Below are 57,671 nucleotides of genomic sequence, written 5' to 3'. Positions count from 1 at the left end.
GAAATTAATACGGCATTGAGAAAAATAATTAAGGTAGTCCTTAAACTTTTTTGTAAAATTTGATGAGAATTTTTTGTGGCTAATTTTACTGTAATAACAGCGGTTTCATATTGCGTTGATGCCGTATCAAAATACATATTTAATTTATTCTGATACTCTTTTGTCGCCAAGGTATACTCAGAACCTTCTATTAATTCTCGCGCTGTATCACTTTTACCCTCTTTTATATTTTCGATAATTATAGCCTGCGTGTTCTGCATATTCAGGAAATGGGTTTCTAAATTCGCCCATTGTGAGGGATTCACTTTATGTGCGGCATTCAATAGGTGGGTGAACGTATAATAATTTTTGTAATAACGCTGCAGATAAATGTTTTTTTTTGTTGTCAGGAATTTTTCCAGGTTAAAGTCGAGCTGCAATTGCTGGATTATTAATTTATTTTTTAATTCGCTGTTTTCCTTTATTGTCGCTAATTTTTCTACGCTCAGCGGAATACTTCGCGGCGTAAGGGGTTCTATCAGGTTACTTAATTGCAGGTAAAAAATACTACCCACAATTATGAATAAAATGGAGATACAAAAAAAATAAAATAATAACTTCGACTTAAGTGCCATTTAATGCTCGATTAGAGTTAGATTATTATCCAGCTCATCATAAGGAATTGTTATACCTAATAACTTAGCGGTTGGGATGTTAATCATTAAAATGCCATTTTCAGTAGTCTCTGTTTTTACCCAATCGGTTTCCGCACCTTGCAGTAATAAAGCTGCTTTATACCCTGCCAATTTTCCCGTGGTATAGAGATCGGCAAAATACCCAATAAGAATCCCTTCAGAAACACTCTCCTTGTCACAACTAAAACTAGGGATTTTATATTCTCTGCTGAGGTTAGCAGCCACCTTATGTCCTTTGTCTCTGATTAAAGTATCACAAGCAAAATAGAGAGCATTAATTTCTTGTTTGTGAATTTTTTCAATGATTTGTTTTTTCATGGCGGTAACATCAATAGCGGGTATAGGGATAAGGTGTATGTTTCTTTGCGCTAAAATCGCTTTAAATTCTTGTAGTTGTATTTCAGAGTCTGGCTCTCCTTTTTGATACACAAAGCCCAGGTTGCTTGTTTGCGGGAAGAGCAATTCAAAATGGTAAAATTGATCTGCCGGGGAAATGTAATTTAAGGCGCCTACCAAATTAGATTTAATTTGAGCATGAAGCGGGATAATTCCTGTTGCTGTGGGGTAACTAACATCGGTAAAAACAATTGGGATTTTTGTGGTAATGCCTTTTGCGATTAAGGTCCCGGGAGTGGTTAAAGTAAAAATGAGATTTACGTTATTTTGTAGAAAAGATTGGATAATACTAATTTGTTTTTCAACGTTTGATTCTGGATTGTCAGTAAGAAACTCCAGATTGATGCCTTCATAATAACCATTTTCAGCAAGACCATCTTTAAAACCTTGCAATGCAGACAACAACTCAGGGTTATTATTCCAGTAGGAAATTCCTATGCGAAATTTGGGTTCTTTCTTAGCCTCAATAATAAAGGAAGAGGAAGCAATAAAAAATAAAACAGCAGGGGTAATTAAGGCTGCACGCATTGCCCAATTCGACTGCCATATTTGCCGAATAGAAAACATACGCATTAAATCTTTACGGAAACTAAAACTCAAACAGACAACAATAATGAGAAGTGGCACTCCAAAATCAATAAAGAGGATGTTCCATTTTAGTTTTTTTGCCTCGATTACCTTGTCGTGAATACTATTTTGCGTATACCTATTGGAAAAGGTATTCCAAGGGTTTAGTTTTGCACCTGTTTTTATATCGTAAAAATACGCATGCGTGTTATCAAAATACTTTATTAACCAACCTGAAACGGGTTCTATCCAGATTTGTAAATCGATATCCGTTTTAACTCCTTTTTTTTCAGGCACTCCTTGTAAATGAGTTAGTTCTTTCGTTTGGTCTGCTTGATATTTTGCCTGATATTTATACACCATAAGGTCTTCAATTTTTTCTTTTCCCATATATTGCATAGGAGCAGGTGCATCATAATTTATGTGCCAATAAAAAAAATTATCTTTCGGCGCGTATCTGGGTGCAAAGAGGTAACCATTGCGCTCTTTGTCTCCATTAATAGCTACATGTTGGCCACTATAGGGGTCTATATAGTAAGTGCGATTAACATGAAAAATAGGGGTGTTACTTAATTTGCTCACGCGAAAGGTGTTTTTTATAATCAGATAAGAAGGGGTTTGACCTTCTACTACATAGGAAAATTGTGTACGGGAAATGTGCTCTCCTTCGAATTTTCCCGTGTGCTCATCATAAAAATTATCGAGAGAAAGAATTTGGGCGGAATAATTAAAATTTGCTGAAATTTTTTTAAATTCAGGTGCAATAAATAAAGTCCAAATGGCAATTAATATAATCCCTATTAACAAATTAACCAGAACAGGCCGATATGAAAGCATCGTATGTTTTTCAACTTTCTTTTTGCGCATAAACAATCCGTCGCCAATACGTTGGCATCTATTTTAAATATAGTATAACGATTTGGGTAAATACTGAAAAAAGTGTATAATAATATGATTTGTTTTATTTTCATTTCTTGCTCATGAATTTAGAAAAGCACTATGACGTTATAGTAGTTGGAGGGGGGCATGCCGGTACGGAAGCGGCGTGTGCTGCTGCGCGTATGGGGGCAGAAACCCTATTGCTTACCCATAATATTGATTTATTAGGCCAAATGTCTTGTAACCCTGCGATAGGGGGAATAGGCAAAGGCCATTTAGTAAAAGAAATTGATGCTTTAGATGGAGTCATGGCTAAAGCGGCAGATTTGGCAGGTATTCAGTTTCGTATTTTAAATGCATCGAAAGGTCCTGCTGTGCGCGCCACAAGAGCACAGGCGGATCGGGTGCTTTATCGCCAAGCTATTCGTCATCTTTTACAGAATCAAGAAAATTTAACCATTTTCCAACAAGCTGTTGATGATATTTTAATCGAGGGTAATCGCGTTACTGCTGTGCGAACGCAGATGGGGCTGCTTTTACGGGCGCATACTATTGTTTTAACTGTCGGCACTTTTTTAGGTGGGAAAATTCACGTAGGGATGGAGCAGTATGCTGGGGGAAGAGCAGGAGACCCGCCTGCTATTGCACTTGCTCAGCGTTTACGCGAGTTGGATTTACCGGTAGGCCGTTTGAAAACAGGAACACCCCCCCGTATTGATAGCCGATCGCTTGATTATAGTAAAATGATAATACAACCGGGCGATACACCCATTCCTGTCTTCTCTTATCTAGGTAATCAGGACCAGCACCCGCAACAAGTGGCATGCCATATCACGCATACTACTGAACAGACACATGAAATTATTCGCAATAACTTACACCAGTCGCCTATGTATGCGGGAGTTATTGAAGGAGTCGGACCACGTTATTGCCCTTCTATCGAAGACAAAATTGTGCGCTTCGCAGATAAAGTTTCGCACCAGATATTTGTAGAGCCCGAGGGATTAACTACGGAAGAAATTTATCCCAATGGAATTTCGACTAGTCTTCCTTTTGAGGTACAAGTGCAATTTGTCCGTACTATTAAAGGGTTTGAAAACGCGCATATTACTCGTCCCGGTTATGCTATTGAATATGATTATTTTGATCCGCGTAGTTTAACTCCTTATTTACAAACGAAGGCGTTTAGCAATTTATTCTTTGCCGGGCAGATTAATGGGACTACAGGATATGAAGAAGCTGCGGCGCAAGGAATAATAGCCGGTATGAACGCTGCTTTGTTAGTTAAAGAGAAAACGCTATGGAGCCCTCGTCGAGATGAGGCTTATATAGGAGTTCTGATTGACGATTTGATAACACGTGGCACCCAAGAGCCTTATCGTATGTTTACCTCCCGGGCAGAATATCGGCTTTTATTGCGCGAGGATAATGCCGATTTACGCTTAACAGAAATTGGCCGCGGCTTGGGTATCGTTAATGAGGCGCGATGGAAATCTTTTAGTGAGAAGAAAGAAAGTATAGAGAGGACTACGGCTGCATTAGAATCAACGTGGGTCCGCGTAAACCATAACGAAGATCTGCAAGATATTTTACAAACACCTCTCCAACATGATACCCGTGCCAGTGATGTGTTGAAGCGTCCTGAAATTAATTATCATCATTTATCCGCTGTGGAAAGCATAGGGTTGCCCTGGGTTACTGATACGGTAGCGGAGCAAATTGAAATTCAAAGCAAATATGCTGGATATATTGAAAGGCAACAAACTGATATTATTCGTTTACGTAAGCAAGAAAATACGCGTATCCCTGAAACTTTTGATTATGGTCAAGTCTCTGGTTTATCCAACGAAGTGGTACAAAAATTAAACCATATCAAACCTCAAACCCTTGCTCAAGCGGGACGTATTTCAGGGATTACTCCGGCCGCTTTATCTTTGCTGTTGATTCATTTAAAAAAACAACGGCTTGTAAATGAGTAAAGGCGATTTACTTATAGAAATGACTAAAGGTGTTACTCAATTAGGCGTTCAGGTCGCAGTGGAACCCTTACGAGAATACCTTTTCCTTTTAGATAAGTGGAATAAAACTTATAATTTAACGGCTGTACGAAATCTTGAGGAAATGGTGGCGAGACATATTTTAGATAGTTTGGCCATTGCTTCTTTTATACACCCAGGCAGAATTATTGATGTAGGAACCGGGGCCGGTTTGCCGGGAATTCCATTAGCACTTACGTTCCCCCATTCACAATTTGTACTTCTTGATAGCAATGGTAAAAAAATACGATTTCTACAAGAAGTTAAACGTGTGTTAAAAATTGAAAATATTGATGTCGTTCAGCAACGCGTAGAAGCATATTGCCCTGCTCATAACTTTGATACCATCGTTAGCCGTGCATTTACCGACATCAGACAAATGATTCATTGGACAAAGCACTTGATTAAACCGAATGGTATATGGGTGGCAATGAAAGGGCAAATTCCTACCAGTGAGCTAGAAGACATACCCTACCCTTATGATATAAAATCATATTCCGTACCTGAAACAACTGGCGAGCGTTGTTGTATTATCATTGAGAATAAATAATCGTTGTCGTACGAGGCTCCACGCTTCGCTGAGTAAGCAAAGAGTACAGCGACCAATAGAATTTAAAAGTTATATTAAAAAGGAAAAAATATGGCAAAAGTAATAGCCATTGCCAATCAAAAAGGCGGGGTAGGAAAGACTACTACTGCAATAAATTTAGCTGCTTCTTTAGCCGCCAATCAACAAACGGTCTTGTTGCTGGATTTAGACCCACAAGGTAATGCCACCATGGGTTGTGGTGTAGATAAAAGCTCATTAGTGCTTACCGCAAATGACGTTTTGTTACGCGATTGCCTTGCAGAGCAGGCGGTTCTTTCCACCACCGCGGGGTTTGATTTAATTCCTACTAATGGAGATTTAACGGTAGCTGAAGTCAGTTTAATGGATAGGGATCACCGGGAAACATTTTTATTTAAGGCGCTAACCCCGTTACAGGCCCAATATGAATATATCTTGATTGATTGTCCGCCCGCATTAAATACCTTGACCATTAATGCGTTAGTAGCTGCTGATTCTGTTTTAATTCCTATGCAATGCGAATACTATGCACTTGAAGGGTTAGCCGCATTACTGTCGACTATTGAACAAATTAAGAGCTCAGTGAATCCAAGACTTGCTTTAGAGGGGATTTTGCGAACTATGTATGATGCGAGAAATCGATTATGTTCTGACGTTTCTCAGCAACTTATTGAACATTTTCAAGATAAAGTATATCGCACAGTGGTTCCACGTAATGTACGTTTAGCTGAAGCCCCCAGCCATGGTGTACCAACTTTACACTATGATCGATCATCTGCAGGCGCTGCTGCATATATGGTTTTAGCGTCGGAGTTGATGGGTAAGCAAACCATTCTAGGTTAATGAGGTTAATTCAATGACAATAAAAAGCCGGGGATTAGGAAGAAATTTATCTGTTTTATTAGGGCAAGGTAACACCATAAAAAATGAGGAAAGTCCCGCATCCAGACAAAATCTGCCAATCAATCAACTGCAGCCTGGAAAATATCAACCACGAAAGGAAATGGATGAAACAGCATTAGAGGAGCTTGCTGAATCCATTAAAAAACAAGGTATATTACAACCCATCGTAGTGCGTCCAGTAAATGATTTACAGTATGAAATTATTGCAGGGGAACGTCGTTGGCGAGCCTGTAAATCATTAGCCATGGCCGAAGTGCCTGTCATCATTAAAAATGTAGATGATGAAACCGCAATGGCCATGGCTTTAATTGAAAATTTACAGCGTGAAGATTTAAACCCTATGGACCAAGCGCGTGCTATGCATAGATTAGTAGAAGAGTTTTCCCTTACTCATCAACAAGTAGCCGAAATTCTTGCTAAGTCTCGTGCCGCAGTTAGTAATTATTTGCGTTTATTAAACTTGGCCCCAGAAGTGCGTAACCTACTTGAAAATGGGGATATCGATATGGGGCACGCACGTGCATTATTAAGCTTGGAAACAACGAAGCAAGCACAGGTCGCTCAATTGATAGTTTTTAAAAATTTATCGGTGCGTGAAACAGAAGGTTTAGTTAATCGTGTGCTTTCGGGTCTTGCAGTGGACACTTCAAAATCGGAAAAAAATGCGCTAGCGCATGATTTTAAAGAAAGAATACAAAGATTAGAAAAGCAATTGAAAACACAGGTAAAATTAAAACCGGGGAAGAATGGAAACGGTAAAATTATTATTCATTACCAGGACATGCCTTTTTTAGAAAAAATGATTGCGTTATTGATGCAATGATACCACCAGAAATCTTGCCAACCCTAAGAAGCAATCAACTTCATCCAGATGCGCATTGGTTTGAAGAATAAATCCTTGATTCGTTACCGCTTATCAAGAGCCTCTATGAGAGTAAAGTAAATGTCACGACAAAAAGGCTTTGCTATCGAAGAAAAGGCGAGGAAATTCCTGGAAGCAAAAGGTTTAAGGCATATTGCCAGCAATTTTCAATCTCGATTTGGCGAAATAGACCTAATCATGAGTGAAAAAGATACATTAATCTTCGTTGAAGTGAGAGCGCGCTCTTCTGGAAAGTTTGGTAATGCAGTGGAGACGATTAGTTTTATTAAAAAACAAAAATTAATTAAAACAGCGATTTTTTATTTGACCATTCACAAGCTGCATGGGAAATTACCGTTACGCTTTGATGTCATTACTGCTGATGGAACTTCACCACAATTGCTGTGGATAAAAGATGCATTTGGAATTGATTATTAATAAATGAGTAAAAAATGGAAGAGAGAATTCGCCAGTTGTTTGGCATAAGTATAGAAATGGCCATCGCCGTAGCTGATACACTATCTCCCGATATCGCAAGGGCTGGGAAGCGTCTCGTAGACTGCTTATTAAATGATAATAAAATTTTACTTTGTGGCAATGGCGGGTCTGCGGCAAATTGTTTTCATTTTGCTTCAGCAATGATTAATTGTTATGAGGTGGAAAGACCGCCTTTACCCGTAATCGCACTGACCAATGATTTTGGTTCACTATCCGCAATAGCAAATATGGGAAATGCCGACCATATTTTTTCCCGCCAAATTCAGGCATTAGGCCAGGAAGGAGATGTTCTTATTGTGCTTTCAACGAATGGCAATTCAAATAACTTATTGCAAGCCATAGGCGCTGCTAATGATCGCGGGATGGATACCATTGCTCTTAATGGGAGAGACGGGGGCGTATTAACAAATCATTTAGGTCCCGAAGATATTGAATTGCGTGTCCCTGGAGATAGTGCGGCTCAAATTCGAGAAACGCACCTGTTTATATTACATTGTTTTTGTGATTTGATTGATCAATCATTATTTGGCCAAATGCTGGGGTAGAAAATGAATAAAAAAATAATTCTTGTATTAATCAGTAGTTTATTGGCGGGTTGTGTTGCTGCGGTCGTGGTTGGCGCTGCTGGTCTGGTAGTTTATGACCGTCGTAGTGTATTTACCATAGAAAATGATGCGCGTATTTTTTATCAAGTAAACAAAAATATCGCCGGCGACCCTCAGTTTAAAGGTTCTCATATAGTTATTAGTAGTTTTAACCAGTCTGTACTTTTGGTGGGAGAGGTACCAACTACATACCTGAAAGATGAAGCGGCTAAAATCGCAAAAACAACACCTAATGTATATAGAGTCTATAATCAAATTTCTATTGAAAATCCAACCACTATCGCTCAACGCAGTAAAGATACATGGATTACAGGGCAAGTAAGGGCGGAAATGCTGACTAAAAAAGGTTTGGAATCTGGTTCCATTCGCGTGGTTACTGAAAATTCGGTGGTTTATTTATTAGGAATTGTAACTAAAGAACAATCTGGCTTAGCTGTAGATGTAGCCAGACAAGTTCCCGGGGTTACCAAGGTAGTGAAAGTGTTTCGGTATATTATGTAATGAATTTAAAGGGCTACTTTAAATTATTTATTATTTTGCTGATGCTTACTCTCGTGCCTGGATGTCTTGGTACTATCTGGACAGGTGCTAATCTTTTTTATGATCGGCACAGCACATATAAAAAAATTAACGATTTTACTTTAAGCGCTGCTGCCAATCACGCCGTTTTTAAAGATAAGATGCTAAACTGTGACCTTTGCGTTATTGATATCGCCGTATTTAATGGCGATATTTTGCTATCAGGGCATGTGCCTTCCGAAACTTTACGGCAAGAAGCGGTTAATCGTGTAAAGTCAGTTGATGGCTATCGAAGAATTTTTAATCAACTTAGTATCCGTGATGACACCAATGATACAGTAGAAGATACGTGGATTACCGGAAAAATTCGTAGTCAAATCATAGCTGACGCAGATATAGATCCTAACCGATTTAAAATTGTAACTTCTGATTGTATTGTTTACTTAATGGGTGATGTGCTGCCTGAGCAAGCCAAAAAGGTGATTCAAATTGCACAAGAGACAAGAGGAGTTCGCAGGGTAGTTACTCTATTTAAATATTATACCTTGACCGAATCAAACAAGATTGTGCAAAATAAAAATGGCCTGAACAAATTCAGGCCATCTGCTGCTCTTCCCAATCAGGAAAGTGGCTAACCTGATGTGGATACTTATACTTTATCAATGGAATCGTCCTTTATCCAGTCGTTTACGCATTTTTCGTAATTTAAACTTGCGAAGGCACCTGCCTGTTGATTTTTTTTATTTATTTTCAAAGGGATAGTGTTTTTTTAAGAAATGCAGGTTAGAAAAGTTTGGACTAAAGGCATTAATATGTATAAGAATGCAACATTGGCGTTGCTTATCCACATTGATTACTTTATAATCCGCGCGAACGAATGGGTGGAAAAGTGAAAAATTTGCAAGGTTTGCATAAAGCATATTTGTTATTTGCTTGGCAATTTGGATTTACCTTGCTTATTGCGGCAGTAATGTTTGTCTGGTTGGGAAAGATAGCCAGCCTTTCAGCTATTTATGGCGGTCTGGTAAGCATTGTACCTTCCCTTTTTTTTGCCAGAACATTATTTCGCTATCAGGGAGCAAGGGCAGCAAAACAAATTGTTAACAGTTTCTACAAAGGCGAATTGTTAAAGATTTTTTTGTCTATACTATTGTTTGCCTTGGTTTTCCTGTGTTTTTCGGTAAACCCCTTGGTTTTTTTTGTTTCTTATATTTTGGTGCAAATGGTATTTTGGTTTGCGCCTTTGATTTTTGTTAATAATAAGCGGATAGGCCGAGAAAGTGACTGAAATGATATCAAACACTGATTATATTAAGCATCACCTAACCTATTTAACCTTCGACCTCAAAAATATGAGTTTTGGGTCACAAGGTGGTTTTTGGACCGTCAACTTAGATACTCTCTTTTTCTCGGTTGTTTTAGGTATTTTTGCGCTGGCAATTTTATATTTCGGTGCGCGACGAGTAACGACCGGAGTGCCTGGAAAATTACAAAATTTTTCAGAATTAATGCTTTCTTTTGCTGACAATCAGGTGAAAGATTGTTTTCATGGTAGAAATAAATTAATTGGTCCTTTAGCACTTACTATATTCATATGGGTTTTTCTCATGAACTTTATGGATATAGTGCCAGTTGATATTTTGCCTGCTATTGCGCAATTATTTGGCATTCATTATTTGAAAGTTGTGCCCACTAATGATTTGAATTTAACGTTCTCGCTCTCATTGTCTGTATTTATTTTAATTTTGTATTACAGTATTAAAATCAAAGGTCCCAAAGGTTTTATTAAAGAATTAACCTTGCAACCTTTTAATAACCCAATTTTTATACCATTTAACTTATTGCTCGAGTTGGTTGGTTTAATCGCTAAACCTATTTCCCTGGCGCTTCGTTTATTTGGGAACTTATATGCGGGCGAGTTAATATTTATTTTGATTGCCCTGCTTACACTACATGCTTCTGCTGATAGTAATGTGGCAACTACTGCTACCTTATCAGTGGCGCAATTTCTACTATCTTTAGGCTGGTCAATTTTTCACATATTGGTTATTACCTTACAAGCTTTTATTTTCATGGTGTTAACAATTGTTTATTTAAGTTTGGCGCATGAAGATCATTAGGAGTTTTTAGGTTTATTTTATGTTATCTGTCATTCCCGCAAAGGCGGGAATCCATTGTATAAGTATACTGTGGAATTAAAAGGGGTCCTCGCCTTCTCGGGAATGACATTCAGTTGGAAACGACATAAAAGATTGAAGATTTATTTTTAAACATTGTCCATTAAGGGGATTTATATGAATGCTGCAAATTTAATCGCACAAGTACAAGGCATGACTGTTATTGCAGTTGCTTTGCTAATTGGCTTAGGTGCTCTTGGAACGGCTATTGGTTTCGGTTTATTAGGCGGTAAATTCTTAGAGGGTTCTGCTCGTCAACCTGAAATGGTTCCCATGTTACAGGTAAAAATGTTTATTGTTGCAGGTCTTCTTGACGCGGTAACAATGATTGGGGTAGGTATTGCATTGTTCTTTACCTTTGCAAATCCTTTCCTAAATAACTTGGGTTCTTGATAACACTTGTTGGGGCGCAAGCCCCTTTCTGTTAACAGGAGAGATACCTTGGATATTAATTTTACGTTGGTAATTCAAATGCTGGTATTTGCCGCATTTGTTTGGTTCACCATGAAGTTTGTGTGGCCACCACTCACCAAAGCTTTGGAAGAAAGACAAGATAAAATCGCAGATGGCCTTGCCGCAGCAGAGCGTGGTCGCCGTGAGTTAGACTTGGCTCAGCATCGTATTAAAGACGAATTAAAGCAGGCTAAGGTACAAGCGGCTGAAATTGTTGAAAAAGCAACGCGACGCGCAGCGCAAATCGTCGAAGAGGCGAAAAATGAAGCACGTCATGAAGCACAACAATTAGCTAAAATGGCTCAAGAACAAATTTCGCAAGAAGTTAATCGCGCGAAAGACAATTTACGCAAGCAGGTTGCTACGTTAGCTGTTGCCGGTGCTGAGAAAATTTTGATGCGCGAGATCGATCAGAAGGCAAACAGTCAATTGTTGGATAGTTTAATAGAAGAGATTTAAGAATGTCCGATAACACAACTATTGCAAGACCTTATGCGAAAGCAGTTTTTGAATATGCTGAAAATGCTAAGCAGTTGTCCGCTTGGTCTGGTATTCTGCAGAATTTGGCGGATATTACTCAGAACCCAGATATTCGAGAGTTTATCGAAAATCCTGCGACAAGTAAGCAACAACAAATTAAATTGGTATCGGAACTTTTAGCCAAATTAAATAAAGAAAGCAGCGCGAATGAAGCGGTGGGTAATTTTATCCAAATGCTTGCTCAAAATAAGCGTTTGCCTATTTTAACGGATATCAGTGTGCAATTTGAAATTTTGCGAGCCGAACAAGAGAAAACAATGGCGGTTACCGTGATTAGTTTTTCGCCTTTATCTGCCTCGCAAGAAAAAAATCTTACTGATTCATTACAAAAACGCTTACAAAGAAAGGTATCTCTGGATATAAGTATTGACCCTGCCCTGCTAGGCGGAGCCGTTATTTATGCAGGCGACTTGGTTATTGATGGCTCGGTTCGAGGTAGATTAAATAAACTAGAATCCGATTTGGCCGCGTAAGAAAAGAGGATAATTCCATGTCAGAACAAATAGCTTTAAACCCATCTGAAATCAGCGAATTAATCAGAAAGAAAATTGAAGAATTCAATGTTGTTTCTGAGGCGCGTAATGAAGGTACAATCGTTAGTTTAAAAGACGGTATTGTACGTTTGCACGGCTTGGCGGATGTAATGTTAGGGGAAATGATTGAATTTCCTAACGGTATTTATGGATTAGCGCTTAACTTAGAGCGTGACTCGGTTGGAGCGGTAATTTTAGGTGATGCTAGCTCATTGTCTGAAGGACAGAAAGGTAAATGTACCGGCCGAATTCTTGAAGTACCCGTAGGTGAGGCTTTATTAGGCCGTGTGGTTGATGCCTTAGGTAATCCTATTGATGGTAAAGGCCCCATCCACGCTGAAAAGCACTCCCCCATTGAAAAAGTAGCTCCTGGGGTTATTTCTCGTAAATCAGTAGATCAACCCGTACAAACTGGATTAAAAGCGGTTGACGCGATGATTCCGGTAGGCCGTGGTCAACGTGAGTTAATCATTGGTGATAGACAAACCGGTAAATCAGCTATTGCTATTGACGCCATTATTAATCAAAAAGGCACTGGGATTAAGTGTATTTATGTTGCTATTGGTCAAAAAGCTTCTTCTATCGCAGCGATTGTACGCAAGTTAGAAGAACACGGTGCAATGGAACATACTATCGTTGTAGTTGCATCGGCTGCTGACTCTGCGGCGCTTCAGTTTATCGCTCCTTATGCTGGCTGTAGCATGGGTGAGTTTTTCATGGAACGTGGCGAAGATGCATTGATTGTTTATGATGACTTAACTAAGCAAGCTTGGGCATATAGACAAATTTCCTTGTTGCTACGTCGTCCACCCGGCCGTGAAGCGTATCCTGGTGATATTTTCTATTTGCATTCACGTTTGCTAGAAAGAGCGGCGCGTATCAATGAAGAAGAAGTAGAAAAATTGACTAACGGTAAAGTAAAAGGAAAAACAGGTTCATTAACAGCATTGCCGATTATTGAGACACAGGCAGGTGACGTTTCTGCATTCGTGCCTACCAACGTAATCTCTATTACGGATGGTCAGATTTTCCTTGATGTTGATTTATTCAACTCTGGTATTCGCCCTGCAATTAACTCCGGTTTGTCGGTATCGCGTGTAGGTGGAGCTGCGCAAACCAAAATTATGAAAAAGCTTGGTGGTGGTACTCGTTTGGCACTTGCACAATTCCGTGAGTTAGAAGCCTTCTCGCAATTTGCTTCTGATTTGGATGAGGCGACCCGTAAGCAATTAGAGCGCGGCCAAAGAATCACCGAGTTAATGAAGCAAAAGCAATACGCTCCTTATTCCGTTGCTGAAATGTCTGTTACTTTATTTACGGTAGAGAAGGGATATTTAGATGATGTGCCAGTAGCTGAAATAAGTAGTTTTGAAGCTGCTTTGTTAGGCTATATGCGTTCTTCGCATGCAGCGCTATTAGAGAAAATTAACCAAAGCGGTGCATATAATGATGAAATTGAAGCCCAGCTAAAAACAGCAGTTGAAGAGTTCAAAAGAACCGGTAGTTGGTAACAATTAATCAATAATACGAGCTTTTAGGTCTTTTCTGTCAAGATAAGACCTAAAAATTAAAAGCGTTATAAAACGCAAAAAGGTGAAGCAAGATTATGGCTGGTGCTAAAGAGATCCGTTCAAAAATTGCAAGTATTAAAAATACGCAAAAAATTACTCGCGCCATGGAAATGGTTGCAGCAAGCAAGATGCGCAAGACACAAGAAAGAATGCGCGCATCCAAGCCCTATGCAACGAAAATCTATGACGTGGTAAAGCATATTGCACGTGCTAATTCAGAGTATCACCACCCTTTTATGCGCGCCCGCGAAATTAAGAGGGTAGGTTATATTGTAGTAACAACCGATCGCGGCTTGTGCGGTGGCTTAAATGTTAACTTGCTACGCGAAACGGTGGGACAATTACGTTCTGAACAGAGCGAAGGTAAAGAAATCGACCTGTGTATTTTTGGTCGTAAAGGAAAAGCTTTTTTTAAACGCACAGGCGGACATATTATCGCTTCGCTAGACCATTTAGGAGACACTCCTAGCATGGGCGATTTAATTGGTGCGGTAAAAGTTATGATTGACGCTTTTTACAAGGGCGAAATTGATGCACTAAGTATTGTGTATAATGAATTTGTTAACACAATGACGCAACGTCCAACGGTAAAACAATTATTACCTTTACCTATTTCTGAAGAAGACACTAGCAAATTAGGCCATCATTGGGATTATATATATGAGCCTGATGCAAAAGAGTTATTAGATGAGTTGCTAGAACGCTATATTGAATTACAAGTTTACCAAGCTGTTGTCGAAAATATTGCCTGTGAGCAAGCTGCCAAGATGATAGCAATGAAAAGTGCAACTGATAACGCAGGTGAACTCATTAAAGAATTTCAATTGGCTTATAACAAAGCCCGGCAAGCCGCGATTACCCAAGAATTGGCGGAAATTGTCGGTGGTGCAGACGCTTTATAAGAGGGTAGTGTAATGAGCTTAGGAACAGTAGTACAAGTAATTGGTGCGGTAGTAGATGTGGAATTCCCACGTGATAAGGTACCGAATATTAATGATGCACTTAAACTGGTAGATGGTGACTTGGTATTTGAAGTGCAGCAACAGTTAGGTGATGGTATTGTCCGTACTATCGCTATGGGAAGTAGTGATGGTTTGCGCCGTGGTGAGAAAGCACTAAATACCGGTAATCCTATTCAAGTACCTGTGGGTAAAAAAACGTTAGGTCGCATTATGGACGTTTTAGGACGTCCGGTTGATGACGCGGGTCCTGTGGACGCGGAAGAATATTGGTCTATTCATAGAATGGCACCTAGCTATGAAGAGCAGGCAGGCAGCCAGGAATTATTAGAAACGGGTATTAAGGTTATTGATTTGCTTTGTCCTTTCGCTAAAGGGGGTAAAGTAGGTTTGTTCGGGGGTGCCGGAGTAGGTAAAACCGTTAACATGATGGAATTAATCCGTAATATTGCGATTGAACATAGCGGATACTCTGTATTTGCCGGTGTGGGCGAGCGTACTCGTGAAGGTAATGACTTCTATCATGAAATGAAAGACTCCAATGTATTGGACAAAGTTTCTCTGGTTTACGGACAAATGAACGAGCCACCAGGCAACCGTTTACGTGTAGCTTTAACTGGCTTGACTATGGCGGAGAAATTCCGTGATGAAGGGCGTGACGTATTGTTATTCATTGACAATATTTATCGTTATACTTTGGCCGGGGTGGAAGTATCTGCTTTATTGGGTCGTATGCCTTCTGCAGTAGGTTATCAACCTACATTGGCTGAAGAAATGGGTATGTTGCAAGAGCGTATTACTTCAACGAAAACGGGATCGATTACTTCTATTCAAGCAGTATACGTACCTGCAGACGACTTAACCGACCCTTCGCCAGCAACTACTTTTGCGCATTTGGACGCCACGGTTGTATTGTCACGACAAATTGCTGAGTTAGGTATTTACCCTGCAGTAGATCCTCTTGATTCAACTTCAAGACAATTAGATCCGCTGATTGTAGGTCAAGAACATTATGATACTGCAAGACGCGTGCAGCAAACCTTGCAACGCTATAAAGAGTTAAAAGATATTATTGCGATTTTAGGAATGGATGAATTATCTGAAGAAGATAAGCGTGTAGTTTCCCGTGCGCGTAAGATTCAACGTTTCTTATCACAACCGTTCTTCGTTGCCGAAGTATTTACTGGTTCTCCTGGTAAGTATGTGTCACTAAAAGATACCATCAAAGGATTCCAGGGAATTCTCTCAGGTGAGTATGATGATCTTCCTGAGCAAGCATTCTATATGGTTGGTAACATTGAAGAAGCGGTTGCCAAAGCGAAAACTCTATGAGGCAATCAGACATGGCAATAACAACACATTTAGATATTGTTAGCGCTGAGAAGGAAATTTTTTCTGGTATCGTGGAAATGGTAGTGGCTACGGGGGAGTTAGGTGAAGTAGGCGTAATTCCCGGTCATGCTCCATTGTTAACTCTTTTAAAGCCAGGAGAAGTTCGCGTTACTTTGCCTGGCGGTGAACAAGAGGTCTACTATATTTCTGGCGGTATGTTGGAAGTACAACCTTACAACGTAACGGTTCTTGCTGACGCAGTTGAGCGTGCAGAATTTTTAGATGAATCAGCCGCCCTGGCCGCGAAAGCCAAAGCTGAAGCGATGATTAGCAGCAAAGATTCTGAAATTGATTATTCAGTAGCAGCTACAGAACTTGCACGTGCTGTCGCACAGATTAGAGCGATTCAGAAAGTCCGCAAGAAAATGAAGTAATTATTCTTCTATAAAAATTCCTGCTACCTCACAGCATTGCGCGGAAATTCAAATTTTCCGCTCCCCTCACGGTCGCGGCTCGGAGAAACTGAGCCGCACCGTAAGCAAGCGGAAAATTTGGTTAATGGTCGTCGATTCTTGTACCCTTCTTTTTCCCTCTAGTCTTCTCCACATGCGTGTCAACAATTTCCACATCTACCACCACCGGCCCTGCACCATGTATTTCTTCTCGTAAAGTGGACATCTTACCAAAAAGGAAAAATATTTCTGCAGTTAAAAAAAGCGGAGAGAGAAGTGTATGCCATAAATTAGTTCTAAGTGAGGGATAGCGTCCTTCCATTAAATGTCCTATTACGTGCAACAGTATGCCTACGATTAAGAGTATTAGAAAAGTCCAAATAGAAAAGACCGTGGGTCCTCCATATCCAATCGTGTTTGCAATCCATAATAGAATAATAAATAGAGGCGTTACCGTTAAGGCAATTAACCAATTGAGTCGGAAATAATAGATAAGAACGAGTAAGACCAAAATGTCAGTTAAGGTAATTTCAAAAACACCGGGCATGAATACATGAATAAAATTGAAGAAAACCATAAAAGCTAACAAAAGAAGTATTATGCTTGCCATATGAACATAACGAGCATAAGGATTTCTATGATATTGCGCGTACTCACGAGCTTGCAAAATAAAAGGGATCATCATTAACTTCCTGTTTAAGAGAGATAAAATAAAAATAGCACATAAGGTGGGGAATTACCTGCGGATTTCTTTTGCTATCTAGAATTAAGGTGAGTGGAAGCCGCAAGGCCAACAATTTTTGCAAGATCGTTTGTTTGGGTCGTGCGGCGAGCAACGCTTGCTTTGTAACGTTACATGGTTATTTTCAATATTAAAAAAAGAACATTCCCTGCCCCCTGGGCACCTGGGATATAAGTAATACCTAAGGCTGTTTTTCGATAATTTAACGAAAGCCAGGGCAAGGCTCCCGGGAATGGAATTCCCTGAAAAATATCGGGGCGCGCAGTAACAAACGCCGATACCCCGGCCCCGATTTTACTGTTTTCGGTAACGTCAAACATTTTTAAGTAAGCATAACCCGCAATAGGCTCCACGTTTTTATGAGAGTCAAGAAAAGCAAAACTGTAGACTCCATGCCAATTTCCCTTCTCGTCGTATAAACCCTTTCCTAGGCCGCCTCCCCAAGCCGCTTCATTGTATGTTTTTAATTTTTCTTCGGAGTAAGTAAAACGGTTATGCCATGCGTAACCGGAAAGATAAATCTCACCATCTCCTTCAGTGAAAATCTGGTGAATACGTTCACAAGCAGGTTTGAACCAGGAAGCCCAGCCTTGGCAGCCGAGAGCAGAAAATGAAGGAGCGCAATAGAATAGTGAAAATAACAGGAGTAATTTTTTCACAATTTCTTGCAGCAGAGGTTTAATAACCCACTGATTTAATGATAAAGTTTTAATTTGCCTATTCCATTAAATGCATGAACACGTATATTAATAATAAAGCAATATTAAATGCAATTTTACTGTAGATAAAACATGGACTTGTTACGAAAAAAGGATGTAAAAGCTTTATGTGATACGGAGACGCATTTATTAAAGTGTCTTACAGCGTTTGATCTTACTCTTTTAGGTATTGGCGCTATTATTGGCGCGGGTATTTTCGTACTTACTGGTATTGTTGCTGCAACGCAAACAGGTCCCGCTATTGTCTTTTCCTATGTTATGGCTGGTTTGGCTTGTGCTTTCTCGGCGCTTTCTTATGCAGAATTGGCCGCCTCTATTGGAGGCTGCGGTAGTGCTTATGGATATGCCTATGCCGGCTTTGGAGAGGTTATAGCCTGGATTGTAGGCTGGGATTTATTATTAGAATACTCTATCGCTGTGTCTGCCGTATCGGTGGGTTGGAGTAGTTATTTTAATGATTTGCTTTTAGCTATTAAAGTAAATATTCCTTTGTTCTTGCTGCATGGACCGTTGGATGTTAATCCTGGTTACTTAAATATTTTAGCACTCTTAATTGTTGTTACCTTATCACTGTTGCTGATCATGGGAGTTAAATCCAGCTCGCGAGTTAATAATTTAATGGTGCTTATCAAGTTATCTGTAATTTTTTTATTTATTGTGATTGCTTGTTTAGAAGTTAAGCCTACGTATTGGACTCCTTTTGCTCCCTATGGCTGGCAAGGGATTATGGAAGGAGCTTCTTTAATATTTTTTGCCTATGTAGGGTTTGATGCCGTATCCACTGCCGCAGAAGAGGCCATAGATCCACAACGTTCTTTACCTATTGGGATTATCTTCTCTTTATTTATATGTACGGTTTTGTATATTGTTGTGTCAGGATTGCTGACAGGGATTATTCCTTATCCAGAGCTTAATGTTGCGTCCCCTATAAGCCATGCCTTATTAAAGTTAGGATATAAAATGGCGGCAGGTCTAGTAGGGGTGGGTGCTATAGCGGGTTTAACCACCGTGATGTTAGTCCTTTTTTATGGCTTAAGCCGTGTTTTCTTCGCAATGGCAAGAGATGGTTTATTACCCCGTTTTTTTGCAGTAACTAACGAAAATACAAAAACTCCCGTCAGAATAATTGTGTTATGCGGAATGATTATGGCTACCATATCAGCCTTTGTTCCCATTGGTGATTTAGCGGAATTAGTTAATATAGGAACTTTATTTGCATTTATGGTGGTATGCACAGGAGTCATCATTTTGCATTACCGGGAACCTGACTTACCCAGACCCTTCAAGACGCCTCTGATGCCTTATATACCCATCCTGGGAATACTAAGCTGTGCATACTTAATTGTCCATTTGCCCTGGCTAACTTTGTTGCGTTTTGTTATTTGGATGGCGATGGGCATGGTTATTTATTTTTCTTTTAGTATAAAAAATAGCGTGCTGTGTAAGGAAAGTTAACGGATAGTTACATACATTAAGGCAGAAACTAATGCCGAGGCGGGGACTGTAAGTAACCAGGTTAAAAAAATTACTTTTAAAATGGGCCAATGAATCCCTCCTGTTCCGGTGACTAAACCTACCCCCGCAATAGAGCCAGTTACTGTTTGTGTAGTGGATACGGGTATTCCTAATTCAGTAGCAGTAAAAATTATGCTTGCTGCCCCAGCCTCTGCTGCACAGCCCCTAAAGGTATTTAATTTTGTAATCTTGGTGCCCATGGTATGCACAATTCGCCACCCTCCGGCTAAGGTTCCAAGACTGATAACCATTTGACATGACAAGACCACCCAAAAAGGTATATAAAAATGAGCGCCTATCCAACCTGCTGAGAAAAGAACCATAGCGATAATTCCCATAGTTTTTTGCGCATCATTTCCCCCATGCGTTATGCTTAAAAAAGCGGAAGAAATTAATTGGAATATTTTGAAAATCTTTAAATGTTCTTCCTCTTGCTTTAATAGAGTTTTTTTTAAAAAGAAAGTGATAATTAAGCTGACGAATAGCCCTAGAAAAGGTGATATAATAATTCCTATGCCAACTTTAATAAAACCAGCCGGTTTCAAACTGGTTATTCCCGCTTTTATGAGTGCGGCTCCAGCCAGGCCTCCAATTAAAGCATGAGAAGAGCTAGAAGGTATCCCATAATACCAACTTAATAAATTCCAAAAAATCGCCCCTAGAAGAGCAGAAAGAAGAAAAGGGACGTCTACGATTTCCAGGTCGATTAAATCCTTGCCGATAGTATTCGCTACCATCAAATGAAAAAATAAAAATGCGATAAAATTAAAAAAAGCAGCCCAAATTACTGCTTGGGTAGGGGTGAGTACACCTGTGGTAACAATAGTCGCTATGGAATTCGCGGCATCGTGAAATCCATTAATAAAATCAAAAAGAAAAGCAATAAAAATTACAAATAGAATAAAAAAGGTCCCTTGCTCCATGAGATTACTCTCCGCTTTTAGGGCACAGGAAAATATTTTATACCTAAGAAACTACAAAATGCTATTTTGTTTTTAAAGTAGGTTGGCGCCGATAGGCTCAACATTCATTAGCGAGAGCGTTTGTTGGGCCTCGGCGCCAACCTACTTTTTGTGAAGAACAACCAGCCACTTAGTTCGTTAAGCCTTGAAATTTAAATATAGTAGCTAGTTTTAGTCATTACTTTGGACATTAGCCGCATTAGCTCTTGAATGGGCCGCGGTAGCTCTTTTGCTCCAGCTTTTCTTGCTAATTCTGCATGCTGTATTTCTTCTTCTTGCATCTTTTTCAGAATGATTTGCGTTTTCTCATCCAGCTTTGGTAATTTTTGTATATGATCTTCTAGGTGTGCAGTAACCTGGCGCTCTGTTTCTACTACAAAGCCTAAGCTCCACTGATCGCCAGCAAGTCCTGCCAAAGCGCCAATTAAAAATGACTGTGTATACCATATAAGATTTAGTATGCTAGGTTGACTTCCTAATTCGTTAAGTCGAAGTTCGCACCAGCCTAAGTGATCAACTTCTTCTCTAGCGGCCTTTTCCATTTGTTTTCGGGTGCCTGGTAGTTTTGCGGTTAAAGCTTGTCCCTGATAGAGCGCTTGCGCGCACACTTCTCCCGCATGATTGACTCGCATAAGTCCAGCTACGTGTTTTTTTTCCGCATGATTTAATTGGGGTTCAGGCATGTTAAGGGCGGGGCTAGAGCGCTCGACAAACCTGTTTTGTGGAACAAAAACACTGCGTAACAAGCTATCAAAGTTAATTATAAGCTCTTCAACCGGTTTAAAAATTTTCATATTACTACTCATCAAGATTTGTCGTTTGCCACCACGGAAATACTACTACCTACCCCATTTGCCTTTATTTTGGGATTATACATCGATTCTGCCTGAATTGCCGGAACAGTAAATGTCCCGACATTCGTTGCTTTTATTCGATAAACAATTTCACGGCTATTCGAATCAATACTGCCAAAAAATATGACACGGTCCTCTCTAATGTCAAAATAATCCATATACGTTATTTCCTTTTTGATGCTGTCTTGCACAACTTCGAATCCGCCCGGCAGCAGATCAAGAATGACGATATTGGACAGATAGTGTTCACTCAGGCCACGTATTTGGATGTGTACCTCGATTTCCTCTCCCAAACTAGTCGTGTTAATGACCTGACCCTCTTTAGAGCGATATTCACGATATACCTCGATACCTTGCGCTACACTCTCTTTGGGAATATTTTTATCAAAGCCGGACTCAGTAACTTGATAAAAATAATTTTTTCGCTGTTGATCCAGGAAAATTGCGGCGATTGCATTTTCACTTAAAGGGGCTACACCATAATTATCATTTAAGTTAAGAAGTGTAGGCTCATTATTATTAGCTAATTTTTGCGCGATACTTAAACCCGTCCAGGCATCCGTTTCCTTTGCGGCATAAGAACCTAACCCTAAAATGCCATAAGAAGAAAAGATAGTATTAATTTCATCGCTATTCAGTTTAGAAGTGATTTCTAATACTAAATTTTCATCTTGCTTCTCTAATAATGCAGGAAAATGGTTACCAAGCAAGTACAAGTATTGGGCGTTGGCAGAGTTTTGATCATAAAAATCGCTGTCAGATTGCCTAGAAGCATTAGGTTGATAGGCTCTAATTAACTGCTCTGCTTCTTTATCATTTTTGAGCAATTTAAATGAAGCAGCGATATAGGCTCCTATAATTTCTTGTTTCCAAGAAGGGTAAGACTTATCTAAATACAAAATGAGATTGGTTATATAGTTTGAAGTTACAACCTGGTTTCTGGTAAGAATGTATATAGCATAAGCTTGGTTGCGTGCCATTTCTAAACTGGTAGCGTTGGCAGAAGCGAGCTGCATTAAATAATCTAAACCTGCATCATACATCTCATCAGAAATAGAATATTCATACTCATACGCTTCGGTTAGAAAATGCATAGCATACACAGAAATGAATTGATTGTTTTGGTTGTCGATACTACCGGGCCAGTAAGTGAAACTACCATTGGTCATTTGTCTAAAAGCAAGAAGCGAAATGGTTTGCTTAACTTTCTCCTCTACCTCCTGAGGGTTGTCCGTTAACCAATGTTGATCGCCAATAATAAGTAATGGGAAAGCTTTACTGATGAGCTGCTCGGTACAACCATAGGGGAAGTTGTCGAGATAGCGTTGTAATCCAGCCGCCAAAATTAAAGGGCTGCTCGATAATGCCGCGGTAACGGTACGAAACTCAGGGTATAAAGCACGTCTGAGGTCCACTACCCTTTTTTCATCATTATCTCTTCCACTAATAACCGTGGTTGAAAACGCAGTTGCCGGGCGAATACTAAGAGAAGAAATAATAGAAGCTTCTTTATCACCTTTGCGAGTAGAAAAAGTAAGCGTTGCATTTCCCAGTTGATTAAGAGCGCGAAGTCGATACCGTATGACCGCTTCTTTGCCTGCAGGAATTATTATTTCATGAGGATTTTCTGTAACAACTTGTAACTCTGGAGAGACTTCGAGATTAACTCCTATAGGGTCTTCTCCTGCATTTTTTAAATTATTGGCGATACTTGCAGTAACCTCAAATTCGTCACCGGGACTGACGAAAGTAGGAACGTTGGGATTTATAATAAAATCACCTTTTACTTCCGCTTTCTTTTCAGAAGAGCCTACCGCATCCAGAGAAACTGCTACAGCCATGACGTGTAAAGTGCCATTAAAATAATCAGGAATAGGGTAAGAAACTTTGCGCACATTGGCGTCACTTTCTAAAAGCCCAGACCAAAAAACAACTGGTAAATCTGTTTTTCGTTTAAATGGATTCAAGTACTGCGAAAGGAGATCTTCTCCGCCGTCACCGCCTACCGAAGAGAGCTCTCTTTCGCGTATAAATTTGGGAAGAATCTGATCGACAGTTTGTTGCGTAATAACTTCCAATGCTCTTTTTTGAAAGAAAAAGGCTAAGGGCTCAGGCATTGCATAGCGAGCAACTTGCAAAATCCCTTCATCTACTGCAAAAACTATTATTTTTCCTGGCTTATCTGTTGCATATTCAATGGCAAAGTTATCTCCTGGCTTTGCTTCACTAGCTGTATTTAAAGTTATATTAACCTTGTGTATTTCGCTATCTACCGAGAAAGGCACGACACTATAACTCAATGGATTGATAAAAATCTCGGGAGAATTCCAATCTCTTACAAAAGCTACGTTGACATAACCGTTGCCTTGAAAATCTTCAGGAATATGAATGGTCTGTAATGAGCTTGTCGTTTCTGTCTTAAACCACTTACTGACATAAACTTTTTCTCGCTCAATAGTTATAAGTCCAGTGCCCACATAAGGAGCAGTTATTTGCAATTCAATATCTTCGCCTGCCGCATAAGCTTCTTTATTCAGCTTAACGCTTAGCTCGGCATTTCTAGCGAGTGATTGCTGGCTGTCGCCCACCACACTAAACTTAAGTTGACTGATTTCAGTATTATTCTTATCAAGAATATTGAGCGCATAATTACCAATGTTTTGTGTAGGTAGTGCATAGTTTAAACCCTGTTCAGTTAAAGTTAGTGGCTCTGTCTTAATAACTTTACTCTGCATTATGGATTGATATTGGTAAGTACCATCTGCTTTTTTTACCAAAGTGGAAACGGGTTGTAATGAGACTAACTGGATTTTCAGATCGGACAAAGCAATCGGATTTAATTGCGGGTTGATAGCTAAATAATTAACGCTTCTTTGGCTATTTTGTTTAATAAATTGCAAATCCCCATCGGACTTGAAGCCTATAAAGTATGGCAGTGGGCTTACTAATACAGAGGATTGGGTTGTTACACTTCTGCCTCCCTCGGCTTCAAATCCTTCGGCAAAAAAAGTGAGTTGGTAGCTTGCTTTGGCAAAACGTTGCAAGTTTAAGTTAAAAACTGTCTCGCCTTGCCCGTTTGTTTTTTGGTCCTTTAAAGTGTCGGTAAAAACCTTCCCCTGTTTTTTTGTGTCAAGAAGAGGGTCGAAAAAGATATATTCGGGATATTGAACAAAAGAAATAATTTTGGGCTCCAGAAGGATTCTAGCTGCAATTTTTCGGTCAGCGGCGGGAGCACCATAAAGATTCCATAAAACAACTTTAGCGAGTAAATTGTCAGGGGAGACCCAACCTTTATTGTCAATACTAGAAAAAGAAGATTGAATCCGCATCCTGTCGGGTTGGAATTCCGCCACTTTAAAATTAACGGACCCCAGATAATTCTCCGGGTGATCGTCTTTTACTAAGTACAGATTTGCATAATATTGGCCGGTTGGGGACGTTTCTTGTGTCAGGAAGTCATAGGTTAAATACCCCAGCTCGTCTACTGAAAACTTTTTATCAGAGACAACCGTTCCGCGTGGGTCACTAATAGATAGTTGGACCGTAAGTCCTGGAGGTTGTGCTGCTGCATATGCCTGCTTAAGAATAATACCAAGATGTGCAGTATCTCCAGGCCGGTATATCCCTCTGTCTGAAAATAAATAGGCGCTTAAACTATTTAATTCTTGGTTGCTCGTATACAGGCCGCCTACATCATAGCGAGAAAAATTTAATTGGCGATTACTGTTATTGTAAGGAATAAATGAAACGTCCGTACCCAATGCTGCTAAATAAACGACCGGTTCTTTTTCTTCAATATAATCTTTTAATGAGGGAAAATTTGCCCTGCCTTCCATATCTGTAGGAACAGAAAGAATAGGTAAACCATTTTTTCCCAAAACAGTAATGGTCACGTTTGCCTGCGGTATTCCTTGGCTAATGGATTGTACAAAAACATCATGGCTGCCATCCTGATTATCTTTCACAATCATGGCTAAATCAGTAATTAAAACGAGTCGATTAGCGCTCACATCAATCGGTTCGTTTTTTTCACTATCCCACCCTTGCGCGTGCAAGAGAAAGAGCCCTTGCGGTCCACCGCTATTAGCTGCATTCGCCAAGTATTTTTCAAAATCTAATGAAGTGTATTGTTGTTTATTATCGCTAGCATTAAATTGTTGGATTTCCGAAAAAATTTCACTGATATTTTGCTGGTTAAAATTAGAGTTAATAAAATAAGGGTTATTAAAATCACCTTGTGTTTGAGTTACTAATTGATTGATATCTTGAGGAAGTATACGAGCAAAGCTGAATTTAACAGCAGGAACCCCTCGAATTAAAGCAGATAGCTTTTTTTCACCGCTTAAAGAAAGTAAGGCTCCCTTATGGAGAAATCTGATTTCTTTAGGATATTCAGGAACCTTAATAATCGTTGCGAAGTTATTACTTAGTTTGAAGTTATCAAGTCCGCGCAAACCTTTATCTATTTTGACATAGGCATAGCGGGGAGTCTGTGCTGAAAATCGAAAGGTATGCAGGGTTGAATAATTAAACTCAGCAGGAATACTTTCTAAAGCCAGCGGTTGTGATAATGCTAATATCGTTGGATTTACTTCTCCTGGATTTGTCCACTCATAGTCTTTCCTCTCTTCATGAATTGCCGAGGCGGGGTAATCTTTTGGTAAAAGATATACATGCATATGTTGAAGAAGTTCTTTCTCGGTCACCCCCAGTGTCGTTTCCACAGCCAAAATTTGCTCTGGCCTATCTTGCGCGTCGCGAACTATTTCTCCTTTCGCCGCATTAATTTTTAAATAATTGCTAATATCAGGAATTAATAGGTTTTTAGATAAAGAAGCACCTAACTCTCCTTTACCAGTAGTAGGGTGTACTCCCGGCTTAACTTCTAAAATTAAATATTTGGGAGTGTCCGTTAAAGTGATGGGTTCGGAGCGTAAATAGGCAATTCGATTTTGCTTATCAAAGGTGATATTAAAGTGATAATATTTGGGTTCTATTTTTTGGTTCTTAAGAGCCTCCAAGCTGAGCACAGTATTTTTTTCCATGCTTTGCGGATCTACAGGGTAATTGAAGTGGATAGTGCCAACTGCTTGTCTTAATTTTGGGTCGACAGGATCTTGGTAGAAAGTAAAATCTGTAATTTTGGCCTGAAAGGACGGAGTGATAAAAGTATAAGCATAATCTTCCATGTGCGCATTTTTCGCAAAAAAATCCTTATTGAATCGAACGGTATATTTTTGCTCTGCGGGCCAATTATCGGTAGGGGAGAACAGAAGTTGATTATCATTAGACCAATACCATTTTCCCGGTATGGAGGGCGTTATCTCTACCCCCTTGGTTACCTCTTTCCCGACCAAATCAAGAGGTGCTACTGATTGCGGGGTCAATTCCTCTTGCCCTTCGGTTTTTAAGCCAAAGACAATGGTTAGGGGATCAGGCGGGGGGATTTCTTCTTCTTCAGTAATGAAGGGCGCCTTGGGAGTAGTGATATTGGCGGTAATTAATTGTGGTTTTGGTAATTGGCTATACCAATAATAAGTTCCCACTCCCATGCCTAATAAAACAAACAGGGTTATGAATGACGTCCAGAAAGCCTTAGGATGTGTTTTCGAACGGAGGCGAAAATAATTAATCCAGGGGGGGCTTGACCAGTTTATTCGGCCGAGGATGAGCGCGAAGAATGCGGCAACGCGGGTGAAAGGAGAAGAAGACTTGCTTTTATTCATATATAATCCTGGGGCGAATGAGGTTGTCTATGAAATTTTTTAAAATAATTAGCTTAACCCTTGTTGGATTATTTGTCAGTGGGCTATTAATACTTTTTTTCTTGCCTAAGCCTGCTTTGCTAGAGGGCATCCCATTTTCTTACGCCGTCTTTGATAAAAATAATGAGTTATTACGTCTTACCATCAGTCAGGACGAAAAATACCGTGTTTTTACCCCTCTGCAATCTTTTTCACCTTCACTGATCGAAGCAACGCTACTTCAAGAGGATCAGTATTTTTGGCAACACGTTGGTATTAATCCCTTAGCTATGGCTAAGGCCTTTTGGCAAACGTATGTTCTTCATACGCGAAGGTTTGGTGCTTCTACTATTACCATGCAAGTAGCCCGTTTGCGTTTTGACATTCAGTCAAAACATTGGGCAGGTAAATTAAAGCAAATTATTCGCGCCCTGCAATTAGAAATGCATTACAGTAAAGAAGAGATTCTTGAGGCGTATTTAAATCTTGCACCCTATGGCGGGAATATTGAAGGAGTAGGGGCAGCCAGTCTCATTTATTTTAATAAAAAGGTGAAAAATATTTCTCTTCCAGAGGCGCTCACGCTCAGCGTTATTCCCCAAAATCCCACAAAAAGAGTGCCTGACAAAATGGGAATGACTTCCGTTAGAAATAAATTATTTGACCGCTGGGTAAAATTACACCAAGAAGATAAAAACCAGACTTATTTATTTAAATTACCCGTGCAAATGCGCTCTCCTCGCCACCTTCCATTTGAAGCCCCTCATTTTACCAATGCAATTCTGATGGATAAAAATAAGCCCTCACTCAATGCCGTTACCACCTTGGATTTAAACTTACAACATGCTTTGGAGCATGTTTTGCAATCTTATACTCGCAGGACAAAAAATAAGGGAGTAAGTAATGCGGCATTAATGTTAGTGGATCGTCGCGATATGGAAATAAAAGCGTTGATAGGTTCGACTAATTTTTTTGATCCACGTATTCAAGGACAAATTAACGGAACGGCAATAAAACGATCGCCAGGCTCCACATTAAAACCATTTATTTATGCTTTAGCGCTTGACGAAGGGGTTATTCACCCTTACACCGTTTTAAAAGATGTATCCTCAAGTTTTTCAGGATATAACCCGGAAAATTTCGATTATGATTTTTTAGGCCCTGTACGCGCCAAAGATGCGCTTATTCTTAGTAGAAATATCCCTGCACTTTACCTTACCAATCAATTAAAAAAAAATACCCTGTATCAATTACTAGAAAAAGCGCAGGTAAGTGAATTAAAACCAGAAAATTATTATGGTTTAGCCCTTGCACTCGGGGGTGCAGAACTTACTATGCGAGAACTAATTGGTTTGTATCTCGCCTTGGTAAACGAGGGCCAGTGGAAGCCTATTCGAAAGTTTGTTAATGAGCCTCTTGGTAGTGGAGTACGTCTCTTTTCAAGAGAAGCCAGCTTTTTAGTATTAGATATGCTTAAAGACACTGTAAGACCTGATAATTTAGTTTTCTCCAATGCTAACTTTCCTATAGCCTGGAAAACAGGAACCTCTTCCGGGTTTAGGGATGCATGGACAGTAGGAGCGTTTGGGCCTTATGTGTTAGCAGTATGGTTAGGAAATTTTAATAATCAAAGTAACCAAGCGTTGGTAGGTAAAGATATCGCGGCTCCTTTATTTTTTGAAGTAATCGCTGCAGTTAAAGAAAATACAAAAGGAATGCCTCCATTGTCTCTTTCTTCTCGTGGGCTCAATTTAACGAAGGTAGCCGTTTGTAAAGCATCTGGTCTGCTGCCTACCCGCTATTGCCCGGAACTGGAAATGACTTGGTTTATTCCCGGAAGATCACCCATAAAAATTGATAATATTTATCGAGAAGTAGCAATTGATAGCAGAAGCGGATTACAAACCTGCCATCCCGATAAAGATACCCGTTTTGAAGTATACGAATTTTGGTCCACCGATCTGTTAAAAATTTTTAAACAAGCCGGGATTCAAAGGCGTATCCCTCCTCCTTTCATGAAAGGTTGTATAGTCCTTAACCCACGCGGTTTTGCACCGCAGATTACCTCATTACAAGAAGGCGTGCGCTATATAATTAATGCAAGAACACAAAAAACCATGGAAATTCCCTTATCTGCTACTACGGATGCAGATGTGCGCATGGTCTATTGGTTTATAAATGATACCTTTTTAGGAAAAACAGCCCCTTCAACCCCATTTATGTGGAACGCGAAATCCGGTAAATATGTTGTGCGTGTATTAGATGACCATGGTTTGTCTTCTGCTCGCGACATCACCATCCAGTTAGAAGGGTAAATTGGAAAAATAGAGTAGAATCCGGGAAATACTGTAGACAAAAAGATTCATGTTTGGAGCTTGTCTTAAAATAGCAATAGTTACAATCTATTTATTCGCTTCTAATCTGCGTAAAAAATTTAAGCTTGCCAACTAAAAAGATAAAACAGTTTTGATGAAAATAATTTCAAAACCTGTAAGATCGGATTTTTTGTGGAGATGTCCAAATGGTGAAATCACAACATGAAGAGTTACTGCTTCGTGCACAGTTTACTAAGTTGATAGTCCAGATACAAAGTAATATTGGGAAACTAGGCCAAATGAATATTAATCGGGATATTCTCACTGAACTCCATGACGACTTTTCTACGGCATACGATAAATATATAAAAAGCAAGCATAATCTGGAAGATTATTTGTACTTTAGGGCAAGGGCATTTCAGATTAAGAATCGCTTTTTAAATAATATGACTTCCTTCTCCCCTGACTTACAGCAAATTGTTGGTAACATTGTTTTAGCGATATTGGGTTTAGGCGTTATCTATGGTTTAGCTGTTGGTGTTAACTATTTGGTTAATGGCAAATTTTTATTCTTTCAACCTGAGCCAGTCCGCAGAGTTGAAGCTGTTTTTAATGCTGTCGATGCATTAAAAACAAATCCATTCGCTGCCCAATTGAGCACATAACTTTGAGATATATAATCCCGTCTTGTTGGATGAAACTTGTTGGCCATATAGGTTAAAATTATATGCCTCTTCAATAGTTAAACTATATACTGGCTCCAATTTTAAATTTAAGCGGGAATTATTATAAAAGAAAGCGGAATTATTAATGTAGGAAGTTAACATACTACGCAATAGAGCCGGTTTGCACCATTCATGCAAACCGGTAGGTATATTGAACCCCTAAACAAGTAAATTTACGCCTAAACTTACTTGAAGCGCTGGACGGTTTATATACTCTTTCCAAAATCCAAAGGCTGCCCTTGCTCCGGGTGAAAACTCTGGCCCCCCTTTTCTTTCTATAACTTCAGTAGGTCCGATTGCCAATGGGGCGATAAAGTCACTGAAATGCGTTTCGATAACCGCGTGAATTAATCTTTCTATCTTCTTCTGCTCATTACTATCTGGAATACTTCCTGAGTGCATACGAAAGAGTATTTCTAAAGTCGTTATAGTACGATTTTCGTAATAAATAGATTGTGTTAAAGCACTTTGTATTTGCATACGCGGAGCGCTTACAACCTGGAATAAATAATCATAGAGTTCGTTGTTGAATTGATTGCAATCCAAGGTATTTTTGAGTGCTAAAACGAGATAAAGCAGACCATTCTCGGTTTCTGCTTTTTTAGTCCCTATTGTGCGAATGGTGAGGGGGGTAGTTAAAGAGTCTACGAACTCTTCCGTAAAAGGTAATTCTTTGAGTAATTCCAAGATAGCGTTTATAGCTAGAGAGTTTTCGCATAATGTAGCCCCTTCTAAAGCCATAAGAGCAATGTATAAACCATGGGCTTTCTCACTACTTTCCCGGAAAGTTAAGTCTTTGCATAATTGATTTTTGCCGGGTAATCGTAATGCTCTTTTAAAAAGGGCCACTAATTCTTTTAGTACCAGATCATCTTTGGTTAATACCGCCTGATAAAGCGAAAGAATCAGTAAATAGCCAACCGTTTTTTCTTTAAAGCGTCCTTGCGCGATAACTTTCGCCAATTGTTCATCAAATTTATCAGGGCTGGTGTCTAAAAAACCTTGCAACATACCTATAAAAAATAAAGCGTTTTTTTGATTTTTATTAACACCAATTGCACCCCATAAACCACGTGTTATTTCTATAAACCCATTGGTTCCTAAAGCCCCTTGTATGAGCATTTTTACTGTAGGGAGTGGGGCTGCAGCAAATATTTTTTGAAAGAGAGCTTGAATTGAGGCCGCTATCTCCTCATTTTGCGATAAAGTAGCAATCAAAATCAGGGATAAAGGACGTTTTCCATCAGAAATTGAAAAATAAGGGAGGACCATTTCAGGAAATTTAGCGCCCAGTATTCCTAGTAACCCACATATTTGCACGGAATGCCTTGCGTTCTTTTCTTGAAGGGAGAATTGCAAGCACTCCACTAACCAGAGAATGAAATTATTTTTTTGGAGTTCCGCAGGGGTTAACTGCCCAACGATGGGAGTGAGTAATACTAAAAAATCTTCCACGTCTTCGCGAGTGAAGTGAACTTTCGGTTTTTTGGTAGAAAGAAATTGCTCTTGATTATCAAAATGATGGGTAATAGCTAAAGTCATAAAAAATCCTTTTTTTATTCTTGTTAAAATCTATTTAGAAACAGTCCTTGTTTCTAAAGTATGTCTGATACTTCAAATTGCTCGATTTGCACGGCAAGGTTTGTGCCTAATAAGTTAAAAACGAGTAATCGTTCACTTATTGGGTTTTTCTCGGGGTTTCCTAGACGCAAAAATTGACAAATCAAAATAGCATTTTGGAGCTCCTTGCGTATATATTAGTACAAAATTCGCAAAAGAGTCACTACCTTTTTGAGGGGCTATGAATATATTGAAAAGAATGGAGTTGTTAGAAGCAGATGCAGACGATTTTGGTTTTAGTTGGGAAAACACCGATCAAATCATTGCTCAAATAAAGAGTGAAATAAATGAAATAATTGAGCACCTTCAGGTGGAGTCCTGTCAAAACCCAAAAGGCTTACAAGAAGAAATTGGCGATCTATTTCATGCGGTAATCTCTTTATGTGTTTTCTGTAAATTAGATCCGGAAGAAACCCTAAAATTAACCACGAATAAATTTGAACGAAGGTTAAATGCGGTAAAAGATTTGGCGCAGAAAGATGGGTTGGCTTCTTTGAAAAACCATTCTTTTAAAGACCTTATGAAATACTGGGATAAAGCCAAAAAAGAGGTCAGTTAATTGACAAAATAAAAATACCTCCCTAACCTAATTTGTGCAACGCAATATAAAAGGAGATTTATAATGCAAAATAATCGTGATAATCCGTTAAATATGTTCTCTAATTTAACGGCACCTTATGCGAGTCTGTTGGAAAAGTATTTTACTACCATGCCCATGCTAAAACCTGAAAATTTTTTCCAGATGCCTGACAATGATTTGCTAGAAAAACAACTGCATATGTTTATTCATAATGGTCATGTTACTTTAGAATATTTTAAAGAGATTTCTTTATCCATGGCAAAAAGCCTGGCACCTCTACAAAATCAATTTGGTGGTAAAAATACGAGCAATCAAAAAGCTTCAAGCGAAAGCCGTAATATTCCAATAGAAACGGAAGGAAAAAGCAAAAAATCTAAAGCAAAAAGTGCAAATGGAAAGAAAACAAGCACAAAAAAAGCACCCTCAGCTAAATTAGCAAAGCACGAGAGTACTCCTAAAACAAAACCTCAAGCAAAAAAAGGTAAGTCTGCCGAACAAGGTAAAAAAGAAGATCCATATGCCTTGGGTGCAAGAGTCCAAGGTCTTCAAAGTTCCCCCATGCAGTCAAGCCAGGATAAAAATAAAAAGCAAGGTATGTAATTAGAGGGAGACTTAAAGGGTTTCGGGCTGAAAAATACTTTTTTATTTCGAGTTCCCGCGAAATGCGGGAATTTTTTCAAGTTCTACTCTTTCATATATTCAAGATGTGTGAAGTATTTTATATCCTCTTAATCATCCGCATTAACGTTCGCCAACCATGGGCATTAATAACATCGCTTTTTTCTAACCATCCTCTTCTTGCTTGATAAATACCAAATTGCATAAATCTCAATTCTCTTACACTATGCGCATCACTAGAAATTGCCATTTTTACTCCAATCGATTTCGCCATCTGGCAGTACAAGTCATTAATATCTAAACGATAAGGTTGACCATTGAGTTCTATACAACAACCTCTTTCTTTCGCAGCCTCAAAAATTTTTTGCAAATTAATTTCATACGCAGGTCGGGATTTGATTAAACGACCAGTAGCGTGGCCGAGGATATTAAAATAAGGATTATCCATAGCCTTTAATATTCTAGTTGTTTGTTTGTGCTCTGGAATTCTAAAGCGTGAATGAATGGAACATACCACTATGTCTAATTCTTTTAAGACATCATTTGTTAAATCCAAGGAGCCATCCTCCAAGATATCAACCTCAATAGATTTTAAAATGCGAAAATGAGACAACTGTTCATTCAGTTTATCAATTTGTTTAATTTGATTAAGCAATCGTTTTTCATCCATCCCATTGGTAATAGTTAAGCGTTTTGAATGGTCGGTGATAGCTACATATTCATAACCTAATTCTATGGCTCCCCTTACCATAGTCTCTAAAGATTCTTTCCCGTCTGTTTCAGTGGTGTGAGAATGCAAGTCACCTCTTATATCTTTCAATGTGATTAACTTGGGTAATTGATGCCTTATAGCGACTGATATTTCATTACGTCCTTCCCTTAGTTCAGGCTCTATGTAAGATAGTTTTAGATGGGTGTAAATGGACTTTTCTGATTGCCCCGCAACTTTATATTCATTTTTATAAAGACCTTTATTGTTCAGTTGATAAGAATGATTTTGTGCGTGTTGTTTGAGTTCTTCCAAATGTTTTTGATTTCCTGTAAGCATTAATAACCTGGCGCCAAAAAAACTTTTTGAGGCATTATAGAGATGCAAAATAGCACCTGACCATAAAACGCCATGCAAGAAATCATCTGCCTGCTCAATGATATGGTGTAATTCGTTCTGATCACTTAAATGTTCGATTATTGTGTTGAAATCCTCTGTACAGATTAAAAAATCCAGCGAAGTGACTACTTCGACTTTGCGGCGGATTTCTCCGCACCAGGCCACTTTGGTTACTTCAGGGATTTTATTTAAAAGCCTTTCTAAATGATAGGCAATAGGCAGAGCATGATAGAGGCGTAGAAATTTGCGTGGTCGTTTGCCAGTAACTTTCTTATCAGCGGAAGAATTTATTATTTCAGGTAATTGGTTATTTACAATTATATGTTGAATAACTGAGGCAATTTTCTTGCCAATACCAGGTATGGAAGTTAAATCGAATTGAGGATTTTGGAGGATAATTTCTTTTTCTTTTAATAATTCTCGTGCCGCGCGTCGATAGGCTCTTACACGATAACGGTCTGCTCCGGCGGCATCTAGAAGATCCGAAAATTGATATAGATAATCAGCAATGTCCTTATTACTTTTAACCATACGCAAAGAAAATATCGTTTCTATGTAGTAAGTATAACAGGCGAATAAAATTAACTTCCAAATAATGATCACCAGAATTAAAATTAAGCCAATATGAATCTATTTTTTCAAAAAAAAATATATGAAACAAAAACCAAACACTAAAAACCGCGGCGCTATTTCCAACCCGCATGGGCGTTTTGAGATTAATACTTATGAGAAGTATGATGATGGCTGGGGAGAGGAAGAGGAGGAAATGCCGCCGCTTGAAACTTTTTTATATCCAGAACCGGCTAAAACAATTATTACGCGAAATAACTCACCCGACATTGGATTTGAACAATCTATAAACCCTTACCGTGGTTGTGAGCATGGTTGTATTTATTGCTATGCCAGGCCTTCTCATGCTTACGTAAATCTATCACCCGGCTTGGATTTTGAAACTAAAATTTTTTATAAAGAGGATGCTGCAGAGTTATTAAAACGTGAAATTAATAAAGCAAAGTATATTTGCAAACCTATCGTAATTGGAGCAAACACCGATCCTTATCAACCTGTCGAAGGGGAATTAAAGATTACAAGAAGTCTTTTAGAAATTCTTTGGGAGCACAAGCATCCCGTTATTATAATTACAAAAAATTCCTTAGTTGAAAGAGACATAGATATCTTGAGTAAAATGGCTAAGCACAATTTAGTGAGAGTTAATGTAAGTATTACTACATTGTCCATTGAATTAAAACGTATTATGGAGCCAAGGACATCAGCCCCTATGGCAAGAGTCAGGGTGGCGAAAAATTTAATAGAACAGAATATTCCGGTGAATGTTATGGTAGCCCCTGTTATACCCATGGTAAATGATATGGAGTTAGAAAAAATACTACGCACTATCAGTGAAGCCGGAATAAAACACGCAGCCTATGTTTTAATTCGCTTACCCTATGAAGTAAAAGATTTATTTAAGGAATGGCTAGGCCAGCATTTTCCCCAAAAGGCAGAACATGTGATGAGTTTAATTAAACAAATGCGTGGCGGGAAGGAGTATGATTCCGCCTTCGGAAAACGAATGCGAGGGGAAGGTCAATTTGCTTCTTTATTGGAGACTCGCTTTAGACTTGCTTGCAAACGATTTAATATAAACACCACTCCTTCTATTGATTTGGATTGTTCACAATTAATAAAGAAAAACCAAAGTATGAATGGTCAATTGGATTTATTTGCAGGAATCGTATAAAACCATTTATAGAGTCTTTACCAAGGAGTGGAAAATGACAAAATTAAAAGATAAATCACAACAGCCTCCCCAACATCAAAATAAACAACCAGGAATTGAGTCCAAAATGCATCCTCAACCGGAATTTATTGCGCCTCATTACCGCGGTAGTGGAAAATTAGAAGGGAAAATCGCATTAGTTACTGGTGGAGATAGCGGTATTGGCCGGGCTGTAGCTTGTGCTTTTGCAATGGAGGGTGCGGATGTCATTGTTCATTACCTGAATGAGCATGAAGATGCAAAAAAAACACAATCTATTATCGAAAAAATAGGGAAAACCTGTTGGCTAATGCCGGAAAACCTTCAAAGTTATGATGCTTGTGAAACTTTAGTAACAAATGCATTAAAAGAAGCCAAGCGAATCAATATATTAGTAAACAATGTTGCAGAGCAGCATCCTAAAAATTCTATTGAGGAAATCAGTTGCGAACAATTAGAGGCTACTTTTAAAACGAATTTTTTTTCGTATTTTTATATGATAAAAGTCCTATTACCGCATTTTCAAAAGGGAGATGTTATTATAAATACTACTTCGGTAACAGCTTATAAAGGTAGTGACCATCTTCTCGATTATTCTGCAACTAAAGGGGCGATTATTGCTTTGACGCGTTCACTATCCCAAAATTTGATAGCCAGGGGTATAAGAGTAAATGCTGTTGCTCCGGGACCTATTTGGACCCCTCTTATTCCTTCTACTTTTTCAGCTAAAGAAGTTGAAGAGTTTGGTAACCAGGTTCCTATGAAAAGAGCAGGTCAACCTTCAGAAATTGCGCCGGCGTATGTTTATTTAGCCTCCGAAGACTCCTCATACATGACAGGACAAGTATTGCATCCGAATGGTGGAGTGATTGTAAATTCGTAGGTGCCGAAGGCCTGAGGAATCCTCTCATTTTTAAAAAGCAAAAAAGATGCGCAATTGTAGGTTGGCACCGATAGGCCCAACACTCCTTTGCGAGGTCGTTTGTTGGCCTGATGGCGCCAACCTACATTAAAAAAATAGTGAGAAGCCTTTTTCTGTTCCAACTTACATTTTTTTTGATAATTTTAATAATTCACGAACCTCTTCGTCTGTCGTTTGCGAAAAATCTTCATACCACAAACCTACTGCAAAAAATTGTACGGGCTGAAGGGGACAATATATTTTGTCGACTTCGACTGCCATTTCTTTGATTGTTGCTAAAGAGGCTACGGGGGCTGCTAAAATAATTTCCCGTGGATTTTGTTCTCTAAGGGCTTTTATAGCGACCCGTATGGTGGCTCCTGTTGCTATTCCATCATCAATTAGAATAATAGTTTTATTTTCTATGTCAGGATGAGGAATATTCCCCCTATAATTTAATTCACGGCGTTCTAATTCTTTCTTTTCCTTAGCAATTATTTTTTCTACAACTTCTTTAGGTATAGATAAATCACGAATAATTCGCTCGTTATATAAAACAGTATTTTCACCAGCTATCGCGCCGAATGCTAGTTCTTCATGCCCGGGGACTCCTAATTTTCTTACAATAAAAACGTCTAAGGGTAAATCAAGTTTTTTTGCCACTTGATATGCAACGGGTACCCCGCCTCTTGGCAATGCATAGATAATAGTGTCTTTTACTTTTTTATAGCCGATTAATTCTTTCGCTAAAATTTCTCCAGCTTCTTGCCTGTCGATATATTTTTCCATTTTTTTCCTTGCTTAAGTTATTAAAAAATATAGTAAACATTTCCTTAAAAATTAATGGTTGTTTTGAAAAAAAATAGGGTATATTCTATTAGATCCGGGAAATAGCATTTATGGATAAATGGTATTTAACAATTAAGGATGATTATATGAAAATTTTGTATGTTAATGATGTAGATTTCGGTACCGCTGCAACTTTAGTAAGCATTACCAAAAAACCTGCAATACAATTAAATCCCGATAGACCACTGGATACCCCCGTTGAACAAGTGATGTTAGTTGCTCAAACTGAAATGAATGCTAGCACGCTTGGTGGTAAAACCCCAAAGCAACTGGCAGCAGATTTTGCTAAATTAATTCCAGAGAATAGAACTGCACTTAAACATCTCTATTTAATTGCTCCTGAAGCAGGCCTGTTAATACCTGATGAAGAAAAAACGCTCGCCCAAAAAATGGCGGAAGAATTAAAGCACCTAGGGTTTGATGATGTATTGTTACACGCAGTGTCCGCCCCGGTAAATTGTAATGTTGGTATGCATGTTGAGGTAACTACAGATGGTTATTTACACGCATATGTTTATGAGAATGCTTATTCAAAAGAATTTGATTCCGCTTTAACTCAAAAAATAGCGCAACGCGATGCTTTAATTGCAAAATCTTCTTTAACTGCAGCAGAAGTTGCTTTATCAGAAAGTTTATCCGCTGAAATTGAGCAAGGTAAACAACAACGCAAAACAGATTCAAATTACAAACAAGTTTCTATTTTGCGCACAAAAAATTTCGGTGAATTAAATGCGCCCCATAATACTTATAGTAGCAGCGGTCCTATGGGAACAATCGGGTTGCCTGCTGCAGCTGCAATTGCGTATTTAACTAATGAAAAAGCACAAATAGCAGCACGCGAATCATTCTTTACCAGAAAGAAACAACATACTTATATCGATAAAAATATAGCAGAATTAAAAGCCAAACCGCTTGCGACGATGGAAGAGGTATTTGCTATCTTGAAGGGAGCCCGTACTGAAGAGCAATTAGGTAAATCCCATTACGTCCAAAAGGTTGTTAACCCTTTTATGGCAGCGTATAAAGAGATGGAAAGTACGTTTCCTTTTCAACCTGGTACGCCGGTGCAACGCGGGAGCCAAGAAGTACTTTCCGAAGATACTCCTGGATCCGATTATGCCGAAAACAGAGCTCCATTTGAGGATATTGTTGCCGGGCTTGACGTGAGTGCGGAAGTTGGCTCTCCTAATGAAAGTTCAGCATTAGGTCTTGAGGCTAAAAAAGTCGAAGACTTAGACCTTCTTCGTCAAGAATTAATTGCTTATGCGGATGAAAGGGAACAGGGACCTGTGTATAAGGGCCATGTGCTTGGGTTTTTAGCTAGTATAGCAAAAGGTACTGCTGAATCCGATGGTCGCGCTTTCAAGGTGAAAGCCGCTGGGAAACTTGCAGCAATTATTAGTGGTGAAACTTCCGATCCTCTTAATGACCAGGAAATTGGTTCTCTAACCAGAGGTGATTTGGGAGATCTCGTGCGTCAGTTTGGTGGTCTGGATCATGTTCTTTCGCGCACTTTACCCGCTGCGGTATCTTGTTCAGTGTAAAGTACTTAAAGCTAGCGGCATGGCCGCTAGCTTTTTAATAAAGCTTAAGGTGTCACTGTAAAATATTCAGTATTGTACTCATAGCAATTCCAAGTAGCTGTGGTACCGCCTACATTTACTTGAATCGCCATTAAACCTAAAGATGCTAATTGCGGTTGTGGATCTGCATAACAAACTCTATTTGTTCCATCAACTGTAACATAATGATAAGTAGTGGTAGAAGCAGTTACCGTACTGGGTACATAGTACACGTCACCGCGTTTGTCTAAAATAACCGGTTCCCCAGTGATTACTACTTTTTCAGCAAAAGAAGAGAAGCTTGCACACATAAGTCCGACACAGGCAGCTTTCAGAACCAAAGATTTCATAATTTTCTCCCTAAAATAACAATAATAGTCATAACTTAATAAAAATTGCCCGATTAGCATACCTCTAATCATATTGAATTTTAAATAGATTTATTAAATTTTTTTAGAGGCTATTCGGGAGGAGGTTTTCTTCTTGAATTTAAGCTGGCGATTAATAAGACAATGAAGATAAAGATAAAAAGATAGAATAAAAAATAAATGATATCCATAGCTATGGTAATTATCCCCCCAAAGCCAAATACAGCCGTCAAAATGGCAATTACTAAGAACAAAACAGCAAGCCATAACATAAGGGAATCCATATCTTGATTACTTAATAAAAAGTATAGAATATTTAAAAGGTTATTTTCTTGCTTCCTTGAAAAAATCAACTAACATTTAAGAGTTTAATAATAACAACAGGAAGGACTTATTATGGATAAATGTATAAAATTAAAAGCAGTCGCATTGCTAATTTGTAGTGGATTAGCAGGAAGTGCTATTGCAGATAATAATGCCTCAATGAACAATAACCGTACTGCCAGTGCTACTACTCAAACAACACAAAGAAGCGATGCAGCTATCACTTCGGAAGTTAATCGGGCCTTAACTGATTACGCTGGTAAGGTAAAAGTCTCAGTTAAAGGGGCAGTAGTCTATTTAACTGGTCAACTTCCTTCTGATACTGATTATGATAAGGTTATTACTGCTGCGGAGTCAGTACAAGGCGTGAGTGATATTAATGTGGATCAGTTGACAGTAAAAGACAGCAGCCAGCCTCTTTATGACACTTACATTACTGCTAAAGTAAAAGGCGCTTTAATACAAAACGATATTATGGGAAAAGATATACCTGCCTGGTCTATTAGTGTAGAAACCAAAGATGGTCAAGTTTTCTTATCAGGAAAAATTGCTACACAACAAGAAAAACAAAATATCATGAATGTTGTAAAATCGGTGAAAGGTGTGACTAAAGTAAATGATCAAATAGTAATAGGTGCTTCCGATAATGATGCTACCTCCAATACGAAGGCAGATGAAGCTTCTTCAAAAACGGATAGCATGAGCACTACCGATAATAGTGATAATACACAAAGCGGAAATTCTACTGGTTATTAATTTTTCAAAGCACGCGAAAGCGTGCTATCTATATGTTTTTAGGTAGGAGTAAGTATGCCTTCATTTGATGTGGTATCCGAAATTAATGAGGTGGAATTACGGCATGCCGTGGAAAATGCTAATCGTGAAGTGAGCACACGATTTGATTTTCGTGGTGTGGAGGCCTCGATAATCTTAGAGGACTTAACGGTTACTTTAAAATCTGAGTCTGACTTTCAAGTGAGACAATTAGAGGATTTATTCCGTAATCATTGCACTAAAAGAGGGGTGGATGCATCAGGTGTCGATATAGAAGAGGAACCTATACATAGTGGCAAAAATTACCTCCTTACTATGAAGTTTAAACAGGGGATTGATCAGCCTGTTGCCAAGGACATTGTAAAAGAGTTAAAAGAAAGCAAATTGAAAGTTCAATCTTCTATTCAAGGGGATAAAGTACGCGTTTCTGGGAAAAACAGAGATGACTTACAGGCAGCCATTGCTCATTTGAAAAAATCAAAAATTGAGCTCCCCTTGCAGTTTAATAATTTTAGAGATTAATTACCAAAATAGCGCGAGTAAATAGATAAGTAGGTCCCATCGGCTTCCATTTCTAAGATACTGGTATTGATCTGGCTAATAAGCTCTACTTGCCTTTTATTGGCCATGATCGCATAACCATCTCCAACTGGTAAGCTGCTACCGACTATTTTGTATACGTCACTATTATTTGCTGCCCAATACTTGGCAGAGGCATCATTAAGTATTACTACATCAACGGCTTTACTTTTTAAGGCTTCCAAAACGTCAGAAACCATATCATATTCTTTAATGGTTACTCCAGGATAAATGGAAAGAGCTAAAGTCTTAAAAGGAGTTCCTTTGCGCACCCCAACTATTTTACCTTTAATGTCATCCGGTAAATTAATGGTAGAAGTAGCTAATGTTAAAAAGCGCGCATTACTTTCCATATAAGGTAAGCTGAATAAAAAATTTTCCGAGCGATCAGGGGTAATAGTGATTGCCCCAATTGCCAAATCAATACTTCCGTCTTGAACATCTGGAAAAAGCTGATTAAAAACAATGGGCTTAAAAGCGCATTGGGCATTTATTCGTTTACAAATTTCCATCATTATATCGATGTCAAAACCGAAAAAATTGTTTTGATTATCAGCCAAATCGCCGAAAGGGGGATTTTGGGGTGCGGTGCCAATGGTAAGATTTATACTATAACAGTAACCTGAGATCAGCAGTAAGAATCCCAAAAAAAATCCCTTCATGTGTCTTCCCTTAGTATTTCTTTTTTTAAACTAGTTATTAGGATAACAAGAACTCATTTATTTAAAAACAAGATTATATAAGCGCAACATCTCCTAACAACTGATCAAAAATTGAACTATTATTATTTATATAGGTAATATGGCTCTGGCTGAACCAAAATACATTTCCCGGAATAGTGATGGTTTGGAATGCCGTGTGATGTGAAGACCTAAAGCATTTCATAAGTCACAAATACATTAATGTTCTTGTGGCTCAGCATCCGGAGCCATACCCTTCTAACATAGTTCTAATAGTCCCCAAACTTTGCCTTACCACACACAATATGATACTATCAGCCAAATTTTTAAACTAATTGGTGAAATTTGGTGAGGCTTTTTCTTTTTTCTTTATTAGCATTTGTCTCTACAGCCCAAGCGTCTAGTATCCCCATTAAATTAGGGACTGAAGTAGTTATTATTAAAATTGAGCGCAAAGGAAAAGGGAAAAATTTTGTTCATTTACATCAAAGCGAAACGACTGCCTTAAAAGCGGCCCGTGCAGTAGTGGCTGCTAAAGGCGGTACTATTCTTACCTTGGTTCATAAAGGTGGAAGAAATATTGTATTTCATTTAAATAAGCAGCGATTTGAATTTGATCCTAATCGTATTTTTTCAGATATCGGTATTAAAAAAACTTTATCCCAATTTGGGGCGTATTCTCCTGCAGCACATAAAGAAGTGAGTAAGTTAGCAGAAAAAATTAAAAAAGTTTTGCCCAAAGGTAAAATAATCGCCGTACATAATAATAACGAATATTCCTTAAAAAATTATTTACCTGGCCATGATATGGAACATGAAGCACAGGAATTAAATTATCTAAAAAATAATTATCATCGTAATTTTTATTTGGTAACTAAAGAAAATGATTTTTACCGTTTTAAAGAGCTGGCATTTAATAGTGTTTTACAGGCAAAGCAGGCTACGGATGACGGTTCCTTATCAATTTATTTAGCAAATCGTGATTATGTCAATGTAGAAGCGGGATATGACCAGCTCGCAGCCCAAATAAAGATGTTAAACTACGCATAGCAATTCTATATAGCCCTTGCTTGTATTCAGGTGACGTTCAAAGGGATTTTAATCCATTTAATGTAGGTGGGCCGCAGGCCCAACCATTCAATCCGGAAAAGTAGGTTGGACCTTGCGGCCCACGTCTACTACAAAATCCACAAAACCTCATTCCTTGAGCGATTTATTTTCTTGTAGTATAATATTTATACAGTTATTAAAAGCAAGGAAGCGATATGAAAAAACTCTTATTGTCCATTGGTATCTTATCTGGCACGGTAGTATTAACGGGTTGTGGAGTTACTAATACCACTTATACGCCTACATATACGTCTACTTACAGAGTAGCTTATCCTGTAAACACCGTTAGAACTGTTAGAACTTATCCGGTTAATACGGTGGGATATTCCTACAATATTTATCGCGCTAATTATTACCCGGTAAATTATTGGAATACGGGCTATTATTATCCCTATCGTTACGGTACCCGCGTCTATTATGGTGGTTCCCGTATGTATAATAGCTGGTGGGGATTCTAAATTGAAGAAATAAAAAAGGACCTGAAAGGTCCTTTTTTATTTAAAATTTGATAATTATTCTTTGGCGCGAGAAACATATTCTCCTTTACGGGTATCCACTTTAATCGCCTCGCCAGTTTGTATAAATAAAGGAACTCGAACGACGGCACCCGTTTCAAGTGTTGCGGGTTTACCACCGCCACCAGATGTATCACCTCTGACCCCCGGATCTGTTTCAGTAATAGTTAACACCACAAAATTAGGGGGCGTTACTTGTAATGGTTCATTATTCCAAAGGGTTACTACACATATATCTTGTTCCTTTAACCATTGCTTTGCTTCTTCTACTGCATCTGCATTTGCTGCATATTGCTCGAAAGTATCTGCCACCATAAAATGCCACTGTTCGCCATCGTTATAAAGATATTGCATCTCTACATCGACTACATCAGCGGAAGTTAAAGTGTCATTTGATTTAAAGGTTCTTTCGACTACGCGTCCTGTTAACAGATTGCGAATTTTTATTCGTGTAAAAGCTTGTCCTTTTCCCGGTTTGATAAATTCGCAATCGAGGATATTACACGGTGCGTTATCAACCATGACTTTTAATCCATTTTTAAGATCATTTGTACTGTAAACTGCCATTGGTTCTCCGGTATAAGATGTAAAAAAAATACTCAGGTTAGGTTGAGATTTTGGTACAATTTCGCTAAAGTTCGTGCAGTTTATCAAGTCTGTGATATGAATGCGAGATTCAAATCTAAGTTGGCAAAAAATTCTTGGGGATGGATTTAATTCTTCCTCTGAATTATTACAATTTCTTAATCTACCAATTAATAATCTTTTGGCGGTCGAAAAGGTTTTTAAAACGCGAGTACCGCGCAGGTTTGCGTCACTTATGGAACAGGGAAATCCCAACGATCCGCTTCTTTTACAAGTTTTGGCACAAGAAAAAGAATTAGAAAAAAATCCTGCTTACGTCAGAGACCCTTTGGGGGAGTCTTCGGTTAATCAGGTGCCGGGATTATTACATAAGTATAAGGGGAGAGTTTTATTAACTATTACTAACGTTTGTGCAGTCAATTGCCGTTATTGCTTCCGACGGCATTTTCCTTATCAAAGTAATAATCCTGGAAAAAATGGTTGGCCTTCTGCAATAGATTACATAAGAAAAGATGACTCCATTGAGGAAGTGATTTTTAGTGGTGGAGACCCTTTATTAGCGAGTGATGCTATCCTGGCCTATTTATTTGAGCAAATTATAACCATCAAACATGTGAAAACCATTCGGTTTCATACGCGTATACCAATTGTTTTACCGGAACGAATTACTTCCTCTTTTTTGCAGCTACTAAAAAAATTACCATTAAAAAAAGTAATGGTAATTCATAGCAATCATGCTAACGAGCTAGATACTTATGTAGAAGAAAGCTGTTTGGCATTAAAAAACGTGGGATGTCATTTGCTTAATCAATCAGTGCTGCTACGTGGAGTAAATGATTCAGCACACGTTTTGGCCAAACTAAGCAAACGTCTTTTTGATTGCCAAGTGTTACCTTATTACCTTCACTTGTTAGATAAGGTGGACGGAGCGGGCCATTTTGATTTGCCTAAAGAGGAAGCCAAAATGATTTATGAAGAATTGCAAACATTATTGCCAGGATATCTTGTTCCTCGCCTCGCTTGTGAAGAGGCAGGAAAAAGTCATAAAACCCTTATATAACCGGGATGGTATTATAAAGGTCTAGTAGATGGGCTTGCGCACTATAGGTTCCATCACGCAAAGGCTTATAGGTTCCATCGTTTTGCATTTCCCAGGTATTACTATTGTCTTTGAAATAATTCTCAAAAATTTCTTCTTTTATGCGCTTTTTACAATCTTCATTTAATATGGGGAATAAAACTTCAATACGGTTATAAAGATTTCGCTCCATTAAGTCTGCACTGGAGCAATAGAGATGTTCCTCTTTACCCCATTGAAAATAATAAACACGATGATGTTCTAAAAAGCGCCCCAAAGTGGAAAAAACACGAATGTTATCGGAAACTCCTTTTATCCCAGGTAATAAGCAACAAACACTACGTACTATCAGCTTTATTTTTACTCCTGCTTGGGAGGCTTTATATAAGGCCTGAATCATGGTGAGGTCGGTCAAACCATTTACTTTAATCATGATGCAGGCGGTTTTTCTTTTTTTTGCCGCATTAATACATTGATCAATGAAATAGAGTAAGTTTTTTTGTAATGTAAATGGAGAATGGCATAATTCTTTTAGTTTTACTGTTTTACCTAGTCCGGTGAGCTGTTGAAAAATTATTTGTGTATCAGAGCATATGTCAGGATTTGAAGTCAGTAAGCCAAAATCGCAATATCTTCTTGCTGTATCTTCGTGATAATTTCCCGTGCCCAAATGAACATACCGTTTTAATTTTCCGTGTACTCTTCGCACCACCAAGGTCATTTTGGCATGGGTTTTATAACCGACTACACCATACAAGACCAAAACACCCGCTTCATGTAAACGGTTTGCCAGTCGCAGATTAGATTCCTCATCAAAACGGGCTCGTAATTCAATCACGGCAGTCACTTCTTTACCAGACTGTGCGGCCTCAACCAAGGCTTGAACCATAATTGAATTAAAGCGTGTCCGGTATAAGGTTTGTTTGATTGCCAAGACATTCGGATCTGCGGCTGCCTGGCGTACGAAATCAATCAGGACATCAAATGTCTGGTAAGGATGGTGAAGAAGAATATCTTTTTCATCCAATATATTGAACAAATTATGGTTTTGTAACTCTACAGGATACTGTGGTTTGAATGGTGGATAATTTAAATCAGGTCTATTAATGCTATTGATAGGTCCTAAGTAGCGTTGCAGGTTAACGGGCCCTTCGCAATAATATGCATCTTCATTTTTTAATTGATATTTTTGTAATAAAAATTCGGTGATATTTTCCGGGCATTCTTTTTCAATTTCCAGTCGTACCACATGACCATAATGCCTTGACAGTAATTCTCTTTGTACTGCTGCCGCTAGATCTTCCTCTTCTTCATCCCGCAAAGCTAAATCACTATTGCGAGTTAATCTAAATGCATAGCAACCCATAATTTCCATTCCGGGAAAAAAGCGATGGCAATGTGTCTTTATAATGGAGGAAAGATAAACAAAATGGCTGCCTCCTCCCTCGCATAACTCCGAGGGTACACGAATCATCCGTGGCAATGAACGAGGGGCATGGATAATGGCATAATCAATATTTCGGTCAAAAGCATCTTTCCCACTTAAAGAGATAATAAAATTTAAACTTTTATTAAATAAACGCGGCATGGGATGTGCCAGGTCCAATGCGATAGGGCTCACAATAGGCAAAACTTCATTTTTAAAATAATGCTTTGCCCAGAGGTGCATATCTTCGGTCCAATCTTCGGCTTCATAGAAGTGAATATTTTCCTCCTCCAGGGCAGGCAGCAACTTTTGATTAAAAGTTGCATAAAGCTCATCTATTAAAGTGTGGGTTTTTTTGCTCAGTAAACTCAGAAGCTCTTCAGCCCGCAAGCCATCAATACTTAATTTTAAAGAAGAAATAGCAATTTTTTCTTTAAGACCGGCTACCCGTATTTCAAAAAATTCATCGAGATTACCACTACAAATACATAAATAACGCATGCGTTCTAATAAAGGAACCCTCTCATCTTTTGCTAGTGCTAAAACCCGGGCATTAAAGTCTAGGGCGGTGAATTCACGGTTAATATAAAATTCATAATTATCTAATGAGGTTGCCAAAGAAATACTCCTGCCTTCATGGTTTGACTAGAAAAAAACAGATACCTATAAATGCTATAAATCCCCAAAAGGGAGATAGGTCTAGGAAAGCTAGTGCTAAGAAAAATAAAATACCAGCAAGGGCTAAAGAATAAGAAAAATACATCCCCACGACACCCTGGGCAATGGAAAATGAAGCGGCCGCTAATAAAGCTAATGCTCCATACTGTACAGAAACCATGATTTTCTTACCTATAGGCCCCTGCAGGTTAGATAGCCAGTTATACCCTGCAATTGCTAACAGTAACCCCGGTAAATTTAAACAGGCCACCGCTATAACTAATCCAAAAAAACCAGCGGCTTTATAACCAATTAATGCAGAAAGTTTAACTGCGGTAAGCCCGGGAAAAAGAAAAGTACTCCCCGTCATTTTGATAAACTCTTCCGGAGCAACCCAATGACGGGTGGTTACTGCTTCAAATTCAATAAGTTTTAGCATGGAATTGCCTCCCCCCAGAGAAACCAGTCCAATTTTGCCAAAACTAACCATCAAATCGATCAGGGTTTTTATTATCATTTAAAATTTCTTTTTAAAAAAGTTACATAATCGCTAGCAACAGCCTTGTTAAGCAGTTTTTCCTGTAAGCATTCTACATATTCAAAACAACGCGACTCAAAACTAACACTATAAAAAATTTTTTTATTAACAACGATTCTGGATAGCTCCATTTTTACTTTAGGCTTTTGAGAAAAAGTATGAATGAGAGCTTCTTTTGAAACTTCTAAAGGGGCCGCTTTTTGTGTTAGTGAGATAATTTCTTTTACCTTAAATTTTTCATTTCTTACTAGAAGCGCATCTTCATCAAGCTCATGAAGTTTCACTTTACTTCCATAAGCTAGAATACCATTTTTTTTGTCGATTAAAGGTTTGTATAAAAGTTGGTCACGCCGTAGTTTTAAATTGCCATCAAAATTAGGTAATAAAAAATACAAATCTTTCCTTTTTTTAAATTCATATTCTGATAACTTTAGATAGGACTCGTCGAGTTCGTTTAAAGAAATAACTTCCGTTTCAGGCCAAAAAAATCGGGCTTCCCAGTGAAAGTCAGTTTTTGTTTCGGAAAATTTTTCAGGAAAAGAAAACGATCCGAGAGTGATTTCAAAATTCCAAACCAAACGTTTTTGCATAATAAGAAAAAGACTAAATAAAAGATACGCTAAGAGAAGACTTTGAATTATTCAAGCTATATTGAGATATTTTTTGAGATCTACTAGCCTAAATTCTATATTTTAGGTAATGTGTTTTTTTTTAATGCTGATGGTTAAAGGATTACTATGGCCACTTTATCTTTTGTCGTTTACCTCTTATTTACTTTATCTGTTTTATACAATGGTGCTCGCCTAGTCATCTGGGAGTTCGGGACGTTAGTTTTTTTGTTAACAGGGACATTTCTCATTGGCTTTCCTGTATTTCCTACTGTTTTATTATGGAGTAGCCTTATCCTTATAGAATTAATTTGTCGTTTTGAGCCTCTGCGTACTGCAATTAGTTCAACTTTGTTCGAAAAAGCGCGTAAATCAATTCCTAAACTTTCGAAAACAGAAGAAGAAGCGCTGAATGCAGGAGATACCTGGCTGGAACAAGATATTTTTACTGGCAATCCAAACTGGCAGAGGTTAAATAGCATTGCCAGTGGTTTAAGTGTAGAAGAGCAGTCTTTTTTGGATAATGAAACACAAACGCTTTGCGACATGCTCGATGAGTGGCAAATTAGCCAAAACAAGGATTTACCAGAAAATGTTTGGAAGTTTATTCGAGAGAGCGGATTTTTTGGCCTCGTTATTGGTAAAGAGTATGGCGGTAAAGGATTTTCGGCGCGTGCGCATTCCGAGGTGGTTTATAAACTAGCCAGCCGTTCAGGCGTGGCTGCAGTTACCGTCATGGTACCTAACTCTTTAGGTCCAGGCGAGTTGCTGCACCATTATGGTACAGAGGAACAAAAATCTTATTATCTTCCTCGTTTAGCAAAAGGAATTGAAATCCCTTGCTTTGCATTAACTGAACCGGAAGCTGGTAGTGACGCGACTTCCTTGCAATCTGTAGCCATTGTTAGCAAAAGAAAAATCGAGGGAAAACCAGTTCTTGGCCTTACTATTAATAATCTCAATAAACGCTGGATCACCTTATCTCCCGTTGCTACATTGATTGGTTTGGCAGTTAATCTGAAAGATCCTGATAATCTTTTACAAGGGGAAGGTAAAGAAGGTATCACTTGTGTACTTATTCCGCGTGATACCGAAAACCTTGAAATTGGCAATCGTCATTTACCCGCTGAACAGCCATTTATGAATGGCACTATTCGCGGCAATAATATATTTGTTCCTATTAATAGTATTATTGGCGGACAAAAAATGGCAGGCTCGGGCTGGCGGATGCTTGTCGAGTGTCTTTCAATTGGTCGTTCGATTTCTCTCCCGACTTTAGGAGCGGGGTCGTCCTCTGTAGCATATGTTACTAGTGGCGCATATACTCGTATTCGTCGTCAATTTAATGTTGAATTACGTCAGTTTGAAGGTATTGAGGAGAAACTGGCTGAAATTGCAGGTTTAAACTTTTTAATTCAATCCACCCGTCTACTCACGTTAGCAGCAGTAGATGAGCACAAAAAACCTTCGGTCGCCTCTGCAATTACCAAATACTTTAATACGGAATTAGCCAGGGTGGTTATTAATGCAGCTATGGATATTCATGGGGGCAGAGGTGTAGTTGTTGGCTCAAGAAATTATCTCGCCAATTTTTATCAGGGTTTACCCATATCCATCACCGTGGAGGGTGCCAATATAATGTCGCGTAATTTATTGATTTTTGGTCAAGGTTCTATGGCTTGTCACCCTTTTATTCGAAATGAGTTCTACGCCATAAATAAAGAAGATAAAGCCGAATTTAAACATTTACTTTGGCAGCATATTCACTATTTTATGAAGAATTTTGCGAAAGCCTTTTTATCGGCTTGGACTGCAGGAATTTTTATTAAGACTCCTAAGAGTAAACTAAAACGTGAGTATCAGAGATTAGCTAGATTAAGTCATGCTTTTGCCTGGATTGCAGATTTTTCATTAATTCATTTAGGGGGAACGCTAAAACGTAAAGAGCGTGTATCGGCAAGACTTGCTGATGGTATGTCCTATCTTTATTTAGCGATGGCAGCTCTCCGATTGTATGAATTAAACCCCAATAATACTTATAGAACCCATGCTAAATGGGCGGTTTCTTATTGTTTTCATCATGCTCAGAAATCCTTAATTAATTTAAGTCAAAATTTTCCCTCACGCCTTTTGGGATTATTTATGCGTTTGTGGGCCTTTCCTTTTGGCCAAACAATGGCGCTACCGAGCGATCGTCTAGATAAACAATTGGCCCAATTAATGACCAATAATAATGAATACCGTGATGTCATTTTGCAAAGTATTTATTTAAGTGGGAATAAAAAACAACCCGTAGACCGGGTTGAAAGCGCTTTTCAATTATTAATTGAAAATGAGGAGCTTTACAATAAGGTAGTTGATCTACGCAAAGTTCCGCTTAATCAATTAAAAGAGAAATTAATTGAAAAAGTAAATGCCGGTTTGCTAAGCAAAGAAGAGGCGAACATTATTTTAACGATTGAAAAAGCACGTTGGGATGCAATTTTGGTGGATGAATTTACCTTTGCAGATATGAAAAAAGGAAAATTTAATTCAGTTATTGAAGAAATGCCTACTCCTTTTGATGAGAAGAGCCGGGAAAGCGCATTTCTGCTATAATGGGAACAACTAGAAAAATTTTAGAGAAGCCATGAAAGCAAATATCACTATGCCTAGTAGTAACTCACTTTATGCAGCTATGCGTGTGGCTACTACACCCGAAGCTGCCGATTACTTAGTGCAGCAATTTGAACAAAAATTAAAAGATTCGGGTATGTATGCGCAAAGCCAGGGATTACTAAATTCATTAAAAGTCTTTGCAGAAACAGTTCATCGTGAACATGACTCCTCTTTTCATGTATGGGAGGGTGACAAAGGTATATTACGCGTTAGTAACCCTCAAGAAGCGCAAAGAATAAATAATCAAGATAGTACGCTAAAAGAGTACTCAAAAACGGTTGTGGATAAATCAGTCGATTTTGGTTTTGCTGTTAATCAGGAGTCGGAATTACGACGAGGCTATTCTAGTGATGGGAAAGAAGTAGACGAAAAATTAAAGACTATGCTTGATAACTATTTTAATGCATGGGTCGTTAATAAGGATATGGCTGTCTTAGATGGCGTAGTGTATGAGGCTGTTACCGCGGTAAAGGATGAAAAAGGCAAGCAAGAAAAAGTTCTTGTCGATTACAAGAAAGATAGTGCCGGTAACCCTATCCCAGCTGATCCAGATAAGGTAGCCAAGGCAATTCTTGATAAGGATGATGGTTTAAAAGCTTATGTGGAAAAGGCTAACCCGACGATAAAGTTAGATACAAAGCAGTATGCTTTCCCAGCGCCCGAAGCCGCCCCAGAGAAAGGATCTGGTATGGGTGCCGGCGGTTGAAATTAGCTAAGATTATTTGCTAAAGAAAGCCTTTCTTTTGTGCCAATGTCTAGCCACTTTCCAGAAAAAATTTCTCCGGAAAGTTGTTTCTTATCCGCTAAATCACGAAGCAAAGGCGCCAAGCGGAAGCGACCGAATGGTTGATTATTAAATAGCGAAGGGTGATAAACTCCAACTCCTGGAAAAACGTACTCTCTATTTTCATTTTCGACTAGCTGATCGGTGGTAAAACCGAAATCCCCATTCTCCATAAAGGAAGGCTTTTTAACAAGAAGAATATGGGCTGGAAATGAATGATGCATGCAAAGCGTTGAGAAATCGATATCCGTCCAAATGTCGGCGTTAATAACCAAAAAATTTTCTTTTCCTAAAAAAGGTAGTGCATTCACAATGCCTCCACCTGTTTCTAATCCTCCGGGGGGCTCTGGCGTAAATATTATTTCTTTATCCATGGGCAAAGAGAAAATATGTTGCCTAATTTGTGCGCCCAGGTAGGCATGATTAATTACAATTCTTTCAAAGCCGGCAGAAAGTAAACCCTTTAAGTGATGCTCAATTAAAGGGATGCCTTGTACGGTAAATAGAGGTTTCGGTTTAAATGAGGTAAGCGGTTTTAGACGTTCTCCTCTACCCGCTGCCAGAATCATTGCAGTTTTCATAATAGACGTCTCTTCTCCAAAAAAGCTGGATAAATTTGATCTTGCATTAAACGAAGTAAAGGATTTAATTCTGCATACGTTTCTAAACAGGCCATTACATAATTAAAAACAAGAGGCAGGTCTTTTAGATAAGAGGATTTGTTATCTCTAAAATGAAGACGGCAAAAAATTCCTAGAACTTTTAAATGTCTTTGTAGACCACAATAGTCAAAGGCTTTAATAAACTCCTCTGGGGAAAGAGGTATATCCAAGTGGGAATAAAAATAGTTCACCCATTCTAGCGTTTGTTGGCGGGGCCATTGGATATAGCAATCTTTTAATAAAGAAACCAAGTCATACGTTATGGGCCCCCACATAGCATCTTGGAAATCAATGACCCCTAATTCCAATGGGGCTTCATGGATAATCATTAAGTTTCTAGAATGATAGTCTCTGTGGATAAAAGTTTTGGGTTGAGCATTAATGGTTGTTATTAAATGAGAAAAATATTGGTCGAGTAAGTCTTTATCCTTCCCATTTAAATTTAATGAAAGATATTTCTCCAAGAACCAATCTTTAAAAAGGCTTAACTCTCCTTCCATATAAGCAGCATTAAACGCGGGTATAGAAGCGGTCGGACAGGCCTGAATTTGTAATAAAATGTCCATTGCTTTTTTATAAAAGTAATCGGCGTTGGTGGGCTGCAATTTTTTTAATAATAATACGTCACCAAAATCTTCTAAAATGGCAAATCCCAGATCAAACTCTACTTTCTCAATCGCAGGGGCATGAATAGAGTGTTCTCTCAATATTTTGCAAATCGTGATGAAGGGTGAAAGCGGCTCTTTTTCAGGGGGGGCATCCATTACCATCCATTTTTGATGATTTATTTCTAAACGAAAATAACGTCTAAAGCTTGCGTCGCCAGATAAGGGAGTTAAAGTAAACGGGATAGCAGGGTAAGTTTTTTCAAGCCACTGATGGAGTACGTTTTGTCGTGTTTGCATGATATACTTTGTGCCCTTATACGCTTCTATGGATAGAACAGTTGCGTATTATACCCAAGAGACTTCAAAATGCTATTTTTGAACTATGGCTTTTTGCGTCTGAAAAATCAAAAAAGATTTTCTGTAGAGCCTGCTATTACTCGTCTTTTTTGTATTTTAGGACCTCTTAGGGATAGCAACGAACTAAGCATACAAACCACTTAATTACCTCATTAGGTAAATAGCAGAAGGCATTTGAGTTGGCGGTTAAGCATCCTTTGAAAGTAAGTTTTCAAATACTAAGTGGTTTAATCACGACCGTAGCATTCATTTTGATTGCCAATACTGGTTATTCCAAAGAATTAGAAATTGAGCCCGTACAAGCTTGTGTGGTCGCACGCGATGCCCCATTAGATGATGCGTTGCGAACCAGGTTTGCCCAGTGTTTGGGATGGAACGTACAACAGAGTTCTTCAATGTGTGGAGGCTATTATCGAGAGACATACATTATCCCACTCTCTACTCCTGATGAAATTCAGATACGTGCGGATAAAACTTCACTTTATTTACAAGGACACTCTGAGCTGAAGGGAAATGTAGAAGTGAAGCAGTCAGAACGTATTCTGAATGCGAACACGGCTATAATTTATCGCGACCCAAAAACTAATAAAGTCTCCGAGATTGAATTACTAGGCGACGTCCGAGTCATGGAGCCGGATCGACTCATGATTGCGAAACGAGCTTTGGTAAATCCTGAAAATAATTCTGGGATGATTGAAGATGTGTTATATCGTTTTAAATCCAATCGTGCCGGGGCATCGTTGCCTGCCTGGGGAAGAGCTAGTTATATAGAGCGTTTTCCTAATCAGGATTATTTATTAAAAAAAGCGACCTATACTACTTGTGCACCTCAAGATAAAGCGTGGCAGATTGAAGCTAATCAAATCGAAATCGATAAGTCGGAAGATGAAGGTGTAGCACGACATGCAATCTTGCGGGTTCATAATATTCCTCTTTTGTATACTCCCTATCTGACGTTCCCCACTTCCAAAGCGAGAAAATCGGGGTTTTTAATGCCTTTATATGGGTATTCTAATGTAGGTGGGTTTGACTTAGGACTACCTTATTATTGGAATATTGCGCCAAATTATGATGCAACGATCATTCCTCATGTTTATTCTAGAAGAGGCTTGATGATGGGGGGGGATTTCCGATTTTTAACTAACAACTCCCTGGGATATGTAAAAGGTTTTTTCCTTCCTCAGGATAAGGCATTTAAGAAATTTATAGAGAGAAATGAAGAGGAATTTCCTAGCTTACGTGATTCATCTACTAATCGATGGTCTTTTTTATTTCGAGATCGTACCCGGCTAAGTGAAAATTTAAATCTTAATTTAAATTACGAGCAAGTCTCTGATGACTACTATCTCCAAGACTTCAGTAGCAATCTGGCTATCATTACGCAAAATCAATTATTACGCCAAGGCGATTTAACTTATACCACAGAGCATTGGCTATTTAGGGGAATGTTACAAAGTTATCAGACCTTACACCCGGTGAATCAAACGCCTATCTCGAATGTATACGAGAGGCTTCCGCAGCTGCTTGCCCAAGGGGATTATCAAGATTTACCCGCGAATGCTCACTTGGTAATGAGAGGACAGGTTGATAATTTTCATTGGCCAGAAGAAAGAACTATTCGCCATCCTAATGGTCCTCGCTATAATTTTAATCCAATTTTATCTTTACCAAATCTTAAGCCATGGGGTTTTCTAACTCCCGAGGCACAACTGGTCGAAACGTATTATGATCTTGATTTTACACAGGACGTTAAAACAGAAACTTTTAATCGGACAATCCCGCGTTATTCTTTGGATAGTGGCTTATACTTTGAGCGTACATTCCCCCTAAAAAAATCACTGACTCAGACCCTGGAGCCCCGCTTATATTACCTTTATGTTCCCTATCATGAGCAAAGAGAAATCCCTGTGTTTGATTCGGGATATATGATTTTTAATTATGATCAGTTGTTTCGCACTAACCGTTTTTCTGGTTTTGACAGGATAGGGGATGCCAATCAACTCTCTTATGCTGTTACCTCGCGATTTCTTTCAGATACTACTGGATTTGAAATCGCCAATTTTTCGGTTGGTCAAATTAGATATTTCGCGGATAGACGTGTACAACTTTGTTACAGACGAAATGGCATTTACTGTGAAGATAGTCCGACCAGAACATTAGGTTATTATTCACCATTCACTAAAACCTCGCCTATTGCTTCGCGTGCGTCCTACATTTTTAATCCAGCATGGATGATTAGTGGTGACTATGTATGGGACAATGAAACAGGGGAAACAAACAATGGTCGTTTAAATTTAAATTATCAACCAGAACCTGATAAGGTATTTAATTTTGGATATTCCTATTTAATAAACGGCGACTTTACCGTAGGAACAACTAAACAGGAAAACAATGCTTTACATCAAGCGTATGTCTCTTATGGTTGGCCGCTTAATGAGAGATGGAGTACGCTTGGTGCTTATAGCTATAATATCAGCAAAAAGTATGACATGATGACTTTTTTTGGTATTCAGTACGAAACGTGTTGCTGGGCGGTACGATTATTAGGCGGTCATACTTTTAAAAATATCGATCGTGATACACTGTCGCCAGCCTATAACAATAATGTTTTCGTGCAAATAATGCTGAAGGGATTAGGATCTGTTGCAAATACTGATCCTACAAGTACTATTGCGAGCTTCTTGCCGGGCTATGCAAATGTTTTCAACAATGGGTAACTTTTTTGTAAGTTGTTCAGAAAAATGCTTGTATTTTAAAAATGGATCCCCTACATTGCACAAAAATTTTGCGTCAATATAAGAAGAGGAAAAAATGAAAACGCTAGTTGGGCTTTTGTTTGCTTTACTCCCAGTTTTTGCTACAGCGGAGTCAGGACAACCTTTAGATAAGGTAGTAGCAGTTGTAAATGATGATGTAATAACAGCCAGTGAGCTGAATGAACAGACGGAAGTACTAAGAAAGCAAATCATTGCAAAAAATATGCAGGTTCCAGATGAGCAAACCTTGCGTAAGCAAGTTTTGCAGCATCTAATCGACGTGAATTTACAATTACAGCTTGCTAAGAATAATAGTATGACTATTGATAGCACAGAGCTAAATGATGCTATCAATAAAATTGCGGAAAATAATCATCTCACCTTAACCCAATTGCGAGAAGCCGTAACGCAGCAAGGCTTAAGTTGGGAAGCTTACCGTGACAATATCCGCAAAGAAATGTTAATTAGCCGGGTGCAACAAAAAGCGGTAGGTAAAGAGGTGATTATTTCTGAACAACAAGTAGAAGATTATTTAAAAACGTATGAAAAAAACAATAAAAAGAAGCAACAAACGTATCAAATTCAAAATATAGTGATCCCGTTACCTGAAGAGCCCACAAGCGAGCAAGTGAAAAATGCCCAAAATAAAGCACAAGATCTATTAAAGAAAATAAAATCAGGGGCAGATTTCAGTCAAATAGCAATCGCTGAGTCAAGCGGTGAGTATGCCTTGGAAGGTGGTGATTTAGGAATGCGGCATTTACCAGAGTTGCCAGAAATATTTGCCAATCAAGTTATAAATATGAAGGTAGGTGAGATAGCGGGCCCGATTAGAACAGGAAATGGGTTTCAGCTAATCAAGCTGGTAGCTGTGGGTGGAGGAGATGAGCACCACCAGGTTGTAAAAGCGCATGTTCGCCATATTTTAATTAAGGCTGATGCTAGTAAGACCGCTGAGGAAGCCCAAAGACAAATAAATAATATTTACCAACAGCTAAAATCAGGAAAAGATTTCGCTTTGATGGCCAAACAGTATTCTGTAGATGCTGCTAGCGCTGTAAAGGGAGGCGATCTTGGCTGGGTTACGGGAGACGAGTTGGTACCTTCTTTTGCCAAAGCTATGAATGCCCTTGCATTACACACAGTGAGTAAACCTGTGAAATCTCCTTTTGGTTGGCACCTTATTGAAGTGCTTGAACGAAAAACGGTGGATGATTCCGTCGCTTATCAAAGACAGCAAGTCATGCAATTTTTGCAGCAAAGAAAATTTGCAGACGCTGTGCAAAATTGGCAGCAACATATCCGAACTGACGCATATATAAATATTTTGGATAAGAGTGTAGCGTGAAACCTCTGCTGATCAGTAGCGGTGAACCTGCCGGTATTGGCCCGGATATATGCTTGGCTTTGGCCAAGCACCAACTGCCGGTAGTAATAGCGGCAGACATACAAGTGCTACAACAACGAGCACATCAATTAAAATTACCTCTTTCCATCAAAGAGTATC

Annotated in this window: 54 protein-coding genes (2 of these 54 cut by a window edge); 35 read left to right on the top strand and 19 right to left on the bottom strand. The window is 38.7% G+C overall.

What is annotated here, in order from left to right:
- Positions 1 to 614 carry the 5' portion of an ATP-binding protein gene (locus EL206_RS01085; RefSeq protein WP_058463183.1) on the bottom strand. Its footprint begins 952 nt before the window's first position, so 614 of the gene's 1,566 nt are visible here — the first part of the coding sequence; the start codon lies at positions 612 to 614; its stop codon lies beyond the left edge, outside the window.
- Positions 615 to 2,504: an ABC transporter substrate-binding protein gene (locus EL206_RS01080; protein ID WP_058463184.1), complete on the bottom strand. Its 1,890-nt coding sequence runs from the start codon at positions 2,502 to 2,504 to the stop codon at positions 615 to 617.
- A 113-nt stretch (positions 2,505 to 2,617) separates the two neighbouring features.
- On the opposite strand from EL206_RS01080, the gene mnmG reads away from it, so the two are divergent.
- The 17 genes from mnmG to EL206_RS00995 all read left to right on the top strand — a co-directional run bounded on the left by mnmG (position 2,618) and on the right by EL206_RS00995 (position 16,506).
- Positions 2,618 to 4,495, top strand: a complete 1,878-nt coding sequence (mnmG, locus tag EL206_RS01075) for a tRNA uridine-5-carboxymethylaminomethyl(34) synthesis enzyme MnmG (RefSeq protein ID WP_058463185.1) — start codon at positions 2,618 to 2,620, stop codon at positions 4,493 to 4,495.
- Complete coding sequence (rsmG, locus tag EL206_RS01070; RefSeq protein WP_058463186.1) at positions 4,488 to 5,102, top strand: 16S rRNA (guanine(527)-N(7))-methyltransferase RsmG; 615 nt, start codon at positions 4,488 to 4,490, stop codon at positions 5,100 to 5,102. The genes mnmG and rsmG overlap by 8 nt, the downstream gene beginning before the upstream one ends.
- Before the next feature lie 90 nt (positions 5,103 to 5,192).
- Positions 5,193 to 5,963 (top strand): ParA family protein, encoded by a 771-nt coding sequence (locus EL206_RS01065; protein ID WP_058463187.1) that lies wholly within the window; start codon positions 5,193 to 5,195, stop codon positions 5,961 to 5,963.
- A gap of 13 nt (positions 5,964 to 5,976) precedes the next feature.
- Positions 5,977 to 6,846 carry a ParB/RepB/Spo0J family partition protein gene (locus EL206_RS01060; RefSeq protein ID WP_058463188.1) on the top strand — a complete coding sequence of 290 codons (870 nt, stop codon included), beginning with the start codon at positions 5,977 to 5,979 and terminating at the stop codon, positions 6,844 to 6,846.
- Positions 6,847 to 6,966: 120 nt separating this feature from the next.
- Positions 6,967 to 7,323: a YraN family protein gene (locus tag EL206_RS01055; RefSeq protein ID WP_058463189.1), complete on the top strand. Its 357-nt coding sequence runs from the start codon at positions 6,967 to 6,969 to the stop codon at positions 7,321 to 7,323.
- A 14-nt stretch (positions 7,324 to 7,337) separates the two neighbouring features.
- Entirely contained in the window at positions 7,338 to 7,928 is a 591-nt protein-coding gene (locus tag EL206_RS01050; protein WP_058463190.1) for a D-sedoheptulose-7-phosphate isomerase, read from the top strand.
- 3 nt (positions 7,929 to 7,931) lie between these two features.
- Positions 7,932 to 8,489 (top strand): BON domain-containing protein, encoded by a 558-nt coding sequence (locus tag EL206_RS01045; RefSeq protein WP_058463191.1) that lies wholly within the window; start codon positions 7,932 to 7,934, stop codon positions 8,487 to 8,489.
- On the top strand, positions 8,489 to 9,142 hold the full coding sequence (locus EL206_RS01040; protein WP_065310977.1) for a BON domain-containing protein: 654 nt from the start codon (positions 8,489 to 8,491) through the stop codon (positions 9,140 to 9,142). Before EL206_RS01045 ends, EL206_RS01040 begins: the two co-directional genes overlap by 1 nt.
- A gap of 254 nt (positions 9,143 to 9,396) precedes the next feature.
- Entirely contained in the window at positions 9,397 to 9,795 is a 399-nt protein-coding gene (locus EL206_RS01035) for an ATP synthase subunit I (protein ID WP_232048486.1), read from the top strand.
- A 1-nt stretch (position 9,796) separates the two neighbouring features.
- Positions 9,797 to 10,627 carry a F0F1 ATP synthase subunit A gene (gene atpB / locus EL206_RS01030; protein ID WP_084758903.1) on the top strand — a complete coding sequence of 277 codons (831 nt, stop codon included), beginning with the start codon at positions 9,797 to 9,799 and terminating at the stop codon, positions 10,625 to 10,627.
- 174 nt (positions 10,628 to 10,801) lie between these two features.
- Entirely contained in the window at positions 10,802 to 11,077 is a 276-nt protein-coding gene (gene atpE / locus EL206_RS01025; RefSeq protein WP_058463193.1) for a F0F1 ATP synthase subunit C, read from the top strand.
- Positions 11,078 to 11,125: 48 nt separating this feature from the next.
- Positions 11,126 to 11,596: a F0F1 ATP synthase subunit B gene (locus EL206_RS01020; protein WP_058463194.1), complete on the top strand. Its 471-nt coding sequence runs from the start codon at positions 11,126 to 11,128 to the stop codon at positions 11,594 to 11,596.
- A gap of 2 nt (positions 11,597 to 11,598) precedes the next feature.
- Positions 11,599 to 12,150, top strand: a complete 552-nt coding sequence (locus tag EL206_RS01015) for a F0F1 ATP synthase subunit delta (RefSeq protein WP_058463195.1) — start codon at positions 11,599 to 11,601, stop codon at positions 12,148 to 12,150.
- A gap of 17 nt (positions 12,151 to 12,167) precedes the next feature.
- Positions 12,168 to 13,721, top strand: a complete 1,554-nt coding sequence (gene atpA, locus EL206_RS01010) for a F0F1 ATP synthase subunit alpha (RefSeq protein WP_058463196.1) — start codon at positions 12,168 to 12,170, stop codon at positions 13,719 to 13,721.
- 95 nt (positions 13,722 to 13,816) lie between these two features.
- Positions 13,817 to 14,683 (top strand): F0F1 ATP synthase subunit gamma, encoded by an 867-nt coding sequence (gene atpG, locus EL206_RS01005; RefSeq protein ID WP_058463197.1) that lies wholly within the window; start codon positions 13,817 to 13,819, stop codon positions 14,681 to 14,683.
- A gap of 12 nt (positions 14,684 to 14,695) precedes the next feature.
- Entirely contained in the window at positions 14,696 to 16,072 is a 1,377-nt protein-coding gene (gene atpD / locus EL206_RS01000) for a F0F1 ATP synthase subunit beta (protein ID WP_058463198.1), read from the top strand.
- An 11-nt stretch (positions 16,073 to 16,083) separates the two neighbouring features.
- Positions 16,084 to 16,506, top strand: a complete 423-nt coding sequence (locus EL206_RS00995) for a F0F1 ATP synthase subunit epsilon (protein ID WP_058463257.1) — start codon at positions 16,084 to 16,086, stop codon at positions 16,504 to 16,506.
- 121 nt (positions 16,507 to 16,627) lie between these two features.
- On the opposite strand, the gene EL206_RS00990 is transcribed toward EL206_RS00995, so the two are convergent.
- Together EL206_RS00990 and pagP are read right to left on the bottom strand one after the other, a co-directional pair.
- Entirely contained in the window at positions 16,628 to 17,209 is a 582-nt protein-coding gene (locus EL206_RS00990) for an Mpo1-like protein (RefSeq protein ID WP_084758904.1), read from the bottom strand.
- 167 nt (positions 17,210 to 17,376) lie between these two features.
- Positions 17,377 to 17,925: a lipid IV(A) palmitoyltransferase PagP gene (pagP, locus tag EL206_RS00985; protein WP_058463200.1), complete on the bottom strand. Its 549-nt coding sequence runs from the start codon at positions 17,923 to 17,925 to the stop codon at positions 17,377 to 17,379.
- Between the two features lie 132 nt (positions 17,926 to 18,057).
- Here pagP and EL206_RS00980 point away from each other — a divergent pair, with 132 nt between their 5' ends.
- Positions 18,058 to 19,440 (top strand): amino acid permease, encoded by a 1,383-nt coding sequence (locus EL206_RS00980; RefSeq protein ID WP_058463201.1) that lies wholly within the window; start codon positions 18,058 to 18,060, stop codon positions 19,438 to 19,440.
- Here the strand turns inward: EL206_RS00980 and EL206_RS00975 are convergent.
- From EL206_RS00975 to EL206_RS00965, 3 genes are all read right to left on the bottom strand, one after another.
- Entirely contained in the window at positions 19,437 to 20,423 is a 987-nt protein-coding gene (locus EL206_RS00975) for an inorganic phosphate transporter (protein ID WP_058463202.1), read from the bottom strand. The two genes, EL206_RS00980 and EL206_RS00975, sit on opposite strands and share 4 nt — an antisense overlap.
- Positions 20,424 to 20,614: 191 nt before the next feature.
- Positions 20,615 to 21,256, bottom strand: coding sequence for a 2-polyprenyl-3-methyl-6-methoxy-1,4-benzoquinone monooxygenase (gene coq7 / locus EL206_RS00970; protein ID WP_058463258.1), 642 nt, complete (start codon positions 21,254 to 21,256; stop codon positions 20,615 to 20,617).
- 11 nt (positions 21,257 to 21,267) lie between these two features.
- Positions 21,268 to 27,042: an alpha-2-macroglobulin gene (locus tag EL206_RS00965; RefSeq protein ID WP_058463203.1), complete on the bottom strand. Its 5,775-nt coding sequence runs from the start codon at positions 27,040 to 27,042 to the stop codon at positions 21,268 to 21,270.
- A gap of 29 nt (positions 27,043 to 27,071) precedes the next feature.
- On the opposite strand from EL206_RS00965, the gene pbpC reads away from it, so the two are divergent.
- The gene (pbpC, locus tag EL206_RS00960; protein WP_058463204.1) at positions 27,072 to 29,375 is read left to right on the top strand and encodes a penicillin-binding protein 1C; all 2,304 of its coding nucleotides are present in this window, start codon (positions 27,072 to 27,074) and stop codon (positions 29,373 to 29,375) included.
- A gap of 206 nt (positions 29,376 to 29,581) precedes the next feature.
- On the top strand, positions 29,582 to 30,040 hold the full coding sequence (locus EL206_RS00955) for a hypothetical protein (RefSeq protein WP_058463205.1): 459 nt from the start codon (positions 29,582 to 29,584) through the stop codon (positions 30,038 to 30,040).
- Positions 30,041 to 30,259: 219 nt separating this feature from the next.
- Here the strand turns inward: EL206_RS00955 and EL206_RS00950 are convergent, their stop codons facing one another.
- Positions 30,260 to 31,642: a hypothetical protein gene (locus EL206_RS00950; protein ID WP_058463206.1), complete on the bottom strand. Its 1,383-nt coding sequence runs from the start codon at positions 31,640 to 31,642 to the stop codon at positions 30,260 to 30,262.
- Between the two features lie 259 nt (positions 31,643 to 31,901).
- Here EL206_RS00950 and EL206_RS00945 point away from each other — a divergent pair, with 259 nt between their 5' ends.
- Positions 31,902 to 32,279 (top strand): MazG nucleotide pyrophosphohydrolase domain-containing protein, encoded by a 378-nt coding sequence (locus EL206_RS00945; protein ID WP_058463207.1) that lies wholly within the window; start codon positions 31,902 to 31,904, stop codon positions 32,277 to 32,279.
- A gap of 63 nt (positions 32,280 to 32,342) precedes the next feature.
- Positions 32,343 to 32,900, top strand: coding sequence for a hypothetical protein (locus tag EL206_RS00940; protein ID WP_058463208.1), 558 nt, complete (start codon positions 32,343 to 32,345; stop codon positions 32,898 to 32,900).
- 118 nt (positions 32,901 to 33,018) lie between these two features.
- On the opposite strand, the gene EL206_RS00935 is transcribed toward EL206_RS00940, so the two are convergent.
- Positions 33,019 to 34,557: a DNA polymerase/3'-5' exonuclease PolX gene (locus tag EL206_RS00935; protein WP_058463209.1), complete on the bottom strand. Its 1,539-nt coding sequence runs from the start codon at positions 34,555 to 34,557 to the stop codon at positions 33,019 to 33,021.
- A 121-nt stretch (positions 34,558 to 34,678) separates the two neighbouring features.
- Here EL206_RS00935 and EL206_RS00930 point away from each other — a divergent pair, with 121 nt between their 5' ends.
- Positions 34,679 to 35,767 (top strand): PA0069 family radical SAM protein, encoded by a 1,089-nt coding sequence (locus tag EL206_RS00930; protein ID WP_058463210.1) that lies wholly within the window; start codon positions 34,679 to 34,681, stop codon positions 35,765 to 35,767.
- Positions 35,768 to 35,801: 34 nt separating this feature from the next.
- Positions 35,802 to 36,668, top strand: coding sequence for an SDR family oxidoreductase (locus EL206_RS00925; RefSeq protein ID WP_058463211.1), 867 nt, complete (start codon positions 35,802 to 35,804; stop codon positions 36,666 to 36,668).
- Between the two features lie 162 nt (positions 36,669 to 36,830).
- On the opposite strand, the gene EL206_RS00920 is transcribed toward EL206_RS00925, so the two are convergent.
- Positions 36,831 to 37,475, bottom strand: coding sequence for a phosphoribosyltransferase (locus tag EL206_RS00920; RefSeq protein ID WP_058463212.1), 645 nt, complete (start codon positions 37,473 to 37,475; stop codon positions 36,831 to 36,833).
- A 146-nt stretch (positions 37,476 to 37,621) separates the two neighbouring features.
- Between EL206_RS00920 and EL206_RS00915 the strand changes: the two genes are divergently transcribed.
- Complete coding sequence (locus EL206_RS00915) at positions 37,622 to 39,079, top strand: hypothetical protein (RefSeq protein WP_058463213.1); 1,458 nt, start codon at positions 37,622 to 37,624, stop codon at positions 39,077 to 39,079.
- A 44-nt stretch (positions 39,080 to 39,123) separates the two neighbouring features.
- On the opposite strand, the gene EL206_RS00910 is transcribed toward EL206_RS00915, so the two are convergent.
- Positions 39,124 to 39,447: a hypothetical protein gene (locus tag EL206_RS00910; RefSeq protein ID WP_058463214.1), complete on the bottom strand. Its 324-nt coding sequence runs from the start codon at positions 39,445 to 39,447 to the stop codon at positions 39,124 to 39,126.
- Positions 39,448 to 39,557: 110 nt separating this feature from the next.
- The gene (locus EL206_RS00905; RefSeq protein WP_058463215.1) at positions 39,558 to 39,737 is read right to left on the bottom strand and encodes a DUF1328 family protein; all 180 of its coding nucleotides are present in this window, start codon (positions 39,735 to 39,737) and stop codon (positions 39,558 to 39,560) included.
- A 124-nt stretch (positions 39,738 to 39,861) separates the two neighbouring features.
- Here EL206_RS00905 and EL206_RS00900 point away from each other — a divergent pair, with 124 nt between their 5' ends.
- Together EL206_RS00900 and EL206_RS00895 are read left to right on the top strand one after the other, a co-directional pair.
- Positions 39,862 to 40,545, top strand: coding sequence for a BON domain-containing protein (locus EL206_RS00900; protein ID WP_058463216.1), 684 nt, complete (start codon positions 39,862 to 39,864; stop codon positions 40,543 to 40,545).
- Positions 40,546 to 40,599: 54 nt separating this feature from the next.
- Entirely contained in the window at positions 40,600 to 41,085 is a 486-nt protein-coding gene (locus EL206_RS00895; RefSeq protein WP_058463217.1) for a YajQ family cyclic di-GMP-binding protein, read from the top strand.
- Here EL206_RS00895 and EL206_RS00890 read toward each other — a convergent pair.
- Positions 41,082 to 41,804 carry a transporter substrate-binding domain-containing protein gene (locus EL206_RS00890; protein WP_058463218.1) on the bottom strand — a complete coding sequence of 241 codons (723 nt, stop codon included), beginning with the start codon at positions 41,802 to 41,804 and terminating at the stop codon, positions 41,082 to 41,084. The genes EL206_RS00895 and EL206_RS00890 overlap by 4 nt on opposite strands.
- Positions 41,805 to 42,170: 366 nt before the next feature.
- On the opposite strand from EL206_RS00890, the gene EL206_RS00885 reads away from it, so the two are divergent.
- Both EL206_RS00885 and EL206_RS00880 read left to right on the top strand, forming a co-directional pair.
- The gene (locus EL206_RS00885) at positions 42,171 to 42,872 is read left to right on the top strand and encodes a protein tyrosine phosphatase (protein ID WP_407637821.1); all 702 of its coding nucleotides are present in this window, start codon (positions 42,171 to 42,173) and stop codon (positions 42,870 to 42,872) included.
- A gap of 215 nt (positions 42,873 to 43,087) precedes the next feature.
- Positions 43,088 to 43,390 (top strand): hypothetical protein, encoded by a 303-nt coding sequence (locus EL206_RS00880; RefSeq protein WP_058463219.1) that lies wholly within the window; start codon positions 43,088 to 43,090, stop codon positions 43,388 to 43,390.
- A 54-nt stretch (positions 43,391 to 43,444) separates the two neighbouring features.
- Here EL206_RS00880 and efp read toward each other — a convergent pair whose 3' ends face one another.
- Positions 43,445 to 44,014 carry an elongation factor P gene (gene efp, locus EL206_RS00875; protein ID WP_058463220.1) on the bottom strand — a complete coding sequence of 190 codons (570 nt, stop codon included), beginning with the start codon at positions 44,012 to 44,014 and terminating at the stop codon, positions 43,445 to 43,447.
- Between the two features lie 100 nt (positions 44,015 to 44,114).
- Between efp and epmB the strand changes: the two genes are divergently transcribed.
- Entirely contained in the window at positions 44,115 to 45,092 is a 978-nt protein-coding gene (gene epmB, locus EL206_RS00870; protein WP_058463221.1) for an EF-P beta-lysylation protein EpmB, read from the top strand.
- Here epmB and ppk1 read toward each other — a convergent pair.
- Genes ppk1 through EL206_RS00855 form a run of 3 tightly spaced genes read right to left on the bottom strand, consistent with a single transcriptional unit; the run spans position 45,085 to position 48,321 of the window.
- The gene (gene ppk1, locus EL206_RS00865) at positions 45,085 to 47,154 is read right to left on the bottom strand and encodes a polyphosphate kinase 1 (protein ID WP_058463222.1); all 2,070 of its coding nucleotides are present in this window, start codon (positions 47,152 to 47,154) and stop codon (positions 45,085 to 45,087) included. The two genes, epmB and ppk1, sit on opposite strands and share 8 nt — an antisense overlap.
- A gap of 16 nt (positions 47,155 to 47,170) precedes the next feature.
- Positions 47,171 to 47,707 (bottom strand): chromate transporter, encoded by a 537-nt coding sequence (locus tag EL206_RS00860; protein WP_058463260.1) that lies wholly within the window; start codon positions 47,705 to 47,707, stop codon positions 47,171 to 47,173.
- Positions 47,707 to 48,321, bottom strand: coding sequence for a hypothetical protein (locus tag EL206_RS00855; RefSeq protein WP_058463223.1), 615 nt, complete (start codon positions 48,319 to 48,321; stop codon positions 47,707 to 47,709). Before EL206_RS00855 ends, EL206_RS00860 begins: the two co-directional genes overlap by 1 nt.
- A 147-nt stretch (positions 48,322 to 48,468) precedes the next feature.
- On the opposite strand from EL206_RS00855, the gene EL206_RS00850 reads away from it, so the two are divergent.
- A complete protein-coding gene (locus tag EL206_RS00850; protein WP_058463224.1) occupies positions 48,469 to 50,937 on the top strand; it encodes an acyl-CoA dehydrogenase in 2,469 nt (822 codons plus the stop codon).
- A gap of 31 nt (positions 50,938 to 50,968) precedes the next feature.
- Positions 50,969 to 51,703, top strand: coding sequence for a hypothetical protein (locus tag EL206_RS00845; RefSeq protein ID WP_058463225.1), 735 nt, complete (start codon positions 50,969 to 50,971; stop codon positions 51,701 to 51,703).
- A 2-nt stretch (positions 51,704 to 51,705) separates the two neighbouring features.
- Here the strand turns inward: EL206_RS00845 and EL206_RS00840 are convergent, their stop codons facing one another.
- On the bottom strand, positions 51,706 to 52,362 hold the full coding sequence (locus EL206_RS00840; RefSeq protein ID WP_058463226.1) for a nucleotidyltransferase family protein: 657 nt from the start codon (positions 52,360 to 52,362) through the stop codon (positions 51,706 to 51,708).
- Positions 52,359 to 53,348 (bottom strand): aminoglycoside phosphotransferase family protein, encoded by a 990-nt coding sequence (locus EL206_RS00835; protein WP_058463227.1) that lies wholly within the window; start codon positions 53,346 to 53,348, stop codon positions 52,359 to 52,361. The genes EL206_RS00840 and EL206_RS00835 overlap by 4 nt, the downstream gene beginning before the upstream one ends.
- Before the next feature lie 257 nt (positions 53,349 to 53,605).
- On the opposite strand from EL206_RS00835, the gene EL206_RS00830 reads away from it, so the two are divergent.
- From EL206_RS00830 to pdxA, 3 genes are all read left to right on the top strand, one after another.
- On the top strand, positions 53,606 to 56,125 hold the full coding sequence (locus EL206_RS00830; RefSeq protein ID WP_415097644.1) for an LPS-assembly protein LptD: 2,520 nt from the start codon (positions 53,606 to 53,608) through the stop codon (positions 56,123 to 56,125).
- A gap of 94 nt (positions 56,126 to 56,219) precedes the next feature.
- Positions 56,220 to 57,512 carry a peptidylprolyl isomerase gene (locus tag EL206_RS00825; RefSeq protein WP_058463228.1) on the top strand — a complete coding sequence of 431 codons (1,293 nt, stop codon included), beginning with the start codon at positions 56,220 to 56,222 and terminating at the stop codon, positions 57,510 to 57,512.
- Positions 57,509 to 57,671, top strand: the 5' portion of a protein-coding gene (gene pdxA, locus EL206_RS00820; protein ID WP_058463229.1) for a 4-hydroxythreonine-4-phosphate dehydrogenase PdxA. The gene runs 815 nt beyond the window's last position; 163 of the gene's 978 nt are visible here — the first part of the coding sequence; its start codon is at positions 57,509 to 57,511; the stop codon falls past the right edge of the window. Before EL206_RS00825 ends, pdxA begins: the two co-directional genes overlap by 4 nt.

This window comes from Legionella adelaidensis (assembly GCF_900637865.1).
In the GTDB taxonomy this organism is placed as follows: Bacteria; Pseudomonadota; Gammaproteobacteria; order Legionellales; family Legionellaceae; genus Legionella_A; species Legionella_A adelaidensis.
The sequence above is the reverse complement of the archived record's forward strand: the minus strand, read 5'-3'. Positions and strand labels throughout refer to the sequence as shown.

Excerpts from the sequence above, each read along its gene's own strand:
- EL206_RS01080 (WP_058463184.1), bottom strand. The coding sequence starts at position 2,504 with ATGCGCAAAAAGAAAGTTGAAAAACATACGATGCTTTCATATCGGCCT.
- mnmG (WP_058463185.1), top strand. The coding sequence starts at position 2,618 with ATGAATTTAGAAAAGCACTATGACGTTATAGTAGTTGGAGGGGGGCAT.
- rsmG (WP_058463186.1), top strand. The coding sequence starts at position 4,488 with ATGAGTAAAGGCGATTTACTTATAGAAATGACTAAAGGTGTTACTCAA.
- EL206_RS01065 (WP_058463187.1), top strand. The coding sequence starts at position 5,193 with ATGGCAAAAGTAATAGCCATTGCCAATCAAAAAGGCGGGGTAGGAAAG.
- EL206_RS01060 (WP_058463188.1), top strand. The coding sequence starts at position 5,977 with ATGACAATAAAAAGCCGGGGATTAGGAAGAAATTTATCTGTTTTATTA.
- EL206_RS01055 (WP_058463189.1), top strand. The coding sequence starts at position 6,967 with ATGTCACGACAAAAAGGCTTTGCTATCGAAGAAAAGGCGAGGAAATTC.
- EL206_RS01050 (WP_058463190.1), top strand. The coding sequence starts at position 7,338 with ATGGAAGAGAGAATTCGCCAGTTGTTTGGCATAAGTATAGAAATGGCC.
- EL206_RS01045 (WP_058463191.1), top strand. The coding sequence starts at position 7,932 with ATGAATAAAAAAATAATTCTTGTATTAATCAGTAGTTTATTGGCGGGT.
- EL206_RS01040 (WP_065310977.1), top strand. The coding sequence starts at position 8,489 with ATGAATTTAAAGGGCTACTTTAAATTATTTATTATTTTGCTGATGCTT.
- atpB (WP_084758903.1), top strand. The coding sequence starts at position 9,797 with ATGATATCAAACACTGATTATATTAAGCATCACCTAACCTATTTAACC.
- atpE (WP_058463193.1), top strand. The coding sequence starts at position 10,802 with ATGAATGCTGCAAATTTAATCGCACAAGTACAAGGCATGACTGTTATT.
- EL206_RS01015 (WP_058463195.1), top strand. The coding sequence starts at position 11,599 with ATGTCCGATAACACAACTATTGCAAGACCTTATGCGAAAGCAGTTTTT.
- atpA (WP_058463196.1), top strand. The coding sequence starts at position 12,168 with ATGTCAGAACAAATAGCTTTAAACCCATCTGAAATCAGCGAATTAATC.
- atpG (WP_058463197.1), top strand. The coding sequence starts at position 13,817 with ATGGCTGGTGCTAAAGAGATCCGTTCAAAAATTGCAAGTATTAAAAAT.
- atpD (WP_058463198.1), top strand. The coding sequence starts at position 14,696 with ATGAGCTTAGGAACAGTAGTACAAGTAATTGGTGCGGTAGTAGATGTG.
- EL206_RS00995 (WP_058463257.1), top strand. The coding sequence starts at position 16,084 with ATGGCAATAACAACACATTTAGATATTGTTAGCGCTGAGAAGGAAATT.
- EL206_RS00990 (WP_084758904.1), bottom strand. The coding sequence starts at position 17,209 with ATGATGATCCCTTTTATTTTGCAAGCTCGTGAGTACGCGCAATATCAT.
- EL206_RS00980 (WP_058463201.1), top strand. The coding sequence starts at position 18,058 with ATGGACTTGTTACGAAAAAAGGATGTAAAAGCTTTATGTGATACGGAG.
- EL206_RS00975 (WP_058463202.1), bottom strand. The coding sequence starts at position 20,423 with ATGGAGCAAGGGACCTTTTTTATTCTATTTGTAATTTTTATTGCTTTT.
- coq7 (WP_058463258.1), bottom strand. The coding sequence starts at position 21,256 with ATGAAAATTTTTAAACCGGTTGAAGAGCTTATAATTAACTTTGATAGC.
- EL206_RS00965 (WP_058463203.1), bottom strand. The coding sequence starts at position 27,042 with ATGAATAAAAGCAAGTCTTCTTCTCCTTTCACCCGCGTTGCCGCATTC.
- pbpC (WP_058463204.1), top strand. The coding sequence starts at position 27,072 with ATGAAATTTTTTAAAATAATTAGCTTAACCCTTGTTGGATTATTTGTC.
- EL206_RS00955 (WP_058463205.1), top strand. The coding sequence starts at position 29,582 with ATGGTGAAATCACAACATGAAGAGTTACTGCTTCGTGCACAGTTTACT.
- EL206_RS00950 (WP_058463206.1), bottom strand. The coding sequence starts at position 31,642 with ATGACTTTAGCTATTACCCATCATTTTGATAATCAAGAGCAATTTCTT.
- EL206_RS00945 (WP_058463207.1), top strand. The coding sequence starts at position 31,902 with ATGAATATATTGAAAAGAATGGAGTTGTTAGAAGCAGATGCAGACGAT.
- EL206_RS00940 (WP_058463208.1), top strand. The coding sequence starts at position 32,343 with ATGCAAAATAATCGTGATAATCCGTTAAATATGTTCTCTAATTTAACG.
- EL206_RS00935 (WP_058463209.1), bottom strand. The coding sequence starts at position 34,557 with ATGGTTAAAAGTAATAAGGACATTGCTGATTATCTATATCAATTTTCG.
- EL206_RS00930 (WP_058463210.1), top strand. The coding sequence starts at position 34,679 with ATGAAACAAAAACCAAACACTAAAAACCGCGGCGCTATTTCCAACCCG.
- EL206_RS00925 (WP_058463211.1), top strand. The coding sequence starts at position 35,802 with ATGACAAAATTAAAAGATAAATCACAACAGCCTCCCCAACATCAAAAT.
- EL206_RS00920 (WP_058463212.1), bottom strand. The coding sequence starts at position 37,475 with ATGGAAAAATATATCGACAGGCAAGAAGCTGGAGAAATTTTAGCGAAA.
- EL206_RS00915 (WP_058463213.1), top strand. The coding sequence starts at position 37,622 with ATGAAAATTTTGTATGTTAATGATGTAGATTTCGGTACCGCTGCAACT.
- EL206_RS00910 (WP_058463214.1), bottom strand. The coding sequence starts at position 39,447 with ATGAAATCTTTGGTTCTGAAAGCTGCCTGTGTCGGACTTATGTGTGCA.
- EL206_RS00905 (WP_058463215.1), bottom strand. The coding sequence starts at position 39,737 with ATGTTATGGCTTGCTGTTTTGTTCTTAGTAATTGCCATTTTGACGGCT.
- EL206_RS00900 (WP_058463216.1), top strand. The coding sequence starts at position 39,862 with ATGGATAAATGTATAAAATTAAAAGCAGTCGCATTGCTAATTTGTAGT.
- EL206_RS00895 (WP_058463217.1), top strand. The coding sequence starts at position 40,600 with ATGCCTTCATTTGATGTGGTATCCGAAATTAATGAGGTGGAATTACGG.
- EL206_RS00890 (WP_058463218.1), bottom strand. The coding sequence starts at position 41,804 with ATGAAGGGATTTTTTTTGGGATTCTTACTGCTGATCTCAGGTTACTGT.
- EL206_RS00880 (WP_058463219.1), top strand. The coding sequence starts at position 43,088 with ATGAAAAAACTCTTATTGTCCATTGGTATCTTATCTGGCACGGTAGTA.
- efp (WP_058463220.1), bottom strand. The coding sequence starts at position 44,014 with ATGGCAGTTTACAGTACAAATGATCTTAAAAATGGATTAAAAGTCATG.
- epmB (WP_058463221.1), top strand. The coding sequence starts at position 44,115 with ATGCGAGATTCAAATCTAAGTTGGCAAAAAATTCTTGGGGATGGATTT.
- EL206_RS00855 (WP_058463223.1), bottom strand. The coding sequence starts at position 48,321 with ATGCAAAAACGTTTGGTTTGGAATTTTGAAATCACTCTCGGATCGTTT.
- EL206_RS00850 (WP_058463224.1), top strand. The coding sequence starts at position 48,469 with ATGGCCACTTTATCTTTTGTCGTTTACCTCTTATTTACTTTATCTGTT.
- EL206_RS00845 (WP_058463225.1), top strand. The coding sequence starts at position 50,969 with ATGAAAGCAAATATCACTATGCCTAGTAGTAACTCACTTTATGCAGCT.
- EL206_RS00840 (WP_058463226.1), bottom strand. The coding sequence starts at position 52,362 with ATGAAAACTGCAATGATTCTGGCAGCGGGTAGAGGAGAACGTCTAAAA.
- EL206_RS00835 (WP_058463227.1), bottom strand. The coding sequence starts at position 53,348 with ATGCAAACACGACAAAACGTACTCCATCAGTGGCTTGAAAAAACTTAC.
- EL206_RS00825 (WP_058463228.1), top strand. The coding sequence starts at position 56,220 with ATGAAAACGCTAGTTGGGCTTTTGTTTGCTTTACTCCCAGTTTTTGCT.